Annotated in this window: 47 protein-coding genes (2 of these 47 only partly in view); 16 read left to right on the forward strand and 31 right to left on the reverse strand. The window is 61.0% G+C overall.

The window, feature by feature from the left end:
* The 13 genes from OHL16_RS13565 to OHL16_RS13625 all read right to left on the reverse strand — a co-directional run.
* Positions 1-760, reverse strand: partial view of an NHL repeat-containing protein gene (locus tag OHL16_RS13565; protein WP_263367706.1) — the 5' portion only. It extends 1136 nt beyond the left edge of the window; the window shows 760 of its 1896 coding nt (coding positions 1-760); its start codon is at positions 758-760; its stop codon lies beyond the left edge, outside the window.
* A 29-nt stretch (positions 761-789) separates the two neighbouring features.
* Complete coding sequence (xrtJ, locus tag OHL16_RS13570; RefSeq protein WP_263367707.1) at positions 790-2439, reverse strand: exosortase J; 1650 nt, start codon at positions 2437-2439, stop codon at positions 790-792.
* 46 nt (positions 2440-2485) lie between these two features.
* Complete coding sequence (locus OHL16_RS13575) at positions 2486-2674, reverse strand: PExPT-CTERM protein (protein ID WP_263367708.1); 189 nt, start codon at positions 2672-2674, stop codon at positions 2486-2488.
* A gap of 483 nt (positions 2675-3157) precedes the next feature.
* Positions 3158-5812 (reverse strand): M1 family metallopeptidase, encoded by a 2655-nt coding sequence (locus OHL16_RS13580; protein WP_263367709.1) that lies wholly within the window; start codon positions 5810-5812, stop codon positions 3158-3160.
* A gap of 99 nt (positions 5813-5911) precedes the next feature.
* Positions 5912-6961, reverse strand: coding sequence for a glucokinase (gene glk / locus OHL16_RS13585; RefSeq protein WP_263367710.1), 1050 nt, complete (start codon positions 6959-6961; stop codon positions 5912-5914).
* Positions 6962-7759 carry a 6-phosphogluconolactonase gene (gene pgl / locus OHL16_RS13590; RefSeq protein ID WP_263367711.1) on the reverse strand — a complete coding sequence of 266 codons (798 nt, stop codon included), beginning with the start codon at positions 7757-7759 and terminating at the stop codon, positions 6962-6964.
* 138 nt (positions 7760-7897) lie between these two features.
* Positions 7898-9454, reverse strand: a complete 1557-nt coding sequence (gene zwf, locus OHL16_RS13595; RefSeq protein ID WP_263367712.1) for a glucose-6-phosphate dehydrogenase — start codon at positions 9452-9454, stop codon at positions 7898-7900.
* Between the two features lie 53 nt (positions 9455-9507).
* The gene (gene gnd / locus OHL16_RS13600; protein ID WP_263367713.1) at positions 9508-10416 is read right to left on the reverse strand and encodes a phosphogluconate dehydrogenase (NAD(+)-dependent, decarboxylating); all 909 of its coding nucleotides are present in this window, start codon (positions 10414-10416) and stop codon (positions 9508-9510) included.
* Between the two features lie 16 nt (positions 10417-10432).
* Entirely contained in the window at positions 10433-11068 is a 636-nt protein-coding gene (locus OHL16_RS13605) for an HAD family hydrolase (RefSeq protein ID WP_263367714.1), read from the reverse strand.
* A complete protein-coding gene (locus OHL16_RS13610; protein ID WP_263367715.1) occupies positions 11065-11919 on the reverse strand; it encodes an oxidoreductase in 855 nt (284 codons plus the stop codon). Before OHL16_RS13610 ends, OHL16_RS13605 begins: the two co-directional genes overlap by 4 nt.
* Before the next feature lie 43 nt (positions 11920-11962).
* Positions 11963-12445, reverse strand: a complete 483-nt coding sequence (gene rpiB / locus OHL16_RS13615) for a ribose 5-phosphate isomerase B (protein ID WP_263367716.1) — start codon at positions 12443-12445, stop codon at positions 11963-11965.
* Between the two features lie 117 nt (positions 12446-12562).
* Complete coding sequence (tkt, locus tag OHL16_RS13620; protein WP_263367717.1) at positions 12563-14569, reverse strand: transketolase; 2007 nt, start codon at positions 14567-14569, stop codon at positions 12563-12565.
* A gap of 124 nt (positions 14570-14693) precedes the next feature.
* Positions 14694-17147: a glycoside hydrolase family 15 protein gene (locus OHL16_RS13625; protein WP_263367718.1), complete on the reverse strand. Its 2454-nt coding sequence runs from the start codon at positions 17145-17147 to the stop codon at positions 14694-14696.
* Positions 17148-17326: 179 nt separating this feature from the next.
* On the opposite strand from OHL16_RS13625, the gene OHL16_RS13630 reads away from it, so the two are divergent.
* From OHL16_RS13630 to OHL16_RS13640, 3 genes are all read left to right on the forward strand, one after another.
* Positions 17327-17941, forward strand: a complete 615-nt coding sequence (locus OHL16_RS13630; protein WP_263367719.1) for a superoxide dismutase — start codon at positions 17327-17329, stop codon at positions 17939-17941.
* Positions 17942-18359: 418 nt separating this feature from the next.
* The gene (locus OHL16_RS13635) at positions 18360-19682 is read left to right on the forward strand and encodes a M50 family metallopeptidase (protein ID WP_263367720.1); all 1323 of its coding nucleotides are present in this window, start codon (positions 18360-18362) and stop codon (positions 19680-19682) included.
* Between the two features lie 159 nt (positions 19683-19841).
* On the forward strand, positions 19842-21434 hold the full coding sequence (locus OHL16_RS13640) for a flavin monoamine oxidase family protein (protein WP_263367721.1): 1593 nt from the start codon (positions 19842-19844) through the stop codon (positions 21432-21434).
* 54 nt (positions 21435-21488) lie between these two features.
* On the opposite strand, the gene OHL16_RS13645 is transcribed toward OHL16_RS13640, so the two are convergent.
* From OHL16_RS13645 to OHL16_RS13655, 3 genes are all read right to left on the reverse strand, one after another.
* The gene (locus OHL16_RS13645; protein ID WP_263367722.1) at positions 21489-22718 is read right to left on the reverse strand and encodes a DUF3179 domain-containing protein; all 1230 of its coding nucleotides are present in this window, start codon (positions 22716-22718) and stop codon (positions 21489-21491) included.
* A 36-nt stretch (positions 22719-22754) separates the two neighbouring features.
* Complete coding sequence (locus tag OHL16_RS13650) at positions 22755-23120, reverse strand: hypothetical protein (RefSeq protein ID WP_263367723.1); 366 nt, start codon at positions 23118-23120, stop codon at positions 22755-22757.
* A 348-nt stretch (positions 23121-23468) separates the two neighbouring features.
* A complete protein-coding gene (locus OHL16_RS13655; RefSeq protein ID WP_263367724.1) occupies positions 23469-24221 on the reverse strand; it encodes an SDR family oxidoreductase in 753 nt (250 codons plus the stop codon).
* Positions 24222-24508: 287 nt separating this feature from the next.
* Between OHL16_RS13655 and OHL16_RS13660 the strand changes: the two genes are divergently transcribed.
* Together OHL16_RS13660 and OHL16_RS13665 are read left to right on the forward strand one after the other, a co-directional pair.
* Positions 24509-25180 (forward strand): peroxiredoxin-like family protein, encoded by a 672-nt coding sequence (locus OHL16_RS13660; protein ID WP_263367725.1) that lies wholly within the window; start codon positions 24509-24511, stop codon positions 25178-25180.
* 23 nt (positions 25181-25203) lie between these two features.
* Positions 25204-26349, forward strand: a complete 1146-nt coding sequence (locus OHL16_RS13665; RefSeq protein ID WP_263367726.1) for an alkene reductase — start codon at positions 25204-25206, stop codon at positions 26347-26349.
* Positions 26350-26597: 248 nt separating this feature from the next.
* Here OHL16_RS13665 and OHL16_RS13670 read toward each other — a convergent pair whose 3' ends face one another.
* Genes OHL16_RS13670 through OHL16_RS13680 form a run of 3 tightly spaced genes read right to left on the reverse strand, consistent with a single transcriptional unit; the run spans position 26598 to position 34644 of the window.
* Positions 26598-29942: an efflux RND transporter permease subunit gene (locus OHL16_RS13670; RefSeq protein ID WP_317891063.1), complete on the reverse strand. Its 3345-nt coding sequence runs from the start codon at positions 29940-29942 to the stop codon at positions 26598-26600.
* A complete protein-coding gene (locus OHL16_RS13675) occupies positions 29942-33115 on the reverse strand; it encodes a multidrug efflux RND transporter permease subunit (protein ID WP_263367727.1) in 3174 nt (1057 codons plus the stop codon). Before OHL16_RS13675 ends, OHL16_RS13670 begins: the two co-directional genes overlap by 1 nt.
* Positions 33112-34644, reverse strand: a complete 1533-nt coding sequence (locus OHL16_RS13680) for an efflux RND transporter periplasmic adaptor subunit (RefSeq protein WP_263367728.1) — start codon at positions 34642-34644, stop codon at positions 33112-33114. The genes OHL16_RS13675 and OHL16_RS13680 overlap by 4 nt, the downstream gene beginning before the upstream one ends.
* Before the next feature lie 281 nt (positions 34645-34925).
* On the opposite strand from OHL16_RS13680, the gene OHL16_RS13685 reads away from it, so the two are divergent.
* Positions 34926-36422, forward strand: a complete 1497-nt coding sequence (locus OHL16_RS13685; protein ID WP_263367729.1) for a UbiA family prenyltransferase — start codon at positions 34926-34928, stop codon at positions 36420-36422.
* A gap of 102 nt (positions 36423-36524) precedes the next feature.
* Positions 36525-37640: a phenylalanine--tRNA ligase subunit alpha gene (gene pheS, locus OHL16_RS13690; protein WP_263367730.1), complete on the forward strand. Its 1116-nt coding sequence runs from the start codon at positions 36525-36527 to the stop codon at positions 37638-37640.
* 37 nt (positions 37641-37677) lie between these two features.
* On the opposite strand, the gene OHL16_RS13695 is transcribed toward pheS, so the two are convergent.
* The 3 genes from OHL16_RS13695 to OHL16_RS13705 all read right to left on the reverse strand — a co-directional run bounded on the left by OHL16_RS13695 (position 37678) and on the right by OHL16_RS13705 (position 39434).
* Entirely contained in the window at positions 37678-38397 is a 720-nt protein-coding gene (locus OHL16_RS13695) for a bestrophin-like domain (RefSeq protein ID WP_263367731.1), read from the reverse strand.
* A gap of 57 nt (positions 38398-38454) precedes the next feature.
* Positions 38455-38808, reverse strand: a complete 354-nt coding sequence (locus OHL16_RS13700) for a phage holin family protein (RefSeq protein ID WP_263367732.1) — start codon at positions 38806-38808, stop codon at positions 38455-38457.
* A 134-nt stretch (positions 38809-38942) separates the two neighbouring features.
* Complete coding sequence (locus tag OHL16_RS13705) at positions 38943-39434, reverse strand: nuclear transport factor 2 family protein (protein ID WP_263367733.1); 492 nt, start codon at positions 39432-39434, stop codon at positions 38943-38945.
* A gap of 147 nt (positions 39435-39581) precedes the next feature.
* On the opposite strand from OHL16_RS13705, the gene pheT reads away from it, so the two are divergent.
* From pheT to OHL16_RS13750, 8 genes are all read left to right on the forward strand, one after another.
* Positions 39582-41747 carry a phenylalanine--tRNA ligase subunit beta gene (gene pheT / locus OHL16_RS13710; RefSeq protein WP_263367734.1) on the forward strand — a complete coding sequence of 722 codons (2166 nt, stop codon included), beginning with the start codon at positions 39582-39584 and terminating at the stop codon, positions 41745-41747.
* A gap of 179 nt (positions 41748-41926) precedes the next feature.
* Positions 41927-42184 (forward strand): hypothetical protein, encoded by a 258-nt coding sequence (locus tag OHL16_RS13715; protein ID WP_263367735.1) that lies wholly within the window; start codon positions 41927-41929, stop codon positions 42182-42184.
* Between the two features lie 22 nt (positions 42185-42206).
* Positions 42207-42566 carry a cell division protein ZapA gene (locus OHL16_RS13720; protein ID WP_263367736.1) on the forward strand — a complete coding sequence of 120 codons (360 nt, stop codon included), beginning with the start codon at positions 42207-42209 and terminating at the stop codon, positions 42564-42566.
* 162 nt (positions 42567-42728) lie between these two features.
* Positions 42729-43784, forward strand: a complete 1056-nt coding sequence (locus tag OHL16_RS13725) for a TlpA family protein disulfide reductase (protein ID WP_263367737.1) — start codon at positions 42729-42731, stop codon at positions 43782-43784.
* Between the two features lie 63 nt (positions 43785-43847).
* Complete coding sequence (locus OHL16_RS13730; RefSeq protein ID WP_263367738.1) at positions 43848-44483, forward strand: FMN-binding negative transcriptional regulator; 636 nt, start codon at positions 43848-43850, stop codon at positions 44481-44483.
* Between the two features lie 313 nt (positions 44484-44796).
* Positions 44797-45546 (forward strand): prolipoprotein diacylglyceryl transferase, encoded by a 750-nt coding sequence (locus tag OHL16_RS13740; protein WP_263367739.1) that lies wholly within the window; start codon positions 44797-44799, stop codon positions 45544-45546.
* On the forward strand, positions 45536-46648 hold the full coding sequence (locus tag OHL16_RS13745) for an RluA family pseudouridine synthase (protein WP_263367740.1): 1113 nt from the start codon (positions 45536-45538) through the stop codon (positions 46646-46648). Before OHL16_RS13740 ends, OHL16_RS13745 begins: the two co-directional genes overlap by 11 nt.
* A 126-nt stretch (positions 46649-46774) precedes the next feature.
* Positions 46775-47794 carry a VWA domain-containing protein gene (locus OHL16_RS13750; protein ID WP_263367741.1) on the forward strand — a complete coding sequence of 340 codons (1020 nt, stop codon included), beginning with the start codon at positions 46775-46777 and terminating at the stop codon, positions 47792-47794.
* 238 nt (positions 47795-48032) lie between these two features.
* Here the strand turns inward: OHL16_RS13750 and OHL16_RS13755 are convergent, their stop codons facing one another.
* From OHL16_RS13755 to OHL16_RS13765, 3 genes are read right to left on the reverse strand one after another with little or no spacing between them, the layout of a single operon-like run.
* On the reverse strand, positions 48033-48770 hold the full coding sequence (locus OHL16_RS13755; RefSeq protein WP_263367986.1) for an ABC transporter permease: 738 nt from the start codon (positions 48768-48770) through the stop codon (positions 48033-48035).
* Positions 48745-49665 (reverse strand): ABC transporter ATP-binding protein, encoded by a 921-nt coding sequence (locus OHL16_RS13760; protein ID WP_263367742.1) that lies wholly within the window; start codon positions 49663-49665, stop codon positions 48745-48747. The genes OHL16_RS13755 and OHL16_RS13760 overlap by 26 nt, the downstream gene beginning before the upstream one ends.
* Positions 49662-50054, reverse strand: a complete 393-nt coding sequence (locus tag OHL16_RS13765) for a GntR family transcriptional regulator (RefSeq protein WP_263367743.1) — start codon at positions 50052-50054, stop codon at positions 49662-49664. Before OHL16_RS13765 ends, OHL16_RS13760 begins: the two co-directional genes overlap by 4 nt.
* 762 nt (positions 50055-50816) lie before the next feature.
* Between OHL16_RS13765 and OHL16_RS13770 the strand changes: the two genes are divergently transcribed.
* A complete protein-coding gene (locus OHL16_RS13770) occupies positions 50817-51386 on the forward strand; it encodes a hypothetical protein (RefSeq protein WP_263367744.1) in 570 nt (189 codons plus the stop codon).
* 54 nt (positions 51387-51440) lie between these two features.
* Here the strand turns inward: OHL16_RS13770 and add are convergent, their stop codons facing one another.
* The 6 genes from add to OHL16_RS13800 all read right to left on the reverse strand — a co-directional run.
* Entirely contained in the window at positions 51441-52481 is a 1041-nt protein-coding gene (add, locus tag OHL16_RS13775; RefSeq protein WP_263367746.1) for an adenosine deaminase, read from the reverse strand.
* Positions 52482-52535: 54 nt separating this feature from the next.
* Positions 52536-52955, reverse strand: coding sequence for a DUF2071 domain-containing protein (locus OHL16_RS13780; protein WP_263367747.1), 420 nt, complete (start codon positions 52953-52955; stop codon positions 52536-52538).
* A 16-nt stretch (positions 52956-52971) separates the two neighbouring features.
* A complete protein-coding gene (locus OHL16_RS13785; protein WP_317891064.1) occupies positions 52972-53247 on the reverse strand; it encodes a DUF2071 domain-containing protein in 276 nt (91 codons plus the stop codon).
* A gap of 27 nt (positions 53248-53274) precedes the next feature.
* A complete protein-coding gene (locus OHL16_RS13790; RefSeq protein ID WP_263367748.1) occupies positions 53275-54888 on the reverse strand; it encodes an amino acid permease in 1614 nt (537 codons plus the stop codon).
* Positions 54889-54974: 86 nt separating this feature from the next.
* The gene (locus OHL16_RS13795; RefSeq protein ID WP_263367749.1) at positions 54975-55130 is read right to left on the reverse strand and encodes a hypothetical protein; all 156 of its coding nucleotides are present in this window, start codon (positions 55128-55130) and stop codon (positions 54975-54977) included.
* A 37-nt stretch (positions 55131-55167) separates the two neighbouring features.
* Positions 55168-57671, reverse strand: partial view of an ATP-dependent helicase gene (locus tag OHL16_RS13800; protein ID WP_263367750.1) — the 3' portion only. Its footprint extends 283 nt past the window's final position; 2504 of the gene's 2787 nt are visible here — the last part of the coding sequence; the start codon falls outside the window, past its right edge; it ends in the stop codon at positions 55168-55170.

Genomic DNA, 57671 nt, shown 5'->3' on the forward strand with positions numbered 1-57671 from the left:
TCGAAGGAGCCGTTGAGCCGCTGACGGTCGCCGCCGCAAAGAGCTGCGTGCAGGCGGTTGAGGAGGCCGTCGCCGCGACACAGGTGTTGAGCAGGTTCGCGAGCGTGTTGATCCTGGCCGCAGGCGAACTTCCGTTGCTCGGGAAGGCCGATCCAGGCGAGGTTCCCGCAGACGGGTCTGCGAGGCTTGCCGTCGTGGCGAAGGCATTGCTGAGACCTCTGGCATTCGTTGAGCTGGCGCCGACATTGCCTCCCGCAGACAGGAACTGCGACAGAGCCCACGCGGAGGCAGCGGTCGTCACCTCATTGACGGTAAACTTCTCCGCCGACGTAATCCCGTTGCAGGCCCCGATGGCATCCACCAGTACAATCGTCGCGTTGGCAGAGCCGGTGCCCACCTTTCCGCCGTGCGCGACCACATAGACCATCGACGTCGCCGAGGGACAACTATAGGACGCGGGAACCGTGAAGGCTCCGGTTGCATCCGTCGTGAGGGTTGTTGTCATAAGCGAGGTAGGCGTCGAGCCGTTGCCTGACGTACCGGCAGCGTAGGCCTGCACGGTGGCTCCCACCACGGGCTGGCTCCCCGCCATCACCTTGCCGGTAAAGCTCTGCCCCGGATAGCCGGATACCGCGCCCGGCCCAGAGCCCGACGGTGTGCCTCCAGAGCCGCAACCGGAGACCGTCAGGACGACAAGGCTGGCCACGACCAAACCGAGAGCAAGAAATGAGCGATGTGACTTCACCTTCACCAGGAACATGGACACCTATTGGAAGAAGCCACCCCAGTCTACCGGCTCCGGTAAGGCTGGGTCAGAAGATCGAGGTTAGCCGAGGCGAGGAAGCCCTTCATGGCTGTGCCCAATTCCTGACGCGCGAGATCAGATGGCATGGACGTGTCTGCCGTCTCGGCCTTGAGCAGAATGGGAATCGGCCGCTGCGGGTCCCGCGTGAATATGGCCTTCGGATCGGGCCTGCTGTAGACAAACCCGAAATGCCTGCGCTCACTCGTATACTCGCCGCAGGAGCTGCCACTGCAGATGGTCGTGGCCTCCAGAGACTGAGTCGCACTGTCATAGAACGACATGCTGAAACTCACCGGAACCTGGTTTGCCATCGTCACCGTGAGCTGATCGCGCCACAGCGGGTCTTCGCCGCGCGCCGAGTGGCAGATGAGCGTGTCATGCGCGCCAAGCACCGGAGAGACTCCCACGGCGATATGCGTTCCCCCGCCGGCCGGAGCGTAGTCTGCCCAGTGGAAGAGCAGCGCACCGCTGTTGAGGTTCTCGTTCCACGAACGCACCAGCGTGTAAGCGCCGATCTGCTTCGGGAACGGACCCAGGGCGCCTGGGCTCGAGTTTGTCTCGGCGGCGTTCGAGGCATGGCCGGATCGCATCGCATGCGCCACCCCATAGCAGCCGAAGAGGACGAACAGCGTCATCGCGACTAGTCGCAGCCCAGGCGAACCGGAAGCGGTCGCCGGAGCCATCTCCTCAGGAGCCTCAGGCTTTACCTGCCGGGGCGAGTCGCCAAGACGGCGAATGACGTAGAAGAGCAGGAAGCTCGCGAGGAGAAACAGGCACGCGCCGATAATGTAGTCACCCATCTCCGCCCGGGGCCGGAGCCACCTGATACGCAGCGCGACGATGTAGTAGAGCACCAGCGTGCACAGCCGCACAAAGTTGAAAACGTACCCCAGCAGGATGGCTCCCGCGACCACAGCGGCGTGCGCATGCCAGCGGAAGCGGTAGACATAACCGGCGACCAGCGCGATGAAGCCCATCGTCACCGCTCCGCGGATGCCGTTGCACCCCGGCGCGATAAACATGCCGAAGTCGGGAGTGAACATCAGGCGCATCTGGTCGGGAGTCAGTGGCTGGCCCAGAGCGATGGCGAAGGCGCGAGCCACGTGGGCCGAGATCCGCTGCAGCGGAAGGTCGACGAAGACGTTGAAGACGTGCGGAACAGGGTTGACGAACCAGAGCAGGACGATCGGAAACAGCGCGGCTCGGAAGAGACGCGGCCCGCCGAAGAGCAGAACCACTCCCGCCCCATATGCAAAGGCCAACAGCGAAGCTGGCGGAATGTAGATGTTCCATTGCGGCGACAGGACGAAGACGAGCACGGCCTGCTCGCGAAGGTGACCGATCGCAGCCGTGACGGCCAGGATCACCAGCCCCCACCATCTCCCGTCCATCTCCCAGTCCAGCGAACGCCAGGCACGGAGGATCAGCACGAAGCTGACCAGCGGAATCATCATTCCGATCGACTTCAGCGCATCCGTCATCCACATGCCCCACAGGGTGGTGACCGTCGACCAGATGGTCGACAACCCAAGGAGGGCAAGAAACGCTGCAATTCCTGCGGCCTGTCCTGAGGACAGCCTTAGCGCTCGTGACGTTAGGCGTTGGCTAACATCAGCCGCAGGAAGTGTAGACATTCGAAGATCCGCTTGTGGGCTGAGAGAAGAGAAACGGGCTTACTTCTTATTTGGACTTGCGGCGTGCATTGATGCGTGCGCGGGCCGATACAAAGAACGCACCGGCGGATCCGACAACGGCGAGAATTGCGGTTGGGTTTTCAGGGGAGTTGACGCAACCGTCCTGTGCGTGCAGCGGGAGGGCAGCCGTTACAAAAAGCGCGAGAGCGAAAACCAGGAACGAAGTGTTCTTCATAGGTGTCCTCAATTGGGAAATTACCGGTGCACTATTTGAAAGTCAACGCACGAAATGGCCCATTCTGTAACACTTTTGTGGAGTATTAGATTCCGCTTAAGCTTAACCGAACAATGGAATTCAAGAGCATTTGTTAATCGCCGGTACCTGGTTAACTACTCTCTCCTTCGCTTAGATGGAGGCAAGCCGGACGACCTATCTCATTGCGCAGAAGGAGCTTCTCCCCGCGCGGTGCGCCGCAATTGGCAACGAAAGACGCGGCCTTCCGGACAGTTTTCTCCCCCGCCGCCGCGTCTGAATCAGCCCATAAAGCAGGGCTCTCGCCGGGGCAAGCACGCAACGAGCCAAAGCGTCAGGCTGTACCGTTCCCGGTCAGGGGAGTGGCCGAATACCGGCATGAGCGCACCCGTGAGGCACGTATCTCAACAGCCCAGCAGAAGCAGCCAGGCTGGGCCCCACAGGCGCGGTGCGGGCGCTCCCTTCTCAGTTCCCGCCTGCAGCCGACGTGCTCTGGCGCCCCTCCAGCCAGCGCTGCAGGCTCGGCTCCTGCGTCGAACGGAACTGCACACAGGCGTTGATGGCATCGACGGACTGGGAAAGCGTGCGCTCGGAGGCGTCCACTTTATGGGTCGCAAAGAAGCTCGTCACCTGGTCGCGCCGGTCGACACTGCAGAACGCTCCCGTGGCGGCGACAACGCGCCCACCGGAGTTGGTCGTGAACTGCGCGTGGACCTTGTCCCAGTTCTGCCGGATGTAGTCCCAGGCCTGATCCCGCGTATCGCGCTGGACGAGAAGCACCGAGAGCAGAATCCAGCTGTCCTGATTGCGAACCTCGCCGGAGACGGTGTAATCAAGCGTCCGCTTCACCAGCGCGGGATCGCGGAAGCGCGGCAGCGTTCGCAGCGCATCTGACTGCGCATCCGGATTGGACGCATCCCTGCTCGCTGTCATCACCTTGTCGTAAAGGGCCGCGTCACCATTGGCCGCCGTGATCAGGATCGCGGCGTCCGTGAGCAGCGGGTCCAGCGTCTTGTCCTTCCGCGCTCCTGGAGCAAACGAGCGCTCGGTCAACTCGCGGGCCTGCGCCAGCACAGCGGGGTCCTTCGCGTTGCCCAGCAACTCAAAGAGTGTGGCGCGAAGCTGCTGCCGGTCGAACGGCTCATTCTTCTCCGGCGCTCCCAGCGCGGCGTACACCGGGCCGAACTCGCTGCGAAGCACCTTCGCGAGCCGGGCGCGGTCTTCATCGGTTGCGATGCGTGCATCAATCGATCTATTCACCTTGTCGAGCGCCGTCTGAAGCACCATAGCGTTGGGATCGTTCTTGAGCGCAAGGACGAGGTTCATGTAGTCCCCCACGCTGCCCTGGCCGCTGCGCACAAGCGCCCAACGGTCGCCAATCAGCCCGATTCGCTCCGTCGGAGTCAGCGCCGTCTCGGCCTTCGCGACAATCGCGTCGAACTGCTGCTGCGTGTAGGCGGTGCGGTAGTAGCCCTTGCCGCCAGCGTTGATGTAGAGCAGCGGCAGGCTCGCGTCAGCAGGAATTGGCAGGGCGGAGTCCTCCGGCGTAAGAACACGGCAAACCGGCTGACCTGCAGTCTTCAGGCAGACCGGGACCGTCCACTTCTGCGCGGTCCTGCTGTCCGGCGCGGCAGTGAGCAGGAAGCGGCTCTGCGTGACCGGCACGCCGCCCGACTGCTGTGCTGAGAGGGTCAGCAGAGGCACGCCCGGCTGCGTGATGAAGCTCTCCATGATCTTGTCGACGGGAAGGTGGCTGGTCGCGGTCTGCGTGTTCCAGAAGTCCTCGGCCCTCGCATTGCCGTAGAGGTGCGCCGCGAGATAGTTGTGCACGCCCTGACGGAAGACCTCTTCTCCCAGATACTTCTCCACCATGCCCAGCACCGCGCCAGCCTTGCCGTACGCGATGCCGTCAAACATCTCGTTGATCTCCGACGGAGTCTCAGCCTTGGCGCGAATGGTCCGCGTCGTCGGCTGCGAGTCGAGAGACAACGTGCCGTCGAGGTCCTGGGCTTCGTCCTGCGCGTAGTTCCACTCCGGGCGCCACTTCGCGACCGCCTTGGTCTCCATCCACGTCGCAAAGCCCTCGTTGAGCCACAGGTTGTCCCACCACTGCATCGTCACCATGTCGCCGAACCACTGGTGCGCCATCTCGTGCGCTACCACCACGGCGACTCGCTTCTTCGCAGGAATCGCGGCCGTCTTCTCGTCGATCAGCAGATCGGTCTCGCGATAGGTGATGCAGCCGAAGTTCTCCATCGCGCCAGCCTCAAAGTCCGGCAGCGCGACCATGTCGAGCTTCGGCATCGGATACTTGATGCCGAAGTATTCGTCGTAGTAGTGCAGGATGTACTTCGCGCTCTCGACGGCGAACTTCGTCATCTCCACCTTGTCCGGCGTGGAGCAGGCGCGGATAGGCACGCCGTCCGATTTGCCCGAGGTGCACTTGAAGTCCCCGACCAGAAAAGCCACCAGGTACGTGGACATCTTCGGCGTCGTCGCAAAGCGCAGCGTGTGCTTGCCGGTCACTGGGCCGGGAGTGTCGGAGAGCAGATTGGTGTTCGAGATCGCCGAATCGCCTGCATCGACGACAAGTGAGATATCATAGGTCGCCTTGAGCGCAGGCTCGTCGAAGCTCGGGAAGGCCCGCCGCGCGTCCGTCGGCTCAAACTGCGTCACGGCGTAGTTACGCGCCTTCGTCTTCGAGAGATAGAAGCCGCGAAGCTGATCGTTAAGGATGCCGCTGTACGCAACGGCCAGCGTCACCTTGCCGGCGGGAAGCGGCTGACCGAATGTGAAGGTTGCCTGTTGCTTTGCCTCATCCAGTGTGACTGTGGCCTGCTCGGCTGCATGCGACCCGGCCGGCGTGCCGGTCACGGAGACAAACTTGATCTCGGCTGAGTTCAGCGTGATCGCGCTGCTCGGAGCATCGAGCACAACGTCGATCGTCTCCGTGCCGGTAAAGGTTGCGGCCTTAAGGTCCGGCGTCAGGACGAGCGAGTAGTGCTCCGGGTGAACGCCACCCGGCAATCGCTGGGCACGCGCTGCGATGGCTGCGGAGAATACGGTCAGGACGATGGCAAGGGCTGGAAGGGGGCGGCGAAGCGCTGCGTTACAGAACATACCCTTCCAGCATACGCAAACGGAGGGCTCTCTGGCATCCGGCTGCGCCTGCCCCCTCAACTGTCCGAAGGAATTTGTGACCAGTTCCGGCCCAGGCCGTCAGGCAAGCGCGACAGACTCGGCCCTTTCAGAGCGGCCGCAGATCTCCGCCGCTCGCGCCTCGGCATAGGCCGCCGCCCCCAGCAGGGCGCAGCTATCATCGAGGATCACGCGCACAGGAATCGCCTGCAGCAGGGGCGACATACGTCCCTTGTCCATGAAGGCATGAACGAAGGATCCGCTCTGCAGCGTCTTCAGCGTCTTCGGCGCGATGCCTCCGCCGAGATAGATTCCGCCCGTCGCCAGCACCTTCAGCGCAACGTTGCCGGCCTCCGCACCGTAGGCCGAGGCAAAGGTCTTCATCGTCTCAAAGCAGATGGAGCTCGAGCCGTCCTCGGCACACTCACCGATCACCGCATTCGGGTCCTCGGACTGCATGCGCTGGCGAAGCCAATTTGGCTCGTCCAGCTTCTCCACGTCGCGCAGAAACTCATAGATGTTCTTGATCCCTAGGCCGGAGACAACGCGCTCAAAGCTGACGCGCCCATTGAGCTGGCCGTGCAGATACAGTAGCAGATCGACCTCGCGTTCCGTGCGCGCGGCGAAGTCGCAGTGACCGCCCTCCGAAGGCACAGGCCGGTGCTTCTTGCCATCCCAGATCAACAGCGCCTCGCCAAGCCCTGTCCCCGCCGAGACCAGCCCGCGGTTCCCCACTGCAGTCGCATCGCCGGCGTGCAGGGTAAAGATCTGGTCCGGAGCGAGCTCAGGAATGCCGTAGCCATTGGCTTCGAGATCGTTGATCAGAAAGACATGCTCGATCCCCAGCGACTTCGAAAGGTCGCGCACATCGAGCGTCCACGGCAGGTTCGTCAGCTTCAGCCGACCCTCGCGCACCGGCCCCGGCAGGCCGAAGCACGCTGCGAGAATCTTCTTTGGGTCCGTCGCCGGCGTGTCCGCATCGCCGGCGAGAAACGCCTGGACGACCGAATCGAGGTTGAGATAATCGTGCGCAGGAAACTTCGTGTCGCGGATCGGGTGCAGCCTGCCCTCCGCAAAGTCGTACAGCGCCAGATGGACCTTTGTGCCACCAACGTCGCCAGCAAGAATCATCTACTTGAGCTCCAAAGTTCCGGCAGAGTCGCCTTTTGCCGGTGCAGGAAGCTTAGCTGCTGCAGCCCGGTCGAGCAAGAAGGACAGTTGCCCGCTCGCCGGCCGGATGATCTGCGACGGGTAAGTCTCCGGCTGGTAGGGCCCCAGCAGAACATCGTGCAGCACCTGTGCCTTGCCCGCGCCTTCGATCAGGAAGGCGACCTGCCTGCCCTGGTTGATTACCGGCCAGGTCAGCGTGATGCGCCAGGTGTCCTTCTGCGGAACGTGATTGGCCACAACGATGTGGCTCATCTCGTTGAGAGCTTGTGTGTGCGGGAACAGTGAGGCCGTGTGCCCGTCGTCGCCCATGCCCAGCAGGAGCAGGTCGAAAGTAGGGGTCTCGGCGCCCTCCAGTTTGAAGCCATTGCGGATCGCCGCCTCGTACCGCGCAGCGGCCTCCTCAGGCTCCAGCTCGCCCTCCATCCGGTGGATGCGCTCAGCCGGCAGAGGCACCTTCGACAGCAGCGCCTCGCGCGTCATCTTGTAATTCGAATCCGGGTGGTCGGGAGGAACACAGCGCTCGTCCACCCAGTAGAGGTCGAGCTTGTCCCATGGAACCTGCTTCACAAACGGCTGCGATGGATCGGCCAGCAGCGCGAACATCGCTTTGGGAGTCGTGCCGCCGGAGATCGCCACACGGGCAATCCCGCGGGCCTCAGCAGCCTTGCGAACAGCATCCGTGAAGAGCTGCGCCGCAGCCGCGGCAACTTCAGCAGGCGTCGGAGAGATACGATAGGTGACGGTAACAGGTCGGGGCATTTGCTCGTCTTCGCCTTTAGCTCTTAGCCAATGAAGGTGGATCTGCGAATGTTCTCCATTCATCAGGCCCACGCAAAACTCACTCTCAGCCTTAGCCTCCAGCGAAAAGCTGGAGGCTAAAAGCTAAGAACTGTCTTCCTACAGCTTGCGCCACTTGCGGTTCTCGGACTCGAGCAACGCGTCGGCAGCCGACGGTCCCCAGGTCCCCGCGGCATAGTTAGGGAAGTCCTTCATCGGACTTGCCGCCCATGCCTGAAGAATCGGGGTTATCAATGCCCATGTCGCCTCGACGCCGTCGCGGTGCGCAAACAGCGTTCCGTCACCCAGCATCGCATCCAGCAGAAGCCGCTCGTAGCCATTGGCCGACGACTTGCCGAACGCATCCGCATAGTTGAAGTTCATCTCCACCGGGCTGATGTCCATGCTCGGCCCGGGAAGCTTCGCGCCAAAGCGCAGCGAGATGCCCTCGTCCGGCTGAATGCGCATCGAGATGCGGTTCGGCTTGATGCCCTCGCCGCACTGGCCCTCCGCGCCCTTGAACAGCAGCATCGGCGGCTGCTTGAACTGAATCGTGATCTCCGTCACGCGCTTCGCCAGCCGCTTGCCTGCGCGAATGTAGAACGGAACCCCGGCCCAGCGCCAGTTTTCGATCTCGAGCCGCAGTGCAGCGTAGGTCTCCGTCTGCGAGCGCGGATGCACGCGATCCTCCTGCCGGTAACCCGGAACAGGCTTGCCGTCGACGATACCCGGGCCATACTGGCCGCGCACCGTGTCTGCCGGATGGATCGGCGTAATCGCCTTCCACACCTTCACCTTTTCCGCGCGAACAGCCGCCGCCTCAAACGACACCGGAGGCTCCATCGCGACAAAGCTCAGCAGCTCCATCACGTGGTTCTGCACCACGTCGCGCAGTGCGCCGGCCGTCTCATAGAACGGCCCACGCCCTTCGATGCCGATCGACTCGGCCGCCGTAATCTCCACATGGTCGATGTAGTTGCGGTTCCAGACGTTCTCAAAGATGCCATTGGCGAAGCGGAAGACGAGGATGTTCTGCACCGTCTCCTTACCCAGATAGTGATCGATGCGGAAGATCTGGTCTTCATTGAAGACCTTGTTGACTTCATCGTTCAGTGCACGCGCCGATTCCAGGTCATGCCCGAACGGCTTCTCGATAATGGTCCGCACCCACGGCGTCTTGCCGTCCACCTCTTCCGTAGGCTGCGCCATACCATGCTGACCGAGAGAGTTGACGATGTCGGAGAAGTACTCCGGCGCCGTCGCCAGATAGAACAGCCGGTTCCCCTTCGTGTTGAACTTGCCATCCAGTTCCGCCAGCTTCTTCTTGAGCGCGTCGTACCCTCCCGCGTCGTCGAAGTTCATCGTGTGGTACTGAATGCGATCGACGAACGGAGCGAGCTTCGGATCACTCAACTCGACACCGCCGCCGGCGATGATGCCGTCCTTCATGTCTGGAGCGAACGTCTTCTCCAGAGACCGCCGCGCAACACCCACGACGGCGAAGTCCTGCGGCAGCAGGTTCGCCTGCTGCAGGTGATAGAGCGCCGGCAGCAGCTTGCGCTTCGTGAGGTCTCCCGAGGCGCCAAAGATAACGACAATGCAAGGATCCGGCGTGCGCTCGGCGTTCCGTGCAGCCGCGGCAACATCGGGAGTAACTTGAACCTGTGTGGTAGCCATATCGATAACCCTCTTGTCTTCCTGATCTCTTTTGTTTCGTGCTTAGAGTCTTGCTAGTCGGCCTTCTTGACCTCGTGGCCGCCAAACGCGCCACGCATGATCGAGATCATGCGATCCGTAAAGTTATTGACTTCACGCGAGCGTACCCGCCGGATCAGCGACTCTGTAATCACAGGCGCCGAGATGTTCAGGTCGATCGCCTCCATCACCGTCCACCGTCCCTCACCCGAGTCCGGGACCCACGCCTCAAGCCCCGCCAGCGTCGGATTCTTGTCGAGCGCATCCGCCGTCAAATCCAGCAGCCACGACCGCACCACCGAGCCCTTCTGCCAGATATGCGAGATCTGTGTCAGGTCCAGCGCCAGCGGTTCCTTCGCCTTCATGATCGAGAAGCCCTCCGCATACGCCTGCATCAGGCCATACTCGATACCATTGTGAACCATCTTCACGAAGTGCCCCGCGCCCGACGGCCCAACGTGTCCCCAGCCCTCGGTCGGCGAAGGCGCCAGCGCCTGGAAGATCGGCTTCAGCCGCTCCACGGGAGCCTTGTCGCCGCCAATCATCAGGCTGTAGCCCTCCTTCAGGCCCCACACGCCGCCGGAGGTCCCGCAGTCCACATACTCCAGCCCGGTCGCCGTCACAGCCGCATGCCTTCGCTGCGTGTCCTTGTAGTTCGAGTTGCCGCCGTCGATGATCGTGTCGCCCTGTGACAGCAGCCCTTCAAGACTTGCGATCGTGTGGTCCACCGGATCGCCCGAAGGCACCATGACCCACACCGCGCGCGGAGCAGAAAGATTCTTCACCAGCTCTTCGAGCGAGTTCACGCCGAGCCCTCCGCTGGCCGTCAGCTTCGCCGTCGTGTCCTTGTTGTAGTCGAAGCCGACTACCTTGTGACCCGCCTTTTTCAGGCGCTCCGCCATATTGAAGCCCATCTTGCCGAGCCCAATAATTCCCAGTTCCATAATTGATTTCCTTTCCTTAACTAACCTGAACAGTAATGCCGCACTCAGCGAGCGCAGCGCGCAATTGTGCCGGCGACTCGAAGCGAATCGCGTGCATTCCCATCGCCGACGCAGCATCGCAGTTCTCCTGCTTGTCGTCGATGAACAAAGCCGTCTCCGGCGGAAGGCCCGAAACATCTGTCGCTGCGCGGTAGATCTCCGCCAGCGGCTTCATCTCGTGCACAGAGCCCGAGCAGATGAAGTAGTCGAAGTACTGGCCCAGCCCAAACGTATTCAGACGGTACTCATTCAACTCCCGTGATTCATTATTGAGTGTAGCCAGCCGAAACTGCCCGCTCTCCCTGAGCTCCTCGAGGATCTCAAAGCTCTCCGGATGCAGCACCCTGCTCTCCCCGCAGACCAGCTTCCACAGCTCCTCGAAGCTCACCTTCAACTGCGGATTCGCTCCGAGCACCGTCTTCTCGAAAAAGTCACGCGCCGACATCAACCCGCGCTCCCAGAAGTAGTTCACGCTGTCGTGGACAGCCTCATACGCCTTCAAGTCGACGCCAAGCCCTGACAGCACTCGCGCTCGCTGGTTCACGTCCCAGCCATTGGTCAGCAGCACCCCGCCGATGTCCCAGAAGATCGTCCTGATCGGGCCTTCGCTCATTGGCCCTCCGGAAAGTCCGCGCCTACCGTCGTCTCTTCCCACGCGGCCATCTCTTTCTGCCACCTGTCGAGCTTCTCGCGCACACGCTTCAGCGCTCCCGCACCCAGCAGCAGCCGCAGCGGAGGATTCGGCGACTCCACGACCTGCATCATCGCGTGGACCGCCTTCAGCGGATCGCCCGGCTGCCTGCCGTCCTGCTCGTTCATGTACCGGCGCGCATTGCCCGCAGTAGCATCGTAGTCTGCAATTCGCGTCGAGGCCTCAACGCCCGACCGTCCCAGAAAGTCCGTGCGGAACGGGCCCGGCTCAATGATCGTGAGGCGAATCCCAAGCGGAGCAACCTCGCCAGCCAGCGCCTCCGACAGCCCCTCCACGGCGAACTTCGTGCTCTGGTAAAGCCCCCAGCCGGGCCCGGCGGTCACGCCGCCAATCGACGACAGATTCAGAATGTGCCCGCTGCGCTGTTTTCGCAACTGCGGCAGAAACGACCGCGTCACGCGCAGCAACCCGAAGACATTCGTCTCATACATCGGCGCCAATTCTGCCTCGGAGACCTCTTCAATCGCTCCGGCGACGCCGTAGCCCGCATTATTCACCAGAACATCCACGCGCCCGAACCGCTCAATCGTCTTTGCGAGCGCCGCATCCACCTGCGCCTGGTTCGTCACATCCAGCGGCAACGCCAGCGCCTGCTTCGGATACCTCTGTTCCAGGTCCGCAATCTGCTCCACCTTCCGCGCCGTAGCTACGACATTGCCGCCAGCCTTCAACACCTCTTCGGCGAGCAACCGGCCAAAGCCCGTCGAACTGCCCGTGATCACCCAGGTGCGCGGATTGTGTGTCTCAGCCATTCCCTCTCCCAACGATCGTGCTGCCGTTGCGGCGAACCTGCCTCTACAAGCCCAGAGCCGTCCCGGCAACCGGCTGCATGTACTGCTTCTCGATGGCCTTCACCTTGTTCAGACGGCGGACAAAGCGCTCTTCCTTCGCGATAAAGTTCGCCTTCAGATAGGATTCGACGCACTCAAATGCCAGTGCCGCGCCGATAATCCGCGCGCCCAGCACCAGCACATTCATCTCGTCGTGCTCCACGCCCTGGTGTGCCGAGTACGTGTCGTGGCACATGCCCGCGCGAACGCCCGGCATCTTGTTCGCCGCAACACACACGCCCACGCCCGAGCCGCAGATTAGAATCCCGCGCTCCACCTCGCCCGACATCAGCGCCTTGCCTACCAGCGCCGCAAAATCCGGGTAATCCGAGGGCTCTGTGTTGTAAGCGCCCAGATCCTGAACGTCATGCCCAAGCTTGCGGACGTAGTCGCGCACCTCTTCCTTCAGAGGAAAGCCTGCGTGGTCGGAGGCGATAGCGATCTTCATAGGGAAGCCTCTCCCATATCTATTCAACTCTTGGATGCTCGAGAGGGACAACTCGACGCTGCAGCGTACGGATATCGAAAAAGCAACGGGCGAGGGATGCATCCCTCGCCCGCTCTCTTACTTCTTCACCAGCTTCTTTGCTTGCTCAACGATGTGCGCAACGCTGATCCCCAGCTTCTCAAGCGCAATCGCACCGGGAGCAGAAGCGCCGAATCGATCCAGACCGATCACGCCGCCATTGTGGCCGATGTACTTGTACCAGCCCATTGTTGCGCCCGCCTCTACCGCCAGCTTCGGCGTGTTCTCCGGGAACAGGCTCGCCTTGTAGGCCGCATCCTGCTCGTCGAACAGCCTGAAGCTCGGCATCGAAACCACCGTCGCGCCAATGCCCGCCGCCTTCAGCTCCTCAGCCGCCTTCACAATCAGCGAAACCTCCGAACCCGTCGCGATCAGGATGATGTCCTTGCCCGAGGCGTCCAGCGCATACGCGCCCTTCCTCACGCCCTCGCGAACCTTGTACTTCTCGGCATCGATCACCGGAAGGTCTTGACGCGAGAGCGCCATAAAGCTCGGGCTTTTGCGCTCCAACGCCAACTGCCAGCATGCAGCCGTCTCGTTCGCGTCCGCCGGACGGAAGTCCGTCAGGTTAGGAATCAGCCGCAGGCTCATCAGGTGCTCAATCGGCTGGTGCGTCGGGCCGTCCTCGCCCAGGCCCACCGAGTCGTGCGTGAAGATGAACAGCGAGTGCGCGTGCATCAGCGCAGCCATGCGGATTGCCGAGCGCGCGTAGTCCGAGAAGACAAAGAACGTCGAGCCAAACGGAATCAGCCCGCCGTGCTGCGCCAGGCCGTTCACCATCGCGCACATGCCAAACTCGCGCACGCCGAAGAACACATTGCGGCCCTTTGGATCGACATGGAAGTTCGGCGAGTCCTTGAAGATCGTCTTCGTCGAAGCTGTCAGGTCAGCCGCGCCGCCCATCAGCTCCGGAACCACGCCGGCGACTGCGTTCATCACGGTCTGACCTGCGTTGCGAGTCGCAATCGGCTTCTCGGTCGGGAAGATCGGGATCTTCTTCTCCCATCCCGCAGCCAGTTCACCCTTCACCACGCGCTCAAACTCGCCCGCTGGTTCCGGATACGCCTTCTTGTACTCCGCAAAGTTCTTGTTCCACTCCTCGCGGACCTTCTTGCCCTTCTCCTTCGCCTTGGCCCAGTTCTGCGCGGCCTCCTCCGGAACGTAGAAGGTCTTGTCCTCAGGCCAGCCGAGGTTCTTCTTGGTCGCCTTCACGGCCTCGGCGCCCAGCGCCTCGCCGTGCACCTTGCTGGTGCCGGCCTTCGGGCTGCCGTAGCCGATCACCGTCCGCACGCGGATCAGCGACGGACGCGTCGTCTCCGCCTTCGCCTTCTGAATCGCATGCTCCAGCGCGACCAGATCGTTGCCGTCGTGCACCATCTGCACATGCCAGTGGTAGCCCTCGAAGCGCCGTGTCACATCCTCGGTAAAGCTCAGCTCCGTCGGGCCGTCCAGCGAGATCAGGTTGTCGTCATACAGAACGATCAGCTTGCCCAGGCCCAGCGTCCCAGCCAGAGAAGCCGTCTCGTGCGAGATGCCTTCCATCAGGTCGCCGTCGCCGCACAGCACATAGGTGTAGTGGTCGATGATCGGGTGCTCGTCGCGGTTGTACACCGCGGCCAGGTGCTTCTCCGCCGTCGCAATACCGACCGCCATGCTGAAGCCCTGTCCGAGCGGACCGGTCGTCACCTCAACGCCCGGGGCCTCGCCGTACTCCGGGTGGCCCGGCGTGTGCGATCCGAACTGCCGGAACTGCTCCAGCTGCGACATCGGCAGGTCGTAACCCGCCAGGTGCAACACGCCGTACAGAAGTGCCGAAGCGTGTCCATTCGACAGAACGAAGCGGTCGCGGTTGATCCACTTCGGGTCCGCCGGATCGTACCTCATCAGCTTGTGGTAGAGCAGATACGCAATCGGGGAGCAGCCAAGAGGCGCGCCGGGATGGCCCGACTTCGCCTTTTCAACGGCATCGACGGCTAGAAAACGGAGAGTATTGATGGACAGCTGGTCAAGGGCATTCTGCTGGTCTAACTGCTGCTGGTCGCTCATTTTCTTCCTTTTTCGTTCAGGGAGAGGCGCGCACAAGGGCGGCTCTCGATCCATGGTTTGTTTGTGAGGGGCCTGTCGCTATCAGTGTACAGTCTGAACGGGTTAACTGCATCCTCGGGGCCCATCAGGGGCTGGCCGGCGGAGGCTCAACGATTGAGACTTCGACATTTCTTCCCAACCAGCGGGGCTCTTGTCCTTCACCCTGCCAGCAAAGCGTAAAAGCAATCTTTCCCGTCTGAGTCGGCGTCGTGGGGATATCGGCATACGCGCCCGCGAAACCCACGCTGGTCGAGATCAGGTTGTTGACTGTGGCCCAGTTGTCGGTCGAATACACCACTCGGAAGTGTTCATGATCCACAATCCTCAGCGTGTGGCCGGCGCGGAGCAACGTGAACGGCCGTCCCAGCGTGTAGATCTCCACATGGTTCTGGAACCGGCGCTTTCCATCCGCAGGTGTGTATCGCTCCTGAACCGCTGAGATGCAATCGAACACCTTGCCGTCCGTCACCGACCGCAACAGCTTCAGGTACTCCGAGTGCGCCCACACCAGCGGCTGCGCCGAACCAGCCGACCGTCCCAGACATAAGCCCTGTGCAGGAAGATCCTCCTGATCCCAGATCTGCTCCGGCATCATTCCGCCCCTTGAGCTGAACCTCTCCATCGCCGTGATGAGCGGAGCATAGTCGTTCCCCGCGGCCAGCTCATAGTGTGCCCGCTCGCCGGTCAGTAGCGGCCACGCGCGCCCCTGTCCCCAGCCTTCGAACGGTCCGCCGTCCTTCTTCTGCCCATAGCCGTCGTGGTTGTAGCGCCGCCAGCACGGCCCGTTCGGCGTGTCGATCTTCAGGCAATGGTCGATCACCTTCAATGAATCCACAATCAGTGGATCGTCCGCCCGCCGAATCCCGTAGCGCACCAGCTCCAGAAATCCGCCGTCGACTACGTCGCGCGCCTCAAACACATTCCGCTCGCCCGGCTCCCGGTTGGCGATCCGGAACGAACCCACCGGCACCGACGCGTCATAAAACGGCTCCCCCGGGCACGGCGGCTTGATCCGCATATAGTGCCGCTTCACATCCGGATGCAGCACTCCGTCGCTCGTTGTCGTCCACGCATCCAGGTGCGACTCGATCCAGTCCGCATATGTCTCCAGAAACCCGGCCAGCACCGACGAACCATGAAACCGCACGATGTCTGCAGCGCAGATCAGCCCCGAGATCACCGCCGCCAGCGTCGAAGGCGAGTACCCCGCCGTCTCCTCCCACCGCTCCTGCTGCGTCACCGGAGCGTACTTCACCAGAAACGACGCCGCCCGCTCAACAAACGGAAAGACCTCGAAGTCAGCCAGGGCCTCCTGCTTCCACAACCGCCACGCCAGGACGATCGGAAATGCCACCTCGTCGAGTTGAATCCCCTGCCAGTACGGCGTCCCATCGATCCAGAAGTTCTGCGCGAAGCTCCCGTCTGCCCGCTGCGTACAGGCCAGGTACACCAGCGCCCGCAGCGCGGTCTCTGACCTCCCGCACGCCCCCAGCGACGTCGCCGTCTGCACCATGTCGCGCGTCCACACCAGGTGGTATCCGCCCAGGTCCGAGTCCCCCTTCGACGCGCCCCACGGAATCGAAGCCGACGCGATAAACGCCCCTGAGTAGGTCTTGTCCTCATGCGCCAGCAGAAGGTTGTGGCTGATCCGCATCAGCGCACCGCCATCGGTCGCCGCCCCGGCCAGCCGCTCCGGCGAGGCCGCGCGCCCCCACTGCTGCAGGAACCGCTTCTGGTGGTTCTCAAACGGGGTCGCCAGCGTCTGCATCATCCCCGCCAGCGCCGCATGATGACCGTCGCCGAACGCAATCGCAATCGTGAACTCCCGGTGCTTCGCGAGATCGATCTCGCCCATCACAGCAATGTTGCCGTCCAGCGCCTCACCGAACTGCCACTTCATCTTCATATCGCCGAACAGGTCCTGGTAGCCATCGCTCGCGCCTACATAGCCGCACGACGAGCGTGAAAACCCGCAGCTCGCCCCCATCGCCAGCGAAGTCTCCCCCTTCCATGCCAGCAGGCAGCGCTTCCCCGCCACATCCACAGATCGCGCCGAGTTCCCCGCTCCGCCGCCGTTCAGGTGCGGAGCCAGCAGCGCGTAGCACTTCATCCGCGAGAGCACCGCCTCATCACCCTCGACCTTTACGTTCATGATCACCGTCGAAAAGTGCGGATTCGACAGCACCACCTTCGTCACCTTGTAGAGCTCGCCGGACTCTATCGCCGTCCACCGCACAGCCAGCGCATCGCCATCAACGTACTCGAGGCGGTACTTGAGATCGCGCTTCTCCTCGTGGAAGAACGTCTCGCCGTCGGTGAACAGCAGCTCCATATCGCGCGTCTGCGGACGGTCGATCGTCGGGTAGTAGATCTCATTCAGCGTGCCGTGCGACATCGTGTACCACACGCGGCTCGAAGCCGAGTACGCGGTCCCCACAGTGTCCTTGTCGCTCGACGTCCAGCGCGGCTCCAGGCCAGGCGCTCCAAACGCCGGACCATCGTCTTCCAGCCAGCGGTAGCTTGCAATCGGTTCGCTCATCATTTTCATTAGAGCGCAAAACACCCGATCGGGTCACTTCGCCCTGCGAAAGAATCGTGAACCTCACCTTGCGCTATCATCGGGAGGGCTGCGAGCCTGACCAGGTGCATCGCATCCTAACCGGACAGCATCGAATACAGTCAGGCCTGGCTGGCACAACAAAAGACAGGAGATGAAACGTGGCACACGAACTTCCGCCTCTGCCCTACGACTACGCGGCGCTTGAGCCCCACATCGACGAAGCGACCATGAAGCTTCACCATGACAAGCACCACCAGGCTTACGTCACCAATCTCAACGGCGCCATCGAGAAGCACCCCGACCTCGGCTCCAAGACCGCCGAGGAGCTCCTGAAGAACCTCGACGCCGTCCCCGAGGACGTCCGCGCCACTGTCCGCAACAACGGCGGAGGCCACGTCAACCACACCATGTTCTGGCAGATCATGAAGCCCAAGGGCGGCGGCGACCCCACCGGCGACATCGCGGCCCAGATCAAGGCCGACTTCGGCGACTTCGAGTCCTTCAAGAAGCTCTTCAACGAGACCACCGCCAAGCAGTTCGGCTCCGGCTGGGGCTGGCTCATCTTCACCGGCGGCAAGCTGAAGATCGTCACCACTCCCAATCAGGACAACCCTCTCTCGCAGGGCCACTACCCCATCCTCGGCAACGACGTCTGGGAGCACGCCTACTACCTCAAGTACCAGAACCGCCGCCCCGACTACCTCGCCGCCTGGTGGAACACCGTCAACTGGGACGAGGTCAACAAGCGCTTCGCCACCGCAAAGAAAAAGTAACCCAACTCCTAATATCGGAAAAGGGCTGCCCCGAGCAGCCCTTTTCCTTTGCCCAAAATTTAAGGAATTGACGCTACTCGCCGACCCGACTACTCTGGGCTCCCTCCCAGACAGGTCAGGTGTAAACATGCGCAGAGTTGGAGTACTCCAGGACTGGGCATCTCAATTCGCAGCTCCGATCAGAGGTTTCCTGTGCTGGACGTTTGCACTCGCCGCCTTTGTATTCCTTAGAGGAACGCTGCACATACTTTCCGATATTTGGCACCCATCTCATGCGGCGCCCAGTGTCGGGTGGAGAATAGCCCACAAAGCCATAGGTCTGTCGCTTCCCGTGCTGGCCGTTGTCTTTGCAATGGCGTGGTGGACTGTTTGGAGACGGAGGCCCTCGGCGAGGGGATGGGCGCTTGCTGCGAGCCTGGTGAATGTCCTGTTCGGTTGCATGATGTTCTACTTTGCGGGACGCGCCTTCTGGCAAGGAACTGTGCTTCAGCTGACTTTGGGAGTTGCCGGGCTAGTCGTATTCTCGCCCCGCAACCTCACGGCCAGGCTCGCCCAAAAAACTCCTGTGCTGCCGCCCATTCCAGGTGACGGAACCAATGCTCTCCTCGACAAGATGATTTGGATATTCGGACTCGCCGGATACCTCGCAGCCGCCAAGTGGTGGGTGCGCTGGGCCCATTCCGAGGGTCTTGCGAGGTCCTATCGTCCTGGGTCTTACCTCGAACTCCTGCTTGCTCTTTTAGTCGTAACTTTAGTGCACGAGCTTGGTCATACCATCGTGGGCAAGGCCCTCGGAATGAAGCTTCGCGGTTTTGTCGTCGGGCCCTTCGACTGGCACATTCGCGAGGGCAAATGGGAGTTTCGCTTCCTTCCCGCAAAGATCTTTGCATTGGACGGTGCGACTGGTGTCGTTCCCACAACTCTGGAGCACTTTCGCTCCCACCAACTCTGCATGATTGCGGCTGGTCCGGCGGCGAGCCTCATCGGCGGCCTCCTCGCGCTCGGCGCCGCCCTCACCGCGCCGGGAAACTCCTGGGAGCCCGCCTGGCACTTTCTCGCCCGCATCGCCACTCTCTCCCTGCTCGCCTCCATCCTCAACCTCATTCCCTTCCGGGCTAAAAACTCGTACTCCGATGGCGCGCAGATCTACCAGCTCCTGTCGAAAGGTCCATGGGGCGACTACCACCGCGCGCTCTCCATTGTCGCTTCCACCCTCGTCACGCCGCTGCGCCCCCGCGATTACGACATCGAAGCGATCCAGCGGGCAGCCGCCTGCATTGCACAAGGACAACGAGGGCTGCTTCTGCGTCTCCATGCTTCTTCGTACTATCTTGATCGCGGCCAGATTACCGAGGCCACACAGTCGCTGGCCGAGGCGGAAGCAATCTATCGGGACTCCGCCCAGAACATCTCAGCCGAATTGCACACCGCGTTCGTCTTCCGCACAGCTTTTCTGCGGCGCGACGCCGCCGCTGCGCGCCTCTGGTGGCAGCGCATGGAAGCCAAAAATCCGACTCGCTTCAATGTCGATTACTGGCTGGCTCGCAGCGCACTCTGCTGGGTCGAACACCATCTCGATGAAGCACAGGAAGCGTGGCACAAAGCCTTCGCGTTGGCGCAGCAGCTACCGAAGGCCGGAGCTTACGAATACGACCGCTATCGCGCCACACTGTTGTGGCGGGCCTTGGATCAGTCCCTTTCAGCCCGCCTGACCCAGGACCAGCCCACAACAACGCGATGAGGGAGCAAGCGAAGAACTGCCGCGGGCAGCCCTCATCCTTTGCCTGGAACCCTTTCCAAGTCGATATTGCGCAGCCCGAGTGCGACCTATAAGCTTCTTCCTGCTATTCCACACCGAAGAGGGCCCACAGAACATTGTCACCGTAACGGAGTACTCTCTATGAGCTTCACTCGGCGCACCTTCATCCAGCGCATGGCACAGATCGGCGGCTACTCCGCCGCCTTCGCTACCATGCAGGCCCTCGGACTCATCCCCCCGGTCGGCGCATCTCCGCTTCCACAGCTCCCCGCCGACTTCGGCAAGGGAAAGAAAGTCGTCATCCTCGGCGCAGGAATCGCCGGCCTTGTCTCCGCCTACGAGCTCCGCAGAGCCGGCTTCGAATGCACCATCCTCGAAGCCCGCAACCGCCCCGGCGGCCGCTCCTGGTCCGTCCGCAACGGCACTAAGGTCGAGTTCACCGACGGCACTGTCCAGACCTGCGACTGGCAGAGCGGCGGCTATTTCAACCCCGGACCCGCCCGCATCCCCTCCATCCACACCCATCTCCTCGGATACTGCCAGGAGCTGGGTGTCCCCCTCGAAGTCGAGGTCAACACCTCCCGCTCCGCCTTGATGCAGGCCGACGTTCTCAATGGAGGAACGGCCGTCCAGCAGCGTCAGGTCGTCTACGACACGCGCGGCTACCTCGCCGAGCTCCTCGCCAAAGCCATCAACAAGCACACCCTCGACGACGAACTCTCAAAGGAAGACCTCGCCCGCCTCCTCGACTTCGTCCGCGACTTCGGCGACCTCAACAACAACGACCGCTACATCGGCACCACCCGCGCCGGCTTCACCACGCCTCCCGGCGCAGGCCCGGCACAGACGGTCTTGCACAAGCCGTTGAAGTTCACCGAGCTCCTCGCCGCCAACTTCTCCTTCGGCGAGTTCTACGAGGAGCAGATCGACTGGCAGGCCACAATGTTCCAGCCCATCGGCGGCATGGATCGCATCCCCTACGCCTTCGCGCGTGCGCTTCCGGCAGAGATCATCCTCTACGACTCTCCCGTCGCAGAGATCACTACCGGCGACAACAACGTTGTCATCGCCTACACCAGATCCGGCGCGCCCCAGACCCTCACCGCCGACTTCTGCATCTGCACCATGCCCATCTCCGTCCTTGCCCAGACAAAGAACAACTTCTCCCCCGAGACCCAGAAGGCCTTCACCGGCATGCCCTTGATCGCCCTCTACAAGATCGCCTGGGAGTCGCCACGCTTCTGGGAGAAGGAAAACAACATCTACGGCGGAATCTCCTTCCTCCACGACACCGTCGACCTCGTCTGGTACCCCACCGATAAGCTCTTCTCGCCTGCCGGGGTCCTGGTTGCCGGTTTCGGCTCCGAGCGCGAAGACACCGCTGGCACAGCCCGGGGGGGCACTTTCACGAGCAAGCCCACTCATTTCGGAGCTCTCTCCACGGAGGCCAAGCTCGAAGCCTCCCGCGCCGCCGTCGAAAAACTCCACCCCGGCCGCTCTCACCTTCTCACCAAACCCATCTACGTCAGTTGGTCGAAGATCCCCTATTCCCTCGGCTGCTTCGCCAACATCTACCTCGACAGCAGCGGCCCCGCGTATGCCCAGCTCGACAAGCCGCAGGGCCGCACCTACTTCGCCGGAGACTACCTCTCTCACCTCGTAGGCTGGCAGGAAGGCGCAATCCTCTCCGCCCACCACGCCATCGAACGCATCGCCAGACAAATCCAAACCTAGGTCATTTCGACGATGTTGCCGATCGATTCTGGGACCCGTGTTTTGTAGAACTCTTCAGCCCCTGAAAACCGCCGTCTCAGGATGATGGTTCATCCAGTCGAACCAGTAATCTTTGTTGGCGTCGATCTCCTTCAGGCATCGTCCCGCAAGCTTTCCATCCACCGCGCATCCTTGAAAGTTCCACCCACTCCCCGTCTCGGCATCCTGCATCACTCTGTCACCTTCGCCTCGGGCAAACGTAAGCTCCGCAGCCTCGAACACCCGAATGGAAGCTCCATCCGATCCCACCACAACCACCACCGGCGAATCCGCCACTTGATCCTGAATCAACTTTGCCGCCAGAATCGAGTCGATCGGGTAGGCCTTATTCTTCCCCGCCACCGTCACCCCCAGCATCAACTGATGCGGCCCAATTCCTGACTTTTTCGTATCCACCATCGCCGGAGTCTTCTCGACATAGCTTTCCCAGCCCTTCTTCTCATACTCCGGGACATACGGCGCATCCGGCTTCAGCACATCTCCCTGTGGCTGCTCCTTACGCCACAGCGCAAACGTTAGCTCGCTGCTGTGAATCAGATTCAGATGCCTCCCCTTCAACGGCCCAAAGATCGCCTCTCCCGTGCTCTGTTGCCAGACGCTGTGCGTCTCCTCATCGCGCATCAGTGCATTCCCATTGTTGATTCCCGCCAGCCGAAAATGCAGCCTCTTCCCATCAACCACGGGATCCCAGACCAGCCCCGTGTGGCACAGCGTGCAGTACGTCACCGTAATAGGCACTCCGCCCACTGTGTCATTCACGATATGGTGGTACCCCATCGTCAGAATCGGGTATGCGCGCGCATGCTCACCAAGCCGCACGGCCAGCACTCTGTCATCCGGAGCAACCGGTACCGTATCCGCACTCCCAAACGCCGGCGCATCGTACGGATGAAACATCTTCTCGAAGATATTCACATGCGTCAGGCAAGCTCCTGCGATTGCAATCATGCACAGACTGATCATCGCGATCCGAAACCACAGCCGTCTCAACCCTCCAGCAACTCTCTTCCACGACCAGATCGTCACCGCCACAAGCCACGCCACGCACAAACCCGAAATCCACGGCCCCGCATCGTGAAACCAAAGCGCCACGGTCAACGCCGTGGGATCCTGAGGACGAAACGGCCGGATCACATGCATCGGAATCCACACGCACGCCGCCGACACTAAGGCACACCCCAGTCCAAGCGCGAGCCACAACCACGTCCTCGTTCCTACCCTCTGCTCTTCCAATACCTGTGCCATCGATGCCTCGCTCCGATTTGATGTGCCCGGTTCAAATTACTTTGAAATCCTCTCGATGACCATTGCATGCGAACCGTTGCGGACATAGTCCTTCCCGGTGACCGTGACATGCTCACCCGCAAACGGCATCAACTTCGAGTTTTGAGAGGAGGAGGGCGTTTTACTGTCGATGGGGAGGAAAATGGTGCCGTCATCGCGAAGGATAACGAGTGGAGAACCATTCTTTGCACATGCCTTGGCACACGCCACGCCGATCGGCTTGTCGAGTCCCTTGGTATAGGCGCACGCCGAATCGATCACCCAACCGGAGACCGTGATATTTGCCCCCTGATCTGCCGCGACCGCGAAACAGGATACTCCGATGAAAGTTGATGCCAGGAACTTACGGTATGCGCCAATCATTCCATCACCTCCAGAGCGAAGTTTTCACTGACCGCCTATCTTAGGCTGAGCGCTCCACAATCACCATCAACCAAAAGATTGATTCGAGTGCCGCCTCTCGCGGAAAGTAAAAGAGCAGCCCTGACACCCGCTTCGATCACCACCGACACGCAACCATTGCCGGACGACACACATCCGGCAGTGGCCCAACGATGCGGGTGCAGTACAGGTGCGGGTACCCCAGAGCCTTCCTTGAGCGTGCCGAAGGGTCTCGATTCTCGAGACCCGGGTTTCGCACGATGCCAATGCTAAAGAAGTTCACCATAAGGAAGAGCACGCGTCATGAAACGCGCGCTCTTCCTTCTTAACTTAGATTTGAGCAACTCCGCCATCGACAAATAACTCGATCCCTGAGACATAGCTGGCTTCATCCGAAGCCAGGAAAGAAACAGCCTTGGCGATCTCGTCCGGGTCTCCCATGCGGCCCAGCGGCACGCTCTTGGCGAGATCTTCTTTCATCTTCGCGAGCGCATCCCCCTGCTGCCAGCCCTCGAAGATCGGAGTATCGATATGGCCAGGGCTGATCGTGTTTACGCGAATTCGGCGCTCACGGAGTTCGTTCGTCCATGTGCGCGCAAAGGAGCGGACGGCCGCCTTGGTGGCGCTGTAAACGCTGATGCTTGGAAAGCCTTTGATCGTTGCAATCGATCCGTTCAGAATGATCGACCCGCCATCTTTCAGCAAGGGAAGCGCCTTCTGCACTGTGAAAAAGAGCCCCTTCACGTTCGCGTTGAAGTGCAGATCGAAGAACTTCTCCTCTACAGTGCCGAACGGCGCAAGTTGGGCGATCCCGGCATTCGCAAAGATCACGTCAATCTTCCGGTTCTGTTTTTGGACTGCTTCGTACAGGCGGTCAAGATCGCTCAGGTTCGCAACATCTCCCTGTACTGCTGTGACATTCTTTCCGATCTCGGCAACAGCGGCATCCAGCGCGTCCTTGCGGCGGCCCGTAATAAAGACTTGATCCATGCCTTCTTGAACGAAGCGCTTTGCGGTTGCAAGCCCCATGCCAGTCGACGCGCCTGTGATCACCGCAACCTTCCCTGCAAATTTGTTAGACATATCCAAATTCCTTTCTCAGGTGAACCATGATTGATCGCCTGTCTATGGAGTAGATAACGGCGCCATTGATTCGATGCGTCGCAAGATTTGATCACGCTGATCGCGGATAGCTATCACCATGGCAGCAGCCACCGCACATTCCTCAATCTGGATTGATCGCTATTACTTATCAGATTGATATCAACTTGCTATGGATCGTATCAGTTCTTCACGAATCTAGTGCTATACCGCAGCAAAATGTGCGAAGGCACTGAGCTGAAATGCAACCTCTATCAGCAGGAGCAAGGATGACGACCTCGAAGATGCAGACAACAACCGAGCTAGATGAAGCGCGCGGCTATTACCGCAACCAGGTAATCCCACCCGAGAAGCTCAAGATAATGGATAGGGCCACCGAGGAACTGATAGCAAGCGGCACCAAAGCTGCTGCTCTCAAAGAGGGCGACCGTGTGGATGATTTCATCCTCGGAGATGCCCACGGTAAGCCAGTTCGGCTTCAAAGCCTTCTGGACGCCGGACCAGTCGTGATCTCTTTCTACCGTGGTGGCTGGTGCCCTTATTGCAACATCGAGTTGCGCGGCCTGCAACGCGTCCTGCCGGAAATCAAGGCGCTTGGAGCATCACTCGTGGCGATATCGCCGCAGCTTCCAGACAATTCACTTTCCACCGAGGAAAAGAACCATCTGGCGTTCCCGGTGTTGAGCGATGTGGGGAATGATGTTGCCCGCCGGTTCGGTATCGTCTACAGACTGCCTGACGACCTTCTGGAAACGTACACGGCATTCAATCACGGACTCGCCGATATGAACGGAGAAGAAGGCGGAACAGAACTCCCGATACCAGCCACCTATGTGCTGGACCGTACAGGCATGATCCGTCTGGCGTTCATCGAGGAAGACTACACAAAGCGGCTTGATCCGCAAGCCATCCTTGAAGCCTTGCGCGGTCTAGTTGGCTAATCGCGGCATATCTGGAGAGACAAATGACGACCAAGAAGCTAATGACCTCCCTGGTTTTGGGACCATATACATTGCGCAATCGCATTCTGATGGCGCCTTTGACGCGTACACGCGCTGGTGACCGCAATGTCCCCCGCGAGATGAACATCGAATACTACCGGCAGCGTGCAACCGCCGGTCTAATCATCAGCGAGGCGACTCCCGTTTCACCATTTGGGCATGGATACCGGGGAACACCCGGTATCCACACCAAAGAGCAGCGAGATGCGTGGAAGCGCATCACTGACGCTGTTCACGAGCAGGGCGGCCTCATCTTCCAGCAGCTCTGGCACGTCGGGCGAATCTCCCATCAGGATTTGCAACCTGGCGGAGTACTTCCCGTTTCTGCTTCAGCGATTCGACCGGAAGGCAGCGCCTTAACTCATGACGGCCTCAAGCCGCATCCCACACCGCGCGCTCTACGCTCTGACGAAATTGCTGGCGTCATTGAAGAGTTCCGGCACGGTGCTCAGCTCTCAATGGAAGCTGGGTTCGATGGCGTTGAGGTGCATGGAGCAAACGGCTATTTGCCGGACCAGTTCCTCAATAGTGGTTCTAATAACCGGACGGACGATTGGGGTGGATCCATCGAGAATCGTGCGCGTTTCCTCCTCGAGGTTACGGATGCTGTCGTCAGCGTGTGGGGAGCCGATCGCGTCGGCTTCCGGCTCTCGCCTGCGAACCGCCACGGAGATATTGACGACGCGAACCGCTGGGAGACCTATGCCTACGCAGTGCGCGAACTGAACCAACGGCATCTTGCATACATTCATCTTGTCAGCCCAAGAGTAGACGGCGCTCACGACGCAGAAACGACGATGGACCTCGGCCCGGAACGTTTTCGCCCCTTGATCACGGGGAACACGCGTCTTATTGTGGCCGGAGGATACAAACCTGCAGATGCCGAGTCCCTTGTAAATCGCGGGATCGCAGATGCTGTCGCCTTTGGAAGATTATTCATATCAAATCCTGATCTTCCAAAGCGGATCGAGTTGGACGCTCCGCTCAACGCGTACGATCGTAAGACCTTCTACGCGCAAGGCGTAGAAGGATATCTCGACTATCCGATGCTTGATACGGCTCAACCCGGGTTTTCCACAGAAATCCTGTCAAGCCCCCAAACCGCATAACCACAACAAAACAAACCACATCGCCGTGGCAGAGCAGTTTCACGCAATCCGATAAAATAGAACCAGGCAAAAACAGGAAAGCCCCGGCAAACCGGGGCTTTCGCTTCTTAAGCCCATAACCCATTTCTTTTGAAGATCTTGATGTCTAACCCCTTTGAATAGAATATTTTACACCACAAGTCCAAACCTAAAGCCAATGCAATGAATACTTTGCGCAAAATACCGGGGGAGGGGGTACCCCTCGAATCTCAATCCCCTGTCACCGGCTGCGGAGCCGCCGGTGACCGCTTCTGTCCGGCCACCTGCTTCGCCATGCGAAGCCGCAGCCGGTCGAAGAACAGGTACACCACCGGAGTCGTGAACAGCGTCAGGCACTGCGAGACGATCAGGCCGCCGACGATCGTGATTCCCAGCGGCCTCCGCAGTTCGCTTCCCGTGCCTGTTCCGAACGCCAGCGGAACGCCGCCCAGCAGCGCCGCCATCGTCGTCATCATGATCGGGCGGAAGCGCAGCAGGCAGGCCTGGTAGATCGCCTCCTGCGGAGTCTTGCCCTCCAGCCGCTCGGCCGCCAGCGCAAAGTCGATCATCATGATCGCGTTCTTCTTCACAATGCCGATCAGCAGGATGATGCCGATCATCGCGATCACGCTGAGGTCGATCTTGAACAGCAGCAGCGCCACAATCGCGCCGACACCGGCCGACGGAAGCGTAGACAAAATCGTCAGCGGATGGATGAAGCTCTCGTATAGCATGCCCAGCACGATGTAGACCGTAACGAGCGCCAGCAGAATCAGCATCGGCTCGCTCGAGAGCGACGACTGAAACGCCTGCGCTGTGCCCGCGAAGCCACCATGAATCGTCGAAGGCATGCCGATGTTAACCCGCGCGTTCTCAATAGCCTCCGTCGCCTGGCTCAACGAGGCGCCCGGCGTCAGGTTGAAGCTCAGCGTCGCCGCCGGCGACTGCGCCTGGTGGTTCACCGTCAGCGGAATCCGCTGCTGCTCGAAGTGAGTGACCGCCGACAGCGGAACCATCGCGCCCGTCGTGCTCTTGATGTAGATGTTCTTCAGCGAGTCCGGATCACGCTGGTACTGCGGCGCCACCTCCATCACCACGTGGTACTGGTTCAGCGGCCTGTACGTCGTCGAGACCTGCCTCTGTCCAAACGCGTCCGACAACGTCGCGTCGATCGACAGCGGCGACACGCCCAGACGGCTCGCCGTATCGCGGTCGATCACCAGTTGCGCCCGCAACCCCTGGTCCTGCTGGTCGGTCGCGATGTCCTTCAGCTCGGGCAGCTTCTCCATCGCCGCCATCAGCTTCGGCGCCCACACGTCGAGGTCTGTCAGGTTCTCCGCAGTCAACGAGTACTGGTACTGCGTCGCTGACATTCGTGCGCCGATGCGCAGCTCCTGGAAGGCCTGCAGATACAGCGTCGCGCCCGGAATCCCGGCTGTCTTCGGGCGCAGACGGTTGATGATCACGTCAGCGGAATCACCGGTCTTCTGCCGCTCCGCATCCGGCTTCAGCGCGATGAACACATTGCCCGAGTTGCTGCCGCCGCCGCCCGGACCGCCGCCGCCTACAAACGCCATCACGTTCTGCACGCCCGGATCCTGCTGCACGATCGCCGCCAGTTGGACGACCTTCTGCTTCATCGCATCGAACGAGACATCCTGCTGCCCGCGAATCAGCCCGCCGATACGCCCCGTGTCCTGCTGCGGGAAGAAGCCCTTTGGAACCAGAATGTACAGGTAGATGTTCAGCGCAAAGGTCAGAATCGTAATCGTCAGCACCAGGCCCTGATGACCAAGCACCCAGCGCAGACCGTGCTCGTACTCTGCCGTCAGCCAGGCGAGCCCCTTCTCGCCCCAGCGGTAGAAGCGCCCATGCTTCTTCGTCCCATGCGGCTGGATAAACTTCGCGCTCAGCATCGGCGTCGTCGTCAGAGAGACCACGAGCGAGACCATGATCGCAACCGACAACGTCACCGCGAACTCGCGGAACAGCCTGCCCACGATTCCACCCATCAGCAGGATCGGGATGAACACGGCGATCAGCGAAGTGCTCATTGACAGCACCGTGAAGCCGATCTCCTTCGACCCCACCATCGCCGCCTTGAACGGCGACAGGCCGCTCTCCAGATGCCGGCTGATGTTTTCGATTACGACAATCGCATCGTCGACGACGAATCCAGTGGAGATTGTCAGCGCCATCAGCGAGAGATTGTCCAGCGAGTACCCGAGCAGGTACATGACCCCGAAGGTGCCCAGCAGGCTCAGCGGAACCGAGACGCTCGGAATCAGCGTCGTCCGTATCTCCCGCAGGAAGACGAAGACCACCATGATCACCAGCAGGATCGAGATGATCAGCGTCCGCGTCACATCCTTCACTGAGGCGCGAATCGTCGTCGTCCGGTCCAGCACGACACTGAGCTGAATCGCCGGCGGAATCGTGGCCTGCAGCGTCGGCAGCAGTGCCAGAACATTGTCGACCGTCTTGATCACATTCGCAGTCGAGGTCTTGAAGACGACGACCAGAACCGCCGGCTTGCCATTGAAAGTGCCACCGGTATGGATGTCCTCGACGCTGTCGGTTACCTCGGCAACGTCCTGGATTCGCACGACTCCACGGGCTGCCGCTGCAGGGCTCGCGCTGCTGGTCGCCGACGAGGAACTGGACGAACTGGAGGCTGAAGTCGCAGAGCTGACCGCACTCTGCAGCGACGTCGGCAATCCACTGCTCGCGGCGGCAGAGCTCACCGGCCCACGGTTCGTCGCAACGATCAGAGGAGCGTACGCCGCGGAGCCAAACAACTGATCGGTCGTGTTGACACTCCAGCGCCGGGTTGAATCCTGCAAATAACCCTTCGGCTTGTTTACGTTCACCGTGCCGATCGCAGCACGCAGCGCCTCAAGGCCAACTCCATAGCTCGCAAGCAGTGTTGGATTCGCCTCGACGCGCACCGCGGGCTTCGCGCTGCCTCCGCAGAACGTCTGTCCCACGCCGTCCACCTGCGCGATCTTCTGCGCCAGAATACTGTCGCAGGCGTCGTAGAGCTGCGGCACCGAGAGCGTGTCCGACGTCAGCGCCAGAATCACAATCGGCGAATCCGCCGGATTGATCTTCCTGTACCCGGGGTTCTGGGGCAGGTTCGACGGCAACTGGCTGCGCGCTGCATTGATCGCCGCCTGAACATCGCGCGCCGCGCCATCCACATCTCGGCTCAAGTCAAACTGCAGCGTGATCGAGCCGTTCCCCAGCCCCGAGGACGACGTCATCTCATTGACGCCCGCAATCCTCGAGAACTGCCGCTCCAGCGGAGTCACAATCGCGGACGCCACCGTCTCCGGATCCGCTCCCGGAAGTCCAGCGCCGACAGAGATCACCGGATACTCTATCTGCGGAAGGCTCGCTACCGGAAGCAGCTTGTAGGCGACGCAGCCCGCCAGAATGATCGCCACCGACAGCAGCATCGTCGCCACGGGACGCTTGATGAACGGCGCCGAGAAATGCACCCCGTCTAAGTCAGGGCGATTCTCCGCGTCCTTCCGCGCCACGGCGAGATCGTGATTCTCTTCGTGATCAGCCATCAGTCCGCACCCACTGCCTCATGTTCATGCCGACGGAACTCCCGATCTGCCTCCTTCGTATGCAGATATCTCCTTCCAATACGGTCAAAGAACAGGTAGACGACCGGCGTTGTAAACAGCGTCAGCACCTGCGACACGATCAGTCCGCCGACGATTGCGATTCCCAGAGGCCGCCTCAACTCGCTGCCCGTGCCGGTGCCCATCGCCAGCGGCAGGCCGCCAAGCAGCGCGGCCATCGTCGTCATCATGATCGGGCGGAAACGCAGCAGGCAGGCCTGGTAGATCGCCTCCTCCGGCTCCATGTTGTGCACACGCTCGGCCTCAAGCGCGAAGTCGATCATCATGATCGCGTTCTTCTTCACGATGCCGATCAGCAGGATGATGCCGATCAGCGCAATGACGCTCAGGTTGATATGGAAAAGCAGCAGCGCCAGAATCGCGCCGACACCGGCCGACGGCAGCGTGGAAAGAATCGTGATCGGGTGGATGTAGCTCTCGTACAGCACACCCAGAACGATGTAGACGACGATCAGCGCCGCGAGAATCAGAATCGGCTCGTTGGTCAGCGAAGCCTCGAAGGCCCGCGCCGTGCCCTGGAACGACGCATTCACGCTCGCCGGAAGATTCAGTTCATCCTTCGCCCTGTTGACCGCCTCCACTGCGTCGCCAATCGACTTGCCCGGAGCCAGGTTGAACGAGAGCGTCACCACCGGAAATTGTCCCTGGTGGTTGATTGCAAGCGCCGTCTGCCTCTCCTCGAAGTGCGTAAACGTCGATAGCGGAACCTGCATCCCGTTCGAGCTCTTCACGTAGATGTTGTCCAGCGAAGTCGGATTGAGCTGGAACTTCGGAGCTACCTCCAGCACCACGTGGTACTGGTTCAACTGCGTAAAGATCGTGGAGACCTGCCGCTGTCCGAACGCATCGTCCAGCGTGTCGTCGATATTCTGCGGCGTGATTCCCAGCCGCGACGCCGTGTCGCGGTCGATTACCAGTTGCGCCTCCAGCCCGCTCAACTGCTGGTCGCTGGCCACATCCGTCAGTTCCGGAAGTTGCCTCAGCTTTTCGAGCATCTGGTTCGTCGCCGAGGCCAGCTCCTCGGAGTTCGCATCTTCGAGCGAGTACTGATACTGCGTCCGGCTCACGCGATCGTCCACCGTCAGGTCCTGCAGCGGCTGCAGGAAGCACTGAATACCCTCCACCTGCGCCAGCCTCGGCCCCAGCCGTTGAATCACGTCGGTCGCCGAGTTCGTCCTCTGCTCGCGGTCCTTCAGGTTGATCTGAATGCGCCCGCTGTTCAGCGTCGAGTTAGTGCCGTCGACTCCGATAAACGACGAGACGCTCTCCACATCTGGGTCCTGCAGAATTACCTTGGCCAGAGTCTGCTGGCGCGCGCTCATCGCCTGGAAGCTGATGGTCTGCGGAGCCTCTGTGATTCCCAGCAGCACGCCGGTGTCCTGCACCGGGAAGAAGCCCTTCGGCACGACGATGTAGAGGTACACCGTCAGCAGGAATGTGGCCAGCGTTACCAACAGGGTCAGGGTCTGGTGACGCAGCACCCACTTCACACCGACGCCATACTTCGCAATCACGTAGTCGAAGAACACTTCGCTCTTGTGATAAAAGGCGTTCTGCTCGCTCTCCGGCTTGTGCTTCAGCAGTTTCGCGCACATCATCGGCGTCAGCGTCAGCGAAACCACTGCCGAGACCAGAATCGTCACCGCCAGCGTCACCGCGAACTCGCGGAAGAGACGCCCGACGATATCGCCCATGAACAGCAGGGGAATGAGCACAGCGATCAGCGACACGGTCAGCGAGAGAATCGTGAACCCGATCTGCTGCGATCCCTTCAGCGCGGCTTCCAGCGGCGAGTCGCCATCCTCGAGATACCGCGAGATGTTCTCGATCATCACGATCGCGTCGTCCACGACGAAGCCGGTCGAGATCGTCAGCGCCATCAGGCTCAGGTTGTTCAGGCTGTAGCCCAGCAGGTACATCACCCCGAAGGTGCCTACAATCGACAGAGGCACCGCCACCGAGGGAATGATGGTCGCCGAAAACGAGCGCAGGAACAGGAAGATCACCATCACGACCAGCGCAATCGTCAGCATCAGCGAGAACTGCACGTCCTTCACCGAGGCGCGGATCGTATTCGTGCGGTCGGTCAGCACCTGCACCGTTACGCTCGTGGGCAGCGTCGTGCGGAGCTGCGGCAGCAGCTTCTGCACTTCGTCCACGACACCGATGATGTTGGCGCCCGGCTGCCGCTGGATGTTGACGATCACCGCCGGCTTCAGCTCGATATCGCGCGCCGGCTGGTCCTTCGTCGCAGGAGTCGCTGCGGTTCCCATCCACGCGGCCTGGTACAGGTTCTCCGCGCTGTCGACGGCGTTCGCCACGTCCGACAGCCGCACCGGCGATCCGTTGTGGTACGCGATGATCACCTTCGCGTAGTCCGCGCTCGAGAGCAACTGGTCGTTCGCTCCGATCGTGTACGACTGCCTCGCGCCGTTCAGGTTGCCCTTCGCCTGGTCCACGTTCGCCGTGCCCAGCGCAGAACGCAGGTCTTCAAGGCTGAGCCCGTAGTTGGCCATCGCCGTCGGGTTCGCCTGAATTCGCACCGCCGGCTTCTGTCCGCCGTTAATCGACACCAGGCCCACGCCGGAGAGTTGCGAGATCTTCTGCGCCAGCACCGTATCGGCCAGGTCCTCTACCTTCGATAGCGGCAGCGAGTCGCTGGTCAGCGCCAGCGTGAGAATCGGCGCATCGGCCGGATTCACTTTGCTGTACACCGGAGGATTCGGCAGGTCCTGCGGCAGATAGCTGTACGCGGCATTGATGGCTGCCTGCACGTCCTGCTGCGCGACGTCGATCGACTCGGACAGCGTGAACTGCAGTGTAATCACGCTGCCGCCGCCTGAGCTCGTTGAGGTCATCTGGCTCAGCCCGGGGATCTGCCCGAACTGCCGCTCCAGAGGGGCCGTCACCGAGGACGCCATCACCTCCGGGCTTGCTCCCGGATAGAACGTCACCACCTGAATCGTCGGGTAGTCGACCTCAGGCAGCGCCGAGACCGGCAGCTGCAGATACGCCACCCAGCCCGCAAGCAAAATGGCCACCATCAGGAGCGAGGTGGCCACTGGGCGCAGAATAAATGGCCGCGAAGGGCTCATGGATGCTGACCTCCCGCGTTTGTGTTCTGGCCATGCTGCCCATGCTGGTGCTCCCCACCCTTGCCCTGCCCAATCACATTGGGGGTCATATCCGTCCCGCCGTCTGTGGCATTGGTTCCCTGCGCTCTTGGACCACCCGGCCTCATCGCCTGACGTGGGCTCACGCGGCTGCCGTTCCTCAGCTTCTCCTGGCCATCTACAACAACCTGATCCCCAGGGTTGACCCCGCCGCCCAGAATCGTCTGGACTCCCTCTGTCAGATCCACCTTCACGGTCTGCGCCACGGCGTAGAAGTGCGGTTGGTTCTGCTGGCCTGCACCCGAGGCGGTTCCGGATGCTGGAGCTGCACCTCCAGGCTTGCTTCCCGGATGCACTCGGCCACCGCCGGGCAGGCCGTGCGGGCCGGTATCACCCTGCAGGCTCGCCGGAGGATCGCCCGGCTTCACCAAAAAGACAAAGTTGCCCTGCGAACCCGACTGGATCGCCGCCGAGGGAACCACAATCGCGTTCGGCCTCTGCTGCAGGATCAGACGTACGTTCACGAACTGGTTCGGGAACAGCGCTCCATCCTTGTTGTCGAAGATGGCCTTCACCTTCACAGTGCCCGTCGTCGTGTCGATCTGGTTGTCCACCGTCAGAACGCTTCCGCTGGCAAGATGCGTCGCTCCGGAGCGGTCATACGCCTCGACGTTGAGCTTCTTGCCGCCCTTCATCAGATCAAGCACCTCAGGCAGATTGTCCTCAGGCAGCGTGAAGATCACCGTAATCGGCTGAAGCTGCGTCACCACCAGCAATCCGTTCGTGTCCGAAGCATGAACTATATTGCCCGGATCAACCTGCCGTAGCCCGACCACCCCATCGATCGGCGAGGTGATCTTCGTGTACTGCAGATTCACCCGCGCAGCCTGAATCGCCGCCTTATCGGCTTCGATCGAGCCCTGGGCCTGTCCCGACGACGAGATCTGCGCCTGCTCGCTCTCCTGGGAGACCACACCGGCCCGATAGAGCGCTGTGTACCTCGCCGCCTCGGCCTGCGCGTTCACCGCGTTGGCCTGGTCCTTCACCAGCTGTCCCTGGGCCTGCGCAAGCACGGCTTGATAGGGAGCCGGATCGATCTCGGCCAGCAACTGGCCCTTCCGCACCTTCTCGCCTTCACGAACCGCCACCTGGACCAGTTGCCCATCCACGCGGGACTTGATCGTCACCGTGTAATACGCCGTCACGGTGCCCAGCTCCGTCAGGTAGATTGGCATCGCCTTCTGCTGCACCGTCGAAACCTGCACAGGAACCGGGCGGTCGGCTGCCGCCTGCGACCTCTGATTGTCGGCATTCTGCTGCTGCGTGTTCTGCCGGATCTTCCACACGGCCACCCCGACCACCAGCAGGATCACCAGAGCGACGATCCACTTCTTCAGGCCTGAGCCCTTAGGCCTCTCCGGTTCAGGCACGGCTCTCTGCGGGGCAGTCGCAGGGAGAACTGGGCTGGTCTCTTGTTCGGTAATCTGGGCTGACGACATTGGCGCGTTCACCGTGCTCTCAAAATGAATTGGACTGATGCTGTTGAACCAAGGATATAAATCCAGGACTAGTCAAATTGCTCGACCTGCGTTGCGTCTCGAACTCAGCAACATGGTCGAAGTTTTTTCAATTCAGAGGGTTCTTCGGAAACCTCAGAATAACTGATAATGACGTTGGCCGCCTCGTGAAGGTTTCGCCCTGAACTCCGCCCTGGCCTGATATCTGTTCGTAACTCCAGTTGGCAGTGCGGTAATCGCTCTTCTTTCATTATTCTCAACAGAAGGATCATCATTTGCCCGCCACTGCCACCGAATCCGGTATCTCCGCCCTTCCGGCCCTCTGCGTCGACCTGGACGGCACTTTAGTCAAATCCGATACCCTCGTTGACTCGGTCCTCTCGCTCGCCCGCCACCATCCGACCGAGCTACTCAAGGTCCCAGGCTGGCTCCTCGAAGGCAAGGCGGCTTTTAAGCGCCATCTCGCCGGCGCTGTCTCCTTAGATGCCGCCCACCTGCCCTACAACCGCGAACTCCTGCAGTTTCTGGAGCAGGAGCACTCCACCGGCCGCCCCCTCTACCTGGCCACCGCGGCCGACCTCGGGATCGCCCGCCGCGTCGCCGAGCATCTCGGCATCTTCTCTGGAGTCCTTGCCTCCGACGGAGTCGTTAACCTCTCTGGACACAACAAGCTGGCCGTCTTCCGCGAGCACTTCGGCGACAACTTCTCCTACATCGGCAACGCCACGCCCGACCTCCCGCTCCTGGAGGCCTGCCGCGAGCCAATGGTGGCCAACCCCACCGCCGGCCTTCGCTCCGGGCTCCGCCGCGCCCGCATCACCCCCGTCCGCAGCTTCACCGAGCGAGTCTCGCCCATCAAGGCCTGGCTTAAAGCCATCCGGATCCACCAGTGGGCCAAGAACGTCCTCATCTTCCTGCCGCTTCTCCTCGCTCATGCCCTGCCCCTCGGCCTTGTCACCGGAACAATCCTGGCCTTCTTTTCCTTCGGCCTCTGCGCATCGGCCACCTACATCGTCAACGACCTCCTCGACCTCGACGCCGACCGCCAGCATCCCCGTAAGCGCCGCCGCCCCTTCGCCTCCGGAGATCTCTCCGCTGTCACAGGACTCGGAGTCATCCTCCTCTTCCTCGTCCTGTCGATCACACTCGCTGTCCTGCTCCCGGCGGTGGTCGCCCGGCTCTCACCGGATCGCGCCCTCGTCCGCCCCTACCACTTCCTCGCGTGGCTCGGAATCTACGCCGTCACCACGCTCGCCTACTCGCTCCGCCTCAAGCGAGCCGTCCTCGTGGATGTCATCGTCCTCTCCGGCCTCTACACCATCCGCATCATCGCCGGCTCCGCCGCAACGGGAGTCCCCGTCTCCACCTGGCTCGCGAGCTTCAGCATCTTCTTCTTCCTCTCGCTGGCCTTCGTCAAGCGCTTCGCCGAGCTCGAAAACCTCCGCGAGCGCGGCGGCTCTATCGCCAAGGGCCGCGGCTACCACATCTCCGACGTCGAGCAGCTCCGCAGCTTCGGCTCGGCCTCGGGATACGCCTCGGTCGTCGTCCTCACCCTCTATATCTCGAACCTCAACGCCGACGCCGCCCAGCTCTACAACCACATCAACCGTCTCTGGCTGCTCGTCCCCGTCATGCTTCTCTGGCTCAGCCGCCTGTGGCTGCAGGCCTCGCGCGGCGAACTCGATGAAGACCCCGTCGTCTACGCCATCACCGACCGCCGCAGCCTACTGCTAGGGCTGCTTGTGATTGCCGTCGTCCTCTCCGCGCTCTGACCTTATCCGTCTTCACCAAGTAGAAGAGTGTCATCCTGAGCGGAGCGCAGCGGAGTCGAAGGGACCTGCGGTTGTCTTTTGCATTTATCCTTATCTCTGGCCATGACCGACACCATCCCCACGCTTTCCAGCTACGACGAGACCGCCCTCGAAGCCGCCTTCGCCACTCTCGCCGAAGAGGTCCGCACCTCTGCCGCCGCCCTCACCACACCCGAGGCGCAGGAGAACTTCCGCCTCCACTGGCTGGGCCGCAAGCAAGGCCGCCTCAAGCTCATCTCCGACGCCTGGCTTAAGTCCGCGCCGCCCGAAGCCCGCAAGCCCCTCGGCATTCGCTTCAACCAGCTCAAGCAGCAAATCGAGCAGGCCCTCGAAGCCCCGGCAGCACCTATCGCAGCGCCGAAAGTGCAGGCCCTGGACATCACCCTACCCGGCGTCATCCGCACCCCCGGCATCGCCCACCCCCTGCTCAGCACCATGCATGAGATCGTGCGCGTCTTCCATCATCTCGGCTACAGCACCAACCTCGGCCCGCAGGTCGAGAGCGACTTCTACAACTTCGAAGCCCTCAACTTCCCACAGGACCACCCCGCGCGCGACACCCAGGACACACTCCAGATCGCCAATCAGCACGCGAAGCCCTCGCGCGACCGCCTGCTGATGCGCACCCACACCTCGCCCGTGCAGATCCGCACCATGATCGCGCAGGCCCCGCCCATCCGCATCGTCATCCCCGGCAAGGTCCACCGCAATGACGCCGCGGACGCCACCCACTCGCCCATCTTTCACCAGATCGAAGGCCTCTGCGTCGACACCAACATCACCTTCTCCGACCTCAAGGGCACGCTCGACCACGCCATGAAGGCCCTCTTCGGCTCGGCCGTGAAGACGCGCTTCTTCCCCAGCTTCTTCCCCTTCACCGAACCCTCAGCCGACGTGCAGATCAGTTGCATCTTCTGCGGAGGCTCCGGCTGCCGCAAGTGCAAACACTCCGGCTGGATCGAGCTCCTGGGCTGCGGCATGGTCGACCCGCACGTCTTCGCTTCCGTCACTGAAGAACGCCGCAAGATCGATCCTGCTGATGACGCCTACAACCCGGAGAAGATCACAGGCTTCGCCTTCGGCATGGGAGTCGAGCGCATCGCCATGATGCTCCACGGCGTCTCCGACATAGGCCACTTCTACTCCGGAGACATGCGGTTTCTCGAACAGTTCGCATAACGCCCAGTTCGCATCACAGTGAGTTCTCCTGGGTCCGCTACTTCAGGCTATTCTGCAGAGCATCCAGATTCTGCGGACGCACTCGAATCGCCCCGCCCCTCGGGCTATCGATATCCGCAATCAGGAAAAATGAGAGCGCAATCACCAGCGGCAGGATCATAAGCAACTTCGCCTCTGACCGCCGCACCCCAAAGCCCACCAGCGCATTGCTGAACAGGCCCATTCCGAACATCAGGCACCATGCCGCCACAGGGATTTTGTTCCACCAGGCCGCTTGCGTATATCCCTGCGAGTTCAGCACGTCGTTCATCCCCGCAGCAGCCAGGGAACGACCAACTGTAGGCTGCGCATTCGTCGGCCCCGCGACGCCTGCCCACAGTTGGCTCTGCAACCTCTCCGTGTCTGCGTTGATCTGCCGCAGTTCGTCGGCGTGTCGCGTTACATACCACCGTATTCGCAGGTCCGTATACTGCCGCAGCATCGTCCGCACCTGCGATGCTTCTGGCTCGGGCAGCAGGTCCGCGCGGACATACTCTGTCCCGATCGCGTTCGCCTCCGCCTCCTCATAGTTCTTGCGCAAGTCATATCGTGCCGTCGCCATCGAATAACTGAACCCGATGATCAGGCCAAGTAGGGTCAACGTCGCTCCCTGCACAAGGGTAAAGTCCGCCTTGAGGGCCTCCGTCAGGGCCTCTCGCCCCTCGCTCATCCGGCTGCCCAGTCGCGCAGCCAGCCAGAGAAGCAAAATTGAAATCACGAATATCACCAGTGGATATTTCAGTATGTGGAGCACTGGCATCCCCTCCTCTGATATCTAACTAGGCTTATTTGGCCACTTCAGGAACCCAAATAGCAGATGGAGGATCGCCAGCGCCAACGCGCCCAGGAAAGCCGCTTTAAACGTCGTCACCGAGAATCCCGGCACAAACTTGCTCGAGAACCAGAGAATCACCGCATTGATCACGAGAAAGAAAAGCCCGAACGAAAGTATCCCCAGCGGGAGCGTGATGAACTTCAGCAGCAGCCCCAGCGTCGCATTCAGCAGCCCGATCACGATCACCGCAATCAGCGCCGAGACGAAGTTGCTGACATTGAAGCCCTGGACAAAGTGCGAAACCACCAGCAGAGCCAAGGCATTCAGAATCCAGTGCAGAAGCATGCGAACCATAGCCAGTCCTCGTGAGCTTTAGAATTGAGCACCCAACTCTCGTGCACACGAGCATACCCGACGTCACCACAGCCAACCATCAAAACTTTTTGCCGCTGACTCCTGACCCGCGACTCCCTGACTTCCTCGCTACATCACTTCGCCGTTTCGTGGTCGTAGCTGATCACCCGCGCAATCTTCCACGCACCATCCTTGTACTGCCACAGGTGAACAAACTTCGCCTCGCCGACTGTGTCGTGCTCCTGTCCTGGATGCGTAAAGCGATGGACCCCGATCTCCACCGCTCCATAGCCCTTCATGTAGTAGACCTTGAGCGACTCTGGAACCAGCTCGCGGTGGGTCTTGCCGCAGATGTTCTGCCTGATGCTCTCGGACAGCGCCTTATTGCCGAGCGTCACTCCGCCCTGGTCGTGGTAGAACTCCACGTCCTCGGCGATGAGTGAGCTGAACTTCTCGAGATTGCACGTGTTGTAGGCATCGAAGAGCTTGGCATCAAGCATCGTAATCGCGCGGTCCAGCTCCTGCTGGTTGTGTATATTGTCCAGCGACGGAACCGCCTGGGCATCGGCCCGGCCGATCGAGCCCGCGAGCAGGACAAACGGTAGCAGAGCAGAGAACCTCTTCATGAGCATCACCTTTCTTGACTGGAAAAAGGAACGACACACCCCGATACGCAGCGAGCGATGGAAATGTTCGCCCAAAAAATCCGGATCGCCTGCCGCCGGCGCCTCTCCCCGCCGCCTTCGCATTGTTTAGACTAGGAACGTCCACTCATGAAGATCCTCACTCACTGGCTGCGCCACTACCTTCCTACCCTTTCCGTCACCGACCGGCAGCTCGCCGACGACCTCACCCTCCGCGGCATAGCCGTCGAAGGCGTGCATCCCCTGGGCGATAGCAACGGCTCACTCTTCGAGATGGACATCACCACCAACCGCGTCGACGCCATGAACCACTACGGCGTCGCCCGCGAGGCCGCCACAATCTACGGTCTCCCCCTCGAGCCGCTCCACCCGAAGCTCCCCGTCGGCACGCTCGTTGATGCTCCCTTCCCCGTCCGCATCGCGCCCGAGGCCAGGGGCCTCTGCGGCCGCTTCACCGCGCAGGTCCTCAGCGACGTCACCATCGCGCCCTCGACCGGCCTCGTCGCCGAGTACTTCAACCTTCTCGGCCAGAAGCAGATCTCGAACGCTGTCGATGCCTCGAACTTCACCCTCATGGGCATGGGCCACCCCACGCACGCCTTCGACCTCGACAAGATCGAGGGTGGCATCGTCGTCCGCCTCGCCCGCAAAGGGGAAAAGCTCCGGCTTCTCGACGGAACCGAGCGCACGCTCGAGGCTGACGATCTGGTAGTCGCCGACGAGAAGAAAGCCCTCGCCCTCGCCGGAGTCATGGGAGGCTGGGACTCCATGATCACCGCCGAGACGAAGAACGTCCTCGTCGAAGCCGCATGGTTCGACCCCGTCTCCGTGCGCCGCAGCTCGCGCCGCCATCTTCTCCACACCGACGCCAGCCACCGCTTCGAGCGCGGGGCCGACATCAACGCCGCGCCCATCGCCAACGCACTCGTCTGCCAGCTCATCCTCCAGGCCGGCGGCAAGCTCGAAGGCGAGCTCGTCGACGTCATCGACCCCGACGTCGCCGCCCGCACCGCCAACCGCCCAGCCATTGAGCTTCACGTCAGCCAGGTCAAGCGCCATCTCGGAGCGACCATCGCCCCCGAAGGCATCACCAGCGAGATCATCTCGCGCTTCCTCAGCTCGCTCGGCTGCCAGATGCTGCTCCACGGCCTTGACGTCTACCTCGTGCAGCTCCCGAGCTGGCGTCTCGACCTCGAGCGTGAGATCGACCTCGTCGAAGAGGTCGCCCGCGTCTACGGCTACAACCGCTTTGCCAACACGCTTCCCGCGCCGCTCCCCGTCACCGACTACCCCGAGGCTCGCGCCGAGCACGCCGTCCGCACTCGCCTCCTCGAGCTCGGCTACAGCGAAGCCATCTCCAGCAGCTTCGCCTCCCAGTCCGACAGCGACCTCTTCGCGAACACCTGCAAAGGCACCGTCGCCATGGAGAACCCCCTCTCCGAAGAGGCCTCGCTGCTGCGCCCGTCCCTCGTCCCCGGCATGACCACCATGCTCTCCCACAACCTCAACCGCGACGTGCGCGAGGTTCGCCTCTTCGAGCAGGGCCAGATCTTCACCGGCAACACCGAAGCCGTCACCGAGACCCCGCAGCTCTCCCTCGGCGTCACCACCGCGCCGACACAGCGAACGCCGCTCTACCCCGCGCAGGACGCCCCCATCTTCGAGCTCAAGGGAGCCATCGAATCGCTCCTCTCTCTCTTCGATCTCCCAGCAGAAAATGACCCGCCATCTCTCGCTACGGGAGAAGATGTGTCATCCCAACCGGAGGCAGCGTCTACCGCTGCCGTAGCGGTGGGGTCCGCTGTTTCCTTCACCTCCGAGGCCCCTGCCTGGCTCGAGCCCGGCCGCTCCGCCACGGCGCTCCTCAACAGCAAACCCATCGCATGGTTCGGCGAGCTCTCGCAGTCCCAGACACAGCAGCGCAAGCTCCGCCAGCCCGTCTATCTCGCGCAGATCGACCTCGCGCGCCTCTACGAGCTGCCGCTTCGCCGCGCCATCTCCCGTGAGCTCTCCCGCTTCCAGGGCGTCGAGCGCGACTTCTCCTTTGTCTTCCCGGACGCCGTGCAGTGGCACACCATCGCCGCCGCCCTCGACTCGCTCGCCTTCCCCGAGCTGCAGAGCCGCAAGCCGGTCGAGGTCTGGCGCGATCCGAAGAAGTCCCCTGGCGTTTACTCGCTGCTGCTGCGCTGCGTCTTCCAGTCCTTCGACCGCACTCTGCGCGACGAAGAGCTCACCTCCTGGTCAACCAGCATCATTGAAACCCTCACCAAGCTCGGCGGCACACTGCGAGCCTGAGGCTTTCTCTGTCTGCCACCCGTAGCGCAGCGCCGCGACCTTCGCGCTAACCTCTGCGTTCTTCGCGTTTGCCGTTGCTGTTGCTTCTGCCGTTGCAAAAAGGGGCACCCAGAAAGGTTCCCCTCGTACAAATAAATCCACGCCCATCGCATCTATACTTCTTCATAGGAGTAGCAGAAATGAGCACAGCCACCATCAGCGTCGACGAATTTCAGGCCCTCGAACAGAAGGTTCTCCGCGCAGTCGAGATCGTCAAGAAGGAACGCGAGGCCCGCGCCAAAGCCGAAGCCGAGATTGTGCAGCTTCGCGAACAGCTCGAGTTCCAGACGCTCGTAGCTACAGAGGCCCAGACCGCCGTCAACACCCTTACCAAGGAGCGCGACAACGTGCGCGGCCGCGTCGAAAAGATGCTCCAGCAGATGGACGACCTGCTCTAAAAATTCACTCTCAGGAGCCACGATGGACAACACACTGACCGCACCCCAGGCCGACACCCAGCCGCAGGAGAGCCAGTCCATCGCCGTCGAGATCTACGACCAGGTCTACCATCTCCGCGGAACCGACCCCGCCTACATCCAGCAGCTCGCGCAGATCGTCGACGCCAAGATGAGCGCCGTCTCCGCGCACGGCAACACCGTCGATTCCCTCCGCGTCGCCGTCCTCGCCGCCCTCAACATCGCCGACGAGCTCCAGAGTCTGCGCGACCGCTACGAAAGCCTCGCAGGCTCGCTCTCGATCTCGCAGGTAACCATGCGCTCCCGCGCCGGTTCCCTCGCAGGCCTCCTCGACGAGGTCCTCGAAGACCGCAAGGTCGGCTGAAAGCACTCCTACCTACCGCGATATAGACGCCGTATCCCGACCGAAGGCGGCGCCTCCGCCGCCGAAGTGGAGGGACCTGCTTTTTCCCTTTGACGCCGCAGCGCCTTCCTGTAAAAGAACTTCAGAATCAGAACATTCTGCGCTATAGGTTCCTAGGCTCCCATGAACCCTTTTGTCTCTCTGCCTGCCCGCCTCCTATCTGCAATCCTCTTTGCATCGGCCGCCGCACAGCTCCTCGCACAGCCTGCTACGCAGGACCCCGCCGTTCTCTCCGCGCTCCACGAGTCCGCCGACTTCCATCAGCGCGGCCAGCTAACCTCGGCGCTCGACAGCGCCCGCAAGGCCCTTAAGCTCGCTAAAGGGAGCTGCGCGGAGTGCCAGCGCCAGATCGTCGCTCTTCAGATCGAGATGGACCGGCCTCATGACGCCGCCGCCTCCGCTGCCGCCTGGGCCTCTCACGCCGCCACTCCCACCGAGAAGGCCGCCGCCGAGTACCTGCAGGCCCGCGCGCTCGTTCTCGAAGACCACGAGAAGCACAGTGACTCGCTCCTCCAGCGTGCCGATCAGGCCCTCAAGCAGGCCGCCGTCGATAACCCCTCTGACCCCGCCACTCATCTGCTCGAAGGCCGCGTCCTCGCCGCTCTCAAGCGCGACTCTGACGCAAAGGCGCAGTTTGCCGCCTGCCTGACAACGCCCGGAGCCACGCCGCTGCAATGCCGCCGCGCCAGCGCCTACGCCCAGAACATCGCCCTCACCACGAACGACGAGGCCCCCGAGTTCACTATCCGCCGAGCCGATGGAACCGCCGTAACTCTTGATTCGCTCGCCGGCGAGGTCGTGCTCATCGACTTCTGGGCCACATGGTGCGGCCCCTGCTCCCGCGACCTCGACTACGTCCAATCCATCGCCGAGGAGTTCCAGCACGACAACTTCGTCCTTCTCGGCATCAGCACCGACGAGAACGAGGCGAAGTGGAAGAGCCACGTCGCCGAGAACCGCATGATCGGCATCCAGGTCCGCGACGGCAACCATGCCGTCAACGATCTCTTCCACGTCAACGGAATCCCCACCTACCTCATCTTGGACGGTAACGGCATCATCCGCTTCCGCACCACCGGCGCACTCAAGGACCTCCGCACCAAGGTCCGCGAAGTGCTCAAAGAGTCCGCCCCGACTCCCTCCACAACGCAATCCGTCGTCAGGACTGCTGGAAACTAACTACTCCGCTCGCACGCTAAACTTTACGTAGCCGGCAAGCGAGCCAGCGCGAGAGGGCACCGAGTGTACATTCCCAAATTCAATGAAGAGACCCGCCTTGACGTTCTTCACGGCCTCATCGAATCGCAGCCGCTCGCGACCCTCGTCACCATGAGCGCCTCCGGCCTCTTCGCCACGCATCTCCCCATGGTGCTCGACCGCAGCACCACGCCCTACGGCACGCTGCGTTGCCACATCTCGCGCGCGAACACGCAGTGGCGCGACCTCACGCCGTCCATCGACGCGCTCGCCATCTTCTCCGGCACACAGCACTACATCACTCCCTCCTGGTATCCCGAAAAGGCTGAGCACGCCAGGGTCGTTCCCACATGGAACTACGCCACTGTCCACGCCTACGGCCCAATCACCATCATCGAAGACCCTGCGTGGCTCCTCGCACATCTCAACGCGCTCACCACGCAGCATGAAGCCAGCTTCTCCGCTCCGTGGAAGGTCGCTGACGCGCCCGCCGACTACATCGCCTCGCAGGTCAAAGGCATCGTCGGGATTGAGCTTCCCATCCGCCGAATCGAGGGGAAATGGAAGGTCAGCCAGAACAAGTCCGAGCGAACGCGCTCTGCGATCGAACGCGGACTCGAAGACCTCAACACTCCCGAGAGCCTCGCCATGCGCGACCTCGTCAACGGCAAGCGCCCGTGAATCCAGAACCAGTATCGCGAACTCCACTCCCCGTCAACTTGCAAAGCCAGTCACCGGCAGGTAGCATCCACTCAAGAGACCGGCCTGCAAAGCAGGTGACGCGATCCACGCTGGTTGAACCAACATTCATTGAACAGGGGCCTGGTTCGTACATATGGTTCGGTGTGCAGTGTCCGCCAGTCCGGAATGCCTAAAGAACCACGGCTAGGTCCCACCGTCTTAGGGCGGGTTCACCAGCGCTTCGTTGCACGGCCCAGTGGGTCGGTCCTCTTACACTAGCCGTGGCATCTCCGCTGCGCCAAACGCAACCACCTTGCATCCCACCCTCCTCCACCTCGGCCCATTCGTCCTGCCCACCTTCGGCCTGCTCGCCGCCATCGGACTCATGGCCGCCCTCACACTCAGCCTGCGCACCGCACCGCTCGCCGGCCTCAGCCCCGACCGCATCTGGAACGCCGGCCTCTTCACGTTGCTCTCCGCCTTCGTGCTCTCGCGCCTGCTCCTCGTCCTCACCAACCTGCACACCTTTCTCTCCTACCCGATCCTTCTTCTCGCCGTCCCCTCGCTCACTCCGCTCGGAATCCTCCTTACCGGCTTCGCCGCGGCTATCTACCTTCGCCTGAACGGCCTTCCCCTCCTCGCCACGCTCGACGCCTGGGCTCCTTGCGCCACGCTCGTCTGGGTCTTCCTCGCGCTCGGCCATTTCGCCGAGGGCAGCGATCCCGGCATGATCACCTCCGTCCCCTGGGCCATCCCCTCCTCCACCGGACTCACGCGGCTGCACCCCATCGCCCTCTACGCCGCAGTTCTCGCCGCGATCCTCACCTACGTTCTCTTCCGCCAACTCCCGCGCCGTCGTAACCCCGGCGACACTGCCGCGCTCGCGCTCGCCTCCACCGGCATCGTCCAGTTCCTGCTCTCCTTCCTCCGCCAGCCCGCGCTCTTTGGCACACCTCTCGGCGACATCCTCGACCCCATCCAGTGGGCCGCTCTCGGCATGGTCCTCGCCGCTGGCCTCATTCTCATCACTCAACCGCGGAGGCCTGTCTCCCATGCCGTCTAAGCACATGCTGCCCAAAGGCCAGCGCCGCCGCACCGTCAAACCCGAGTACCGCGCCACGCGCGGCATCGAGCCCCCCGCGCCTCCTGTCATCCCCACCGTCGACTTCGGCGACGACGCCGAAGCCGAAGACGCGCTCCACACCTTCACCGCCGCACCCGAGGCCGCTGGCCTCCGCCTCGACCAGTACCTCGCCCACGCCATCCCCGACATCAGCCGCTCCCGCGTCCAGCTCCTCATCGAGCACAACCAGGTCCGCGTCAACGGCACCCCGGCCAAGCCCAAGCAGAAGCTCCACGGTGGCGAGGCCATCGAGATCGAAGGCGCGCCCCACCCACCGCCGCTCCACGCCTTCCCCGAGGACATCCCCCTCACCATCCTCCACGAGGACAAGCACCTCGCCATCATCGACAAGCCCGCCGGCATGATGGTCCACGCCGGCTCCGGGGCAACCGACGACGCCCGCAACCACGGAACTCTCGTCAACGCCCTCCTCCATCACTTCGGCAAGCTCTCCGACGTCGGCGGCGAGCTCCGCCCTGGCATCGTCCACCGCCTCGACAAGCAGACCAGCGGCATCATACTCGTCGCCAAGGACGACAGCACCCACCGCAAGCTAAGCGAGATGTTCGCCGAGCGCCAGCTCGAAAAGACCTACCTCGCCCTCGTCCACGGCCACATCGTGCGCGAAAACACGACCATTAGCCTGCCCATCGGCCGCGACCTCATCCGCCGAACCCGCATGACCACCCGCCGCTCCGCCGAGAGCGAAGGCGTCCGCCCCGCCGTCTCCCACGTCAAGGTGCTCAAGCGTATCGCCTCACCCTACGGCCCCTTTACTTTGGTCGAAGTCAGCATCGAGACCGGCCGAACCCACCAGATCCGCGTTCATCTCCAGGCCATGGGTCATCCGGTCGTCGGCGACACCCTCTACGGCGCCCCGCACCACGTCGGCCAGCTGCCCGACACCCTCTCACTCGACCGCAACTTCCTCCACGCCGCGCACCTGGCCTTCCATCACCCCCAGACCCGCAAGGCCATGCAAATCGACTCTCCCCTACCTCCAGAACTCCAACAGTTTCTAGGGGCAATCGGCGTCAACTAAGAACTGCCACGGACGGGTGCCCCAAAACCTCACCACAGACGCCACCCCGCCCGATTATCTCGATACCACCCAGAGGCCAACTCCGGTAGAATTGCGCCAGTGACTCTGACCCGCCGAACCAAACTCGTGCCCTCCCTCCTGACCGCTGCGCTGCTGTTCTCCACGGCACTCTCCCCCGCCTCTCTTCGCGCCCAGACGCAGCAACCGGCTCCACCCCTAGCGACCCAGCCCGCGCCAGCCGAGCCCCAGCCTCCGGCCCCGACCGTCACCTCCTCGCAGTCCGCCCCCACCAGCTCCGATGACCTCGTCCCGACCATCAAGGTCCAGGTCAACGAGGTCAACCTCATCTTCACCGTCACCGACAAGAAGGGCCGCTTCATCACCGGCCTCCAGCGCCAGAACTTCGGCCTCCTCGACAACCGCCTCCCGCCCGAAGCCGTCCTCCGCTTCGAGCAGCAGACCAATCTTCCCCTCCGCGTCGGCATCATGCTCGACACATCGAGCTCCATCCGCCAGCGCTTCCAGTTCGAGCAGGACTCCGCTATCGAGTTCCTCCTCCAGATCCTGCACCGCAACGACCGCGCCTTCGTCGAGGGATTCGACATCGAAACCGACGTTGCCCAGGGCTTCACCAACAACATCGACCTTCTCAACCAGGGCATCCGCAAGCTGCGTCCCGGCGGAGGCACAGCGCTCTACGACGCGCTCTACAAGACCTGTAAAGACCAGATGCTTACCCTGAAGGAGAACGGCGCCGTCCGCCGTGCCCTCATCCTCGTCTCCGACGGCGACGACAACTACAGCCGCGCCGAGCAGTCCGACGCCATCAAGATGTGCCAGCGCGCCGAGACCATCGTCTACAGCATCAGCACCAACGTCAGCCCTAGCAAAGACAAGGGCGACGACGTCCTGAAGACCATCTCCGAGGCCACCGGCGGCGAGGCCTTCTTCCCCACCAAGATCGAGGACGTAGCCACCGGCTTCCACAACATCCAGGAAGAGCTCCGCAGCCAGTACTCGCTCGTCTACCGCCCCGCCAACTTCAAGCAGGACGGCTCCTTCCGAACCATCTACCTGCAGGCCCTCGACCCCCGCTTCCACGTCCGAGCCAGCAAAGGCTACTTTGCCCCCCGCGCCACCCCATAGCGAGCGCTAACCTTCGAGATCCTTTCGCGCCTCCTCGCCCTCAACCACGAACGCGCCACCGCTCCAAACCAGACTGCCGTTTAGCTTCTTTTGAAACACTTGCAGAATTTTCCCCTCAAAAACAAAGGGAAAATTAGGTAGTGGGTCAGTTTGGAGTGAATGTCTGGAGTTTCCGAAAAGCCGACTTTGAAGGCAGTTCATGCGGCGCTTTTTGTGGGAGCGCTTCTTGCCCCGGTGTTCAGAAGTCCTGTCTCTCTACAACTAGAGCAGAGATGGTGAGGAATCCAATCACGATCGTCATCATGCTTGCCAAAACTGACCAAGGCAATGCCCCGGTTAGCTGGTAAGAGTGCATTTGGAAATAGCCCATGTTATGACCTGTCATAACATGCAGAACGTTTAGAGAGGGCAAAGTCTTCAGAATGGGGGAATTTACAGTGGCAATATAACCGAATAACGTACCCATACAGATCAGCGGAGTTGAGTACACCCCTACCGTGAAGCTTGACAGGAGAAAGGCCACAGCAAACCATACGGAGCCACATACAAACCAAAGGATGCTGAACCGTATTGCTTGGCCGATTGGATAGAACTGCGCCACCATTGGCGATAGGCAGATTATCGTCAAAGCAGGTACGAGAGCTAATACAGCGATCTCTAGCAGACCCACGGTCGCCCGGACTCCGGCGAATTCCCACCGACTGACAGGAAGCGTCAATGTAAGGGATGTCGTTCTTTCAGTTCTTTCTCGCGAGAGGCCGCCGATTCCCAAGAGCGTGGCAAATAAGAGAAATATCAAAACCGTTGCGTCGCCATACGTTGTTCTATAAATGTATTCGATGTACGAAATCTGCCTCGGAACGCCACGAATGTACTGACTGTGAAACAGGACGAACTGCCCGCAAGCTAGGGCCAGGAAGCAAACTGCCACGAAAAAGCGCGTCCGGCTTTCAAGCCAGGTTTTGTACCAAATCATACTCATCCCCCTTGACCTGTTCTAAAAACACTTCTCGCAAACTGCTCGGCGTCACCTCAAGCGACACAGGGTCAAAACTCCGAGCGAACTCTGCAATAGAGTCAGCGCCGTGGCTTGTAAGCAGGCTAATCTGTCGTCCATCCCTACGGATTGATAAAACGCCCGGCATGAGGAAGTCCGTATCAGGCAATTGGCGGGAAAAACCGAACGTTATTCGCCTGTATTTCTCGCGCAGTTCGTCGAGAGTAAACTCGCTCACCAGGCTCCCTCGGTCGAGTATGGACACCCGATCTGCGATGCGTTCGACCTCTGCGATTTGATGAGAGGAGAAGAACACCGTCGTGCCTTCAGATGAGGCGGATGTCATCTCCTCGAGCAACTGCTCTATCGAAACAGGGTCTAGCCCCTCGCTTGGCTCATCCAAAATAAGAAGCTCCGGGCGGCGTGCCAACGCTAGGAGCAAAGCGAGTTTAGTGCGCATCCCTTTTGATAATGCTTTGATTTTGCGGTTGTGCGGCAACTGAAAGCGAGCCATAAGCCGATGCTCAACCTCAATTCTCCAGTCGCTGTAGAAGGATTTAGTGAAGGCAATCATCTGTTCAACTGTCATGTAGCCGTAGAGCGGTTTGTCTTCGGCCACATATGCAACTCGTCGTCTCATTTCACGATTCTGCTTGGGCGCATCAATGGAGTGGTCAAGTACTGTTGCCGCTCCCGCTGTAGGGTGGACCAGACCTAAGAGCATCTTGATTAGGGTGCTCTTACCTGCTCCATTGCGCCCAAGAAATCCTGTGATCTGCCCTGTTGCAACACTAAGAGTCAGGTCTCGTACTGCGGCATGGGACCCATAGGTTTTGCTCAGTCCATGTGTTTCAATGACGAATTGTTCACTCATCTGACCCTTTCATCGGTTGCATAGAGAACCTCTGCTTCAAAGAGTCGGCGGAGCTCTTCTCCGGAAAGACCTTCTCTCTGAAGTTCTTCCACGAGAGAGCGAACACGAGCGTGCGCGATTCGTACTTTTTCAGCGCGCGCTCTTGTGCCACGATTTGCGGACACGAAGGCACCGGAACCGTGCCGCAAATCGAGAAGCCCCTCATGTTCCAGCTCGGAATACGCTTTGGCAACGGTGTTATGGCTCACCACCAACTCCTGCGCCAGCGTGCGAATCCCTGGTAGAAGATCGCCGTCTTGCAGGATGCCAATCTCTACCGCGTGGCGGATTTGTTGCATCAATTGAAGGTAGAGAGGCTGTCCTTCGACGGGATTGATCTTAAAGATCATGTGACTAACTGTACCACTGTACTTGTACAGATATACGGAAGAGCTGTCAAATGGGTACTATCCACCAAGGCCTTAAATGTCGCGAACACCACACAACCGAGATCTCAAGCCCATTGTGTGGGGCAAATCAAATGCGGAGCGGAAAAGAAAGTATCGTTTTCCTCTCACGCATGACACTCGGCCGATTTCCGTTACCACTAAACGAGGTGTTGTGAGAAAGTGTGAGTCTGGATTGGCCCTAACAAGGTTTAGCGTGAAATGAGGGCCGAAGTTCCCGCAATACGGGGTTATAGGTAACTTTGGTTGCCCCGGAGTTCAAACTGGCCCACTACCGAAAAATATCTGTCAAGTGCCCCAAACCTCTGCGGGAACCCCATAACAATACAAGTCACACAAAAGCAACCCCTTACGCCGCAAAAATAAACTCCGGCAAAGTGGCAGACCAGTTTCCACTAATCTCGTAAAATAGAAGTAAAAGAGAAGAAACGAAGAAAGCTCCGGCATGCTCGGGGCTTTTTCAATTTTAGATCATAACCCATTTGTTTTTAATACTTTGCAAATTAAGTCCTTTGAATGGAATACTTTGCAATACAAGTCCAGATCTAAACCTAAAGCAATGAATACTTTGCGCAAAATCAAGTAGGAGGGGGAGTACCCCAGGAAAGGAGAAAGCACAATGCCACACCACCACTCCGGCTGGTCAGCGGAGCCAAGAACTATCCCAGTAGAAATGTGTCTAACCTACAAAGAGGCACTAGGCAAATGATCCACCGACTCCCCGTCTACCTCCTCGCGCTCACGCTTGCCGTCCCAGCCGTCCAGGCCCAGCGGCCTCCCGGCATCACCGAGGCCCTCACTCAGCTCGCTGACCAACCCGCCACCCACGTCGGCTTCACCTTCGACCGCTCCATGCTCGACTACGCCCGCAGCTTCATCGACAACGGCAACGCGCAGGTCAAACGCGCCGCGGCATCGCTCAGCAGCATCACAGTGGACACCTTCCATTACCCACGCCCGGCCTTCTACACACCCGAGGCAATGACCGTTCTCATCAACACCTACCACGCTGCAGGATGGAAACATCTGGTCAACGCCAACGCCTCGCCGGCCGAGAGCGCGCAGCCTAACAACCCCATCACCGACCTCTGGCTGCACTTCAACGGCGCTGAGATCGACGACGTCACAGTCCTCGTCCGCGGCCCGCGCGAGATGAATCTCATCCAGATCTCCTGCGTGCTGCGCCCGCTCGACCTTATCCACCTCAGCGGACACTTCGGCATCCCCCGCGTCGACCCGAACGCCGTCATGGTCCCCGCCCCCAACGGCAGATAAATCTCGCCACTTAGCCGTTAACCCGTTCCCATCTGCGAAGATCCACGGTCGGCCTCACCACCCATACTGCTCAACCCGCTGCAGCAGCTCCAGCTTCTGCGCCGGCTCCAGAAAGCTCGCCTCAATCGCGTTCGCCGCAAGCTCGCGCATCTGCTCGAGTGAGAACCCGAACCTCTCCTGCGCGATTACATACTCGCCGAGCAGATCACTGCCAAACATCGGCGGGTCGTCGGAGTTGATCGTCACCATCAACCCAGAGTCGAAGTAGTGTCTCACCGGGTGCACATCGTACCCGCTGCAACATCCCGTCTTCACATTGCTCGTCACATTGATCTCAAGAGGAATCTGCTTTTGCGCAAGAATCTCCATCAATTCGTGATCCCGCTGCGCTGCAAGCGCATGGCCGATCCTCTCGGCTCCGATATTGATCGCCGACCAGATGCTCTCCGGTCCAACTGACTCGCCCGCATGCGCCGTGAGCCGCAACCCGGCAGCCTTCGCCTCGGCATACAGCTCGCGGAACTGGTCCGCCGGCCCACGCGCCTCATCGCCGCCGATCCCGATCCCCACAATGCTCGGATACTGCGCCCGAAGCTCCGCGGCCTTGCGAAAGACCTTCGCCGCTTCATCCACGCCGAAGTGCCGCACCGCATCGATGATCCACAGCACCGTCGTCCCAAAGTCCTTCTCGCCACGCAGCCGCCCGCGCTCGATCGCCTCGACGTAAGGCTCAACCTCTTCTTTCTTCCAGAAGTAGATAATCCCGAACGAGATGTAGACCTCGGCGTGCACCACACCCTGCGACGCCAGCTCGCGGACCATGTTGTAAGTAATCAGTTCGTAGTCGTGCGGCCCCTTCAGCCGCTCGGTCACCGCTTTGAACGACGTCAGAAACCCGATGAAGTTCTCATACTGATAGAGCGCCTTCGCGTCGCCGAGCGACAGCGGCTCCGCATCGTGCCGGCGACTCAGCTCCACCAGTGTCTCGGGTTTGATCGTCCCTTCGAGATGCAGGTGCAGCTCCGCCTTGGGAAGCCTGCGCAGCCAATCAACGACATCAACCTCAGCCCCTCGTTTACCGGTTTGTTTACTCATAACGATTAGTCTAGTGCTTCAATGCGGCGCACTGCAGGCTATGGCAAGGATTAGTCAATGCGCGCCTGATCGCACCTCGACCTCGGACCCCTCGGCCAGCAAGACGCTGAAGGGCCGCTCCCGGCTCAACGAAGAGAATCCTGCGCCGTACACCTGAGCAAAGTCGACGTCGACCAGGTAGCTTTCGATGGGATAAACCTGCCAGCGTGGATGGACGACCTCGTACTCCAATGTCCTTCCCCTGGACAACCTGGTGTAACCCCAGTAGTGCTCCGTAATGAACTCCTCTTCACTACCGCGCTCTACCAACTGCATCTCGCGCGAAGCGAGTGCCTGCATCTGATGCCATCGTCCGGCAAGCCGCCAGCGATATCCGACTGAGAGGCCAGCCTCCTCGCAACGCCACTCATGCCGCATTCGCGCCGTAGCGTAGTTCTCTCCATAGAGAGTATTCGCCACAACGCGAAGAGCCAATCGCGGCACAACCTCCTTAATGAAGACGACTCCTCGCTTCCGCACACCGGTCGCATATGCGACGCACATAGAAGCGAAGATTTACCTCTTCAAATTGAACGTGAAAGGGTACGCGAATGCCTCTCACTCGCGTGTTCTGAAAGAGAAATCCAACGAGGCTGACGTAGCAGCTGCCGTTGTAGAGATCCAACTCAGTACCGGCTGGAAGATACGGGAGTAGAAGATCTTCCGGAACGGCATAGTTGGCCATGATCAGCTTGCGCCACTCTGCAGTAAGAAAGGTCTTTGCCATCTCCGGCACCCACCTGCTGAGTTTGTCTCAGCTCAACTCGCCCTGCTTTGCAGCGTAAAACTCACTCCGCTTGCGGCTGTAGAACACATACACAAACAAGCCCACCACCAGCCAAACAAAGAACCTAAGCCACGTCTTCGTCGGCAATCCGGCCATCAGCAGGACGCAGAAGAACACGCTCAGAAACGGAATCACCGGCCCGAACGGAACCCTGAACCCGCGATATCGCTCAGGCTGCCGCACCCGCAGCACAATCACGCCAATCGACACCAGCACAAACGCAAACAGCGTCCCGATGTTCGACATCTCCGCCAACGACCCCACGTCGAACAGCCCCGCAGGAATCGCCACCAAGATCCCAGCGACCCACGTCGCAAACGCAGGCGTCCTGTACCGTGGATGCACCTTGCTGAAGGCACTCGGCAGCAGCCGGTCGCGCGACATCGCAAACCACACTCTCGCCTGTCCAAGCTGAAACACCAGGATCGACGAGATCATCCCCACAATCGCGCCCAGCAATACCGCGAGCCGTACCCAGTGCAGGCTGTGGCCGCCCGGCAGCAGCGAGACACGCTTCAAGGCGTTGACCACCGGAGCGCCATCGCCCGCTACTGTCTGCCACGGCACCAGCCCGCAAAGCACCATCGCCACGCCGATGTACAGAATCGAGCAGACGATCAGCGTCGCCAGAATCCCGATCGGAACATTCTTCTGGGGATTCCTGCACTCCTCGCTCGCCGTCGAGACCGAATCGAAGCCAATGTACGTGAAGAAAATAATCGACCCACCCGCCAGAACCCCGCTCCAGCCATTCGGCGAGAAGGGCACATAGTTGTTCGGATGAATGAAGCTGAGCCCGAAGAAGACGAACACCAGGATCGCTGCGATCTTCACCAGCACCATGATGTTGTTCGTCCGTGCCGACTCGCGAATTCCGCGCACCAACACCACCGTCAACAGCAGCACAATCAGGAACGCCGGAATGTTGAATCCCGTATGCCAGCCCGGAGCGTAGATGTCACGCCCCTGCAGGTCCTGCAGGCCCAACGGCAGATACGCCGGCGAGAGCCACTTCGGCGACAGCGGTATCCCCATCCAGTCCAGCAGCGCCACGACATGCGCCGCAAAACCCACGCTCACGCTCATGTTGCTGAACGCATACTCGAGGATCAGGTCCCACCCGATGATCCACGCCACCAGCTCACCAAGCGTCGCGTAGGTATAGGTGTACGCCGACCCCGCAATTGGGATCATGCTCGCCAGCTCCGCGTAGCAGAGCCCCGTGAGCGCGCACACGATCGCCACCAGGACCAGCGAAACTGCCAGCGCCGGTCCAGCGCCTGGCCGCCCGGCCACCGCGCCGTGATGCAGAATGAGGTCGACCACCGGCGAGTCGATCCATCGGGCCTCCGTCGCCGGATTCCCGCCGATCGCCGTTCCGATCACCGTAAAGATGCCCGACCCGATCACAGCGCCAATCCCCAACGCCGTGAGGCTAACCGGGCCAAGCGTCTTCTTCAGAGCCTGGTCCGGCCGCTCCGATTCCGAGATCAGCTTGTCGATCGACTTAGTTTGAAAGATTTGCCTTGCCAGAGCCTTTCGCTCCTCAAACAGAATTGTTCCGGGGAATCCCGGCCTCACAACGCAACTTGAGACTTGCAGCGTATTCAGAGGAGCGGGCTCCCTGAGCGCAGAATCGCACTCAGGGAGCAATCATCGTCTTAGGCTTAGCGCTTCGACTGGCCGCGTGATATCTTCTTGACCTTTGCCTTGCTCGAGCCGCGCGGAGTCGTCCGCTTGCCCTTCGGGGCAGCCTTCTTGCGTGCCGCCCGTTTTACCTTCTTGCGCTCGACCTTATCCGTAATGCTCTTTGTATTTGCCATTAACTTGCCAATCTCTCTTAAGAATGTGATTCAGAACCTAGAGGCGCTCCAACTGGGCAAACTTCTCCACCAGCTTCTTAACGCCATGCTGTTGAAATTGTACTGTAATCTTGGCGTCATCCCCATCGCCTTCGCGGCGAAAGACAGTTCCTTCGCCATACTTCGGATGCCGCACCCGCGTCCCCTGCTTCAGCCCGGTCTTGCCCGTTGGCTCCTCGACCTCCATCTTCGGCCGTGAGACCTTCTGGCCGCGCGCCGCAAAGAAGCTCGCAATATTGTCCATCGAGCCGCTGCCACCCGCAGTCCGCCCTGCCGGTCTCTGCCGATTGCTCTGTGAGCCATAGTCGCCTCGTGGAGCGCTCTGGTCCTCATCCTCGTAGCTATAGTGCCGCTCGCCTGCCTCGGCATCCTTTCTGCCAAACCGGTTCGCCTTCGGATACGGCGTCGAATACATCCCGCTGTAGTCACCCGAAAACTGAGGCCGCGCCGCAGGACTTCCCAGGTCCTCCACCAGCCGGCTCGGGACCTCCTCCAGAAATCGCGACGCAACGCTGGCATCCGGCATATCGCTGCCATAACGCCGCCGGTATCGCGCCCGCGTCATCACCAGCGTGTCCATCGCGCGCGTCATGCCCACGTAGCAAAGCCGACGCTCCTCCTCAAGACCCGCCGGTTCCATCAGGGTCCGCCCGCTCGGAAACAGACCTTCTTCCATTCCCGCGAGAAACACCAGCGGAAACTCCAGCCCCTTGGCCGCGTGCAGCGTCATCAGCGTCACCCTCGCCTCGGCTGAGTAGCTGTCGGCGTCGCTCACGAGCGCCGCATGGTCCAGAAACTCCGAAAGCGTCTCGCCGCGCTCCTGCGCATCGTGCGCCGCGTTCGCCAGTTCCTTCAGGTTCTCAATCCGCGAGAAGCTCTCCGGCGTCCCCTCGTCCTCGAGTGCCCGGATATACCCGCTGCGATCGTTCAGGAACTTGATCAGCTCCGGCAATGTGGCCGGATCGCCGGGACTGCGAAACGCCTGCCGTTCCACCGAAATGTCCTCTCGACCAGCCACCAGACCGGGTGCCCCATCTTCGCGGCCGCGTTTGGCCGCTAAGATGGGCCTGCCGCCACGACTCTCCTTCAACACCACCGGAGCAAACGGATTGAAGCTCGCCACATCGATCCCGTGCGCCGCATCCGTATCCTGCGAGTTCTCCGCCGCAATCGTCGACATCTCCTCAGTCGGTCCAAAATCAAATCCGAAGTTGAAGCTCGTATCAAACGAGCCCTGCCCAGGCTCATCCGCCTCCACCTGCACTTCTTCGGAGGCCGCCAGCGCTGCTACGTCAAACGAGATATCCGCGGCCTCATCGGCTCCTTCTCGCGCACCGTCCATGAGCTTTTCCGCAAACTCCGGCCCTAGCATCGCGCGCGCATCTTCAATCAACCGACGGAACCCACCCAGAGCAATCAACGCCCGCTGGGGCAGCAGCTTATCCTCGATCGCGCGGCCAATCGCGTCCCACGTGCTCATGCCCGTGCTCAGGGCCATTCGCTCGAGCGTCTCCATTGTCGTCTTGCCGATGCCGCGCGCGGGAGAATTCACCACGCGATTCAACGCAATCGAATCATGCGGGTTCTGCACCAGCTTCATATAGCTCAGCAGGTCCTTGATCTCCGAGCGGTCGTAGAAGCTGAAGCCTCCCACCATATGGTACTGAATCTGATACCGCCGCAGCGCCTCTTCCACCAGCCGCGACTGCGAGTTCGTCCGGTACAGCACTGCACACCGCGGCGTCTCCTCCTGCTGGCCTGCGTCGCGCAGATACTGCCGAATCCTGTCGGCGATAAACAGCGCCTCATTCTCGCCATCGGGAGCCTCGTAGTAGCCGATGAGCGATCCGCCCTCTCGCGAGGTCCACAGGTTCTTGCCCTTGCGCTGCGTGTTCTGCGCCACCACAGCGCTTGCACCCTCAAGAATCACCTGCGTCGAGCGATAGTTCTGCTCCAGCCGAATCGTCTTTACATTGGGAAAGTCCTTCTCGAACTCCAGAATGTTCCTGATGTCCGCGCCGCGCCAGCTATAAATCGACTGGTCCTCATCGCCCACCACGCAGATGTTCGCCTCAGGCCCCGCGAGGAGCTTCATCAGCTCATACTGCGGCCGGTTCGTGTCCTGGTACTCGTCGATCATCACGTACCGGTAGCGACGGTTGTATCTTTCTCTCACCTCGGCCGAGGACTTCAGCAGCCGCACCGTCTCCAGCAGAAGATCGTCGAAGTCCAGCGCATTCGCCTTCAGCAACTCCTTCCGATAGATCTCGAAGATGTGCGCAATCTTCTCCTCCATCGGATTCGATGACGCCAGAAAATACTCCTGCGGATCGATCATGTGGTTCTTCGCCCAACTGATCCTCCCCAGCGCCACGCGCGGCTTCAGGCTCTTGTCGTCGACGCCCAGCCGCTTCAGCGCGGCCTTCACCACGGCCTCCTGGTCGGTCTCGTCGTAGATGGCGAACGTCTTCGTCAGCCCCACGCCGTTCACGCGCAGCGCCT

Origin of the sequence: Edaphobacter bradus (assembly GCF_025685645.1) — a bacterium.
GTDB classification, from domain to species: domain Bacteria; phylum Acidobacteriota; class Terriglobia; order Terriglobales; family Acidobacteriaceae; genus Edaphobacter; species Edaphobacter bradus.

Excerpts from the sequence above, each read along its gene's own strand:
- add (WP_263367746.1), bottom strand. The coding sequence starts at position 52,481 with ATGAGTAAACAAACCGGTAAACGAGGGGCTGAGGTTGATGTCGTTGAT.
- pheS (WP_263367730.1), top strand. The coding sequence starts at position 36,525 with ATGACCGACACCATCCCCACGCTTTCCAGCTACGACGAGACCGCCCTC.
- OHL16_RS13765 (WP_263367743.1), bottom strand. The coding sequence starts at position 50,054 with ATGATCTTTAAGATCAATCCCGTCGAAGGACAGCCTCTCTACCTTCAA.
- glk (WP_263367710.1), bottom strand. The coding sequence starts at position 6,961 with ATGATTCTTGCTGGCGACGTTGGTGGCACAAAGGTCCATCTGGCGCTG.
- OHL16_RS13785 (WP_317891064.1), bottom strand. The coding sequence starts at position 53,247 with ATGGCAAAGACCTTTCTTACTGCAGAGTGGCGCAAGCTGATCATGGCC.
- OHL16_RS13650 (WP_263367723.1), bottom strand. The coding sequence starts at position 23,120 with ATGATTGGCGCATACCGTAAGTTCCTGGCATCAACTTTCATCGGAGTA.
- OHL16_RS13575 (WP_263367708.1), bottom strand. The coding sequence starts at position 2,674 with ATGAAGAACACTTCGTTCCTGGTTTTCGCTCTCGCGCTTTTTGTAACG.
- OHL16_RS13640 (WP_263367721.1), top strand. The coding sequence starts at position 19,842 with ATGAGCTTCACTCGGCGCACCTTCATCCAGCGCATGGCACAGATCGGC.
- OHL16_RS13770 (WP_263367744.1), top strand. The coding sequence starts at position 50,817 with ATGATCCACCGACTCCCCGTCTACCTCCTCGCGCTCACGCTTGCCGTC.
- OHL16_RS13625 (WP_263367718.1), bottom strand. The coding sequence starts at position 17,147 with ATGAGCGAACCGATTGCAAGCTACCGCTGGCTGGAAGACGATGGTCCG.
- OHL16_RS13715 (WP_263367735.1), top strand. The coding sequence starts at position 41,927 with ATGAGCACAGCCACCATCAGCGTCGACGAATTTCAGGCCCTCGAACAG.
- OHL16_RS13660 (WP_263367725.1), top strand. The coding sequence starts at position 24,509 with ATGACGACCTCGAAGATGCAGACAACAACCGAGCTAGATGAAGCGCGC.
- OHL16_RS13580 (WP_263367709.1), bottom strand. The coding sequence starts at position 5,812 with ATGTTCTGTAACGCAGCGCTTCGCCGCCCCCTTCCAGCCCTTGCCATC.
- rpiB (WP_263367716.1), bottom strand. The coding sequence starts at position 12,445 with ATGAAGATCGCTATCGCCTCCGACCACGCAGGCTTTCCTCTGAAGGAA.
- OHL16_RS13665 (WP_263367726.1), top strand. The coding sequence starts at position 25,204 with ATGACGACCAAGAAGCTAATGACCTCCCTGGTTTTGGGACCATATACA.
- OHL16_RS13645 (WP_263367722.1), bottom strand. The coding sequence starts at position 22,718 with ATGGCACAGGTATTGGAAGAGCAGAGGGTAGGAACGAGGACGTGGTTG.
- OHL16_RS13745 (WP_263367740.1), top strand. The coding sequence starts at position 45,536 with ATGCCGTCTAAGCACATGCTGCCCAAAGGCCAGCGCCGCCGCACCGTC.
- OHL16_RS13725 (WP_263367737.1), top strand. The coding sequence starts at position 42,729 with ATGAACCCTTTTGTCTCTCTGCCTGCCCGCCTCCTATCTGCAATCCTC.
- OHL16_RS13610 (WP_263367715.1), bottom strand. The coding sequence starts at position 11,919 with ATGGCTGAGACACACAATCCGCGCACCTGGGTGATCACGGGCAGTTCG.
- OHL16_RS13760 (WP_263367742.1), bottom strand. The coding sequence starts at position 49,665 with ATGAGTGAACAATTCGTCATTGAAACACATGGACTGAGCAAAACCTAT.
- gnd (WP_263367713.1), bottom strand. The coding sequence starts at position 10,416 with ATGGAACTGGGAATTATTGGGCTCGGCAAGATGGGCTTCAATATGGCG.
- OHL16_RS13795 (WP_263367749.1), bottom strand. The coding sequence starts at position 55,130 with ATGGCAAATACAAAGAGCATTACGGATAAGGTCGAGCGCAAGAAGGTA.
- OHL16_RS13670 (WP_317891063.1), bottom strand. The coding sequence starts at position 29,942 with ATGGCTGATCACGAAGAGAATCACGATCTCGCCGTGGCGCGGAAGGAC.
- pheT (WP_263367734.1), top strand. The coding sequence starts at position 39,582 with ATGAAGATCCTCACTCACTGGCTGCGCCACTACCTTCCTACCCTTTCC.
- pgl (WP_263367711.1), bottom strand. The coding sequence starts at position 7,759 with ATGCCCCGACCTGTTACCGTCACCTATCGTATCTCTCCGACGCCTGCT.
- OHL16_RS13700 (WP_263367732.1), bottom strand. The coding sequence starts at position 38,808 with ATGGTTCGCATGCTTCTGCACTGGATTCTGAATGCCTTGGCTCTGCTG.
- OHL16_RS13605 (WP_263367714.1), bottom strand. The coding sequence starts at position 11,068 with ATGAGCGAAGGCCCGATCAGGACGATCTTCTGGGACATCGGCGGGGTG.
- OHL16_RS13755 (WP_263367986.1), bottom strand. The coding sequence starts at position 48,770 with ATGATTTGGTACAAAACCTGGCTTGAAAGCCGGACGCGCTTTTTCGTG.
- zwf (WP_263367712.1), bottom strand. The coding sequence starts at position 9,454 with ATGGCTACCACACAGGTTCAAGTTACTCCCGATGTTGCCGCGGCTGCA.
- xrtJ (WP_263367707.1), bottom strand. The coding sequence starts at position 2,439 with ATGTCTACACTTCCTGCGGCTGATGTTAGCCAACGCCTAACGTCACGA.
- OHL16_RS13675 (WP_263367727.1), bottom strand. The coding sequence starts at position 33,115 with ATGAGCCCTTCGCGGCCATTTATTCTGCGCCCAGTGGCCACCTCGCTC.
- OHL16_RS13655 (WP_263367724.1), bottom strand. The coding sequence starts at position 24,221 with ATGTCTAACAAATTTGCAGGGAAGGTTGCGGTGATCACAGGCGCGTCG.
- OHL16_RS13720 (WP_263367736.1), top strand. The coding sequence starts at position 42,207 with ATGGACAACACACTGACCGCACCCCAGGCCGACACCCAGCCGCAGGAG.
- tkt (WP_263367717.1), bottom strand. The coding sequence starts at position 14,569 with ATGAGCGACCAGCAGCAGTTAGACCAGCAGAATGCCCTTGACCAGCTG.
- OHL16_RS13705 (WP_263367733.1), bottom strand. The coding sequence starts at position 39,434 with ATGAAGAGGTTCTCTGCTCTGCTACCGTTTGTCCTGCTCGCGGGCTCG.